At 28.5% G+C, this 57,671-nt stretch carries 51 protein-coding genes, 1 tRNA gene, 1 riboswitch and 1 other annotated feature (1 of these 54 running past the window's edge); of the genes, 49 read left to right on the top strand and 3 right to left on the bottom strand.

From position 1 onward, the window contains the following. Positions 1-1,627 carry the 3' portion of a HAMP domain-containing sensor histidine kinase gene (locus Q0G30_RS06770; RefSeq protein WP_294388139.1) on the top strand. Its footprint begins 338 nt before the window's first position, so 1,627 of the gene's 1,965 nt are visible here — the last part of the coding sequence; its start codon lies off the left edge, out of view; the stop codon is at positions 1,625-1,627. 62 nt (positions 1,628-1,689) lie between these two features. On the opposite strand, the gene Q0G30_RS06765 is transcribed toward Q0G30_RS06770, so the two are convergent. Beyond that, positions 1,690-1,776 (bottom strand) — tRNA-Leu (locus Q0G30_RS06765). A 132-nt stretch (positions 1,777-1,908) separates the two neighbouring features. Between Q0G30_RS06765 and recQ the strand changes: the two genes are divergently transcribed. From recQ to Q0G30_RS06730, 7 genes are all read left to right on the top strand, one after another. Then, a complete protein-coding gene (recQ, locus tag Q0G30_RS06760) occupies positions 1,909-3,663 on the top strand; it encodes a DNA helicase RecQ (protein ID WP_294388136.1) in 1,755 nt (584 codons plus the stop codon). A 249-nt stretch (positions 3,664-3,912) separates the two neighbouring features. Further along, entirely contained in the window at positions 3,913-5,835 is a 1,923-nt protein-coding gene (locus Q0G30_RS06755) for a PrkA family serine protein kinase (RefSeq protein WP_294388134.1), read from the top strand. A 5-nt stretch (positions 5,836-5,840) separates the two neighbouring features. After that, positions 5,841-7,016, top strand: a complete 1,176-nt coding sequence (gene yhbH, locus Q0G30_RS06750; protein ID WP_294134341.1) for a sporulation protein YhbH — start codon at positions 5,841-5,843, stop codon at positions 7,014-7,016. Continuing rightward, entirely contained in the window at positions 7,016-8,386 is a 1,371-nt protein-coding gene (locus Q0G30_RS06745; RefSeq protein WP_294388132.1) for a SpoVR family protein, read from the top strand. Before yhbH ends, Q0G30_RS06745 begins: the two co-directional genes overlap by 1 nt. Before the next feature lie 119 nt (positions 8,387-8,505). Next, a complete protein-coding gene (locus Q0G30_RS06740) occupies positions 8,506-9,048 on the top strand; it encodes a rubrerythrin family protein (protein WP_294388130.1) in 543 nt (180 codons plus the stop codon). 13 nt (positions 9,049-9,061) lie between these two features. Continuing rightward, a complete protein-coding gene (locus tag Q0G30_RS06735; RefSeq protein WP_294388127.1) occupies positions 9,062-9,493 on the top strand; it encodes a hypothetical protein in 432 nt (143 codons plus the stop codon). Positions 9,494-9,529: 36 nt separating this feature from the next. Continuing rightward, complete coding sequence (locus Q0G30_RS06730) at positions 9,530-9,928, top strand: hypothetical protein (RefSeq protein WP_294388124.1); 399 nt, start codon at positions 9,530-9,532, stop codon at positions 9,926-9,928. A 53-nt stretch (positions 9,929-9,981) separates the two neighbouring features. Here the strand turns inward: Q0G30_RS06730 and pssA are convergent, their stop codons facing one another. Continuing rightward, complete coding sequence (gene pssA, locus Q0G30_RS06725) at positions 9,982-10,503, bottom strand: CDP-diacylglycerol--serine O-phosphatidyltransferase (RefSeq protein WP_294388123.1); 522 nt, start codon at positions 10,501-10,503, stop codon at positions 9,982-9,984. A 222-nt stretch (positions 10,504-10,725) separates the two neighbouring features. On the opposite strand from pssA, the gene Q0G30_RS06720 reads away from it, so the two are divergent. The 38 genes from Q0G30_RS06720 (at position 10,726) to smpB (ending at position 52,849) form a co-directional block, all read left to right on the top strand. Further along, entirely contained in the window at positions 10,726-11,607 is an 882-nt protein-coding gene (locus Q0G30_RS06720) for a YegS/Rv2252/BmrU family lipid kinase (RefSeq protein WP_294388120.1), read from the top strand. Positions 11,608-11,817: 210 nt separating this feature from the next. Continuing rightward, on the top strand, positions 11,818-12,327 hold the full coding sequence (locus Q0G30_RS06715; protein ID WP_294388118.1) for a hypothetical protein: 510 nt from the start codon (positions 11,818-11,820) through the stop codon (positions 12,325-12,327). Between the two features lie 268 nt (positions 12,328-12,595). After that, on the top strand, positions 12,596-13,849 hold the full coding sequence (locus Q0G30_RS06710; RefSeq protein WP_294388116.1) for a CBS domain-containing protein: 1,254 nt from the start codon (positions 12,596-12,598) through the stop codon (positions 13,847-13,849). Positions 13,850-13,925: 76 nt separating this feature from the next. Further along, positions 13,926-14,168, top strand: a binding site (T-box leader). A 64-nt stretch (positions 14,169-14,232) separates the two neighbouring features. Beyond that, on the top strand, positions 14,233-15,150 hold the full coding sequence (gene cysK / locus Q0G30_RS06705) for a cysteine synthase A (protein ID WP_294388114.1): 918 nt from the start codon (positions 14,233-14,235) through the stop codon (positions 15,148-15,150). A gap of 7 nt (positions 15,151-15,157) precedes the next feature. Then, positions 15,158-15,760: a serine O-acetyltransferase EpsC gene (gene epsC / locus Q0G30_RS06700; protein WP_294388143.1), complete on the top strand. Its 603-nt coding sequence runs from the start codon at positions 15,158-15,160 to the stop codon at positions 15,758-15,760. 3 nt (positions 15,761-15,763) lie between these two features. Beyond that, on the top strand, positions 15,764-16,738 hold the full coding sequence (gene queG, locus Q0G30_RS06695; RefSeq protein WP_294388111.1) for a tRNA epoxyqueuosine(34) reductase QueG: 975 nt from the start codon (positions 15,764-15,766) through the stop codon (positions 16,736-16,738). 70 nt (positions 16,739-16,808) lie between these two features. Then, positions 16,809-17,513: a lysophospholipid acyltransferase family protein gene (locus Q0G30_RS06690; RefSeq protein ID WP_294388106.1), complete on the top strand. Its 705-nt coding sequence runs from the start codon at positions 16,809-16,811 to the stop codon at positions 17,511-17,513. A gap of 107 nt (positions 17,514-17,620) precedes the next feature. Continuing rightward, positions 17,621-18,262, top strand: coding sequence for an endonuclease III (nth, locus tag Q0G30_RS06685; RefSeq protein WP_195468306.1), 642 nt, complete (start codon positions 17,621-17,623; stop codon positions 18,260-18,262). A 79-nt stretch (positions 18,263-18,341) separates the two neighbouring features. Further along, on the top strand, positions 18,342-19,253 hold the full coding sequence (locus Q0G30_RS06680) for a D-alanine--D-alanine ligase (protein WP_294388102.1): 912 nt from the start codon (positions 18,342-18,344) through the stop codon (positions 19,251-19,253). 203 nt (positions 19,254-19,456) lie between these two features. Beyond that, positions 19,457-20,398 (top strand): glycoside hydrolase family 25 protein, encoded by a 942-nt coding sequence (locus Q0G30_RS06675; protein WP_294388099.1) that lies wholly within the window; start codon positions 19,457-19,459, stop codon positions 20,396-20,398. A 200-nt stretch (positions 20,399-20,598) separates the two neighbouring features. Continuing rightward, on the top strand, positions 20,599-22,074 hold the full coding sequence (locus Q0G30_RS06670; protein ID WP_294388097.1) for a VanW family protein: 1,476 nt from the start codon (positions 20,599-20,601) through the stop codon (positions 22,072-22,074). A gap of 255 nt (positions 22,075-22,329) precedes the next feature. Beyond that, entirely contained in the window at positions 22,330-22,791 is a 462-nt protein-coding gene (locus Q0G30_RS06665; RefSeq protein ID WP_294135617.1) for a tRNA (cytidine(34)-2'-O)-methyltransferase, read from the top strand. Between the two features lie 18 nt (positions 22,792-22,809). Further along, complete coding sequence (locus Q0G30_RS06660) at positions 22,810-23,646, top strand: DegV family protein (RefSeq protein WP_294135615.1); 837 nt, start codon at positions 22,810-22,812, stop codon at positions 23,644-23,646. 366 nt (positions 23,647-24,012) lie between these two features. Beyond that, a complete protein-coding gene (locus Q0G30_RS06655) occupies positions 24,013-25,047 on the top strand; it encodes a sugar-binding domain-containing protein (RefSeq protein WP_294388094.1) in 1,035 nt (344 codons plus the stop codon). Between the two features lie 77 nt (positions 25,048-25,124). Continuing rightward, positions 25,125-26,138, top strand: coding sequence for a type I glyceraldehyde-3-phosphate dehydrogenase (gene gap / locus Q0G30_RS06650; RefSeq protein WP_294388091.1), 1,014 nt, complete (start codon positions 25,125-25,127; stop codon positions 26,136-26,138). A 151-nt stretch (positions 26,139-26,289) separates the two neighbouring features. Further along, positions 26,290-27,468, top strand: coding sequence for a phosphoglycerate kinase (locus Q0G30_RS06645; protein WP_294388088.1), 1,179 nt, complete (start codon positions 26,290-26,292; stop codon positions 27,466-27,468). Positions 27,469-27,644: 176 nt separating this feature from the next. Next, entirely contained in the window at positions 27,645-28,391 is a 747-nt protein-coding gene (tpiA, locus tag Q0G30_RS06640; RefSeq protein ID WP_294388086.1) for a triose-phosphate isomerase, read from the top strand. A gap of 322 nt (positions 28,392-28,713) precedes the next feature. Then, on the top strand, positions 28,714-30,246 hold the full coding sequence (gene gpmI, locus Q0G30_RS06635; protein ID WP_294388082.1) for a 2,3-bisphosphoglycerate-independent phosphoglycerate mutase: 1,533 nt from the start codon (positions 28,714-28,716) through the stop codon (positions 30,244-30,246). A gap of 190 nt (positions 30,247-30,436) precedes the next feature. After that, positions 30,437-31,303: a DegV family protein gene (locus tag Q0G30_RS06630; RefSeq protein ID WP_294388079.1), complete on the top strand. Its 867-nt coding sequence runs from the start codon at positions 30,437-30,439 to the stop codon at positions 31,301-31,303. A 166-nt stretch (positions 31,304-31,469) separates the two neighbouring features. Beyond that, positions 31,470-32,075, top strand: coding sequence for an ROK family protein (locus Q0G30_RS06625; RefSeq protein WP_294388076.1), 606 nt, complete (start codon positions 31,470-31,472; stop codon positions 32,073-32,075). Positions 32,076-32,277: 202 nt separating this feature from the next. Beyond that, positions 32,278-33,675: a glycoside hydrolase family 1 protein gene (locus tag Q0G30_RS06620; protein WP_294388073.1), complete on the top strand. Its 1,398-nt coding sequence runs from the start codon at positions 32,278-32,280 to the stop codon at positions 33,673-33,675. A 232-nt stretch (positions 33,676-33,907) separates the two neighbouring features. Further along, positions 33,908-35,209: an ABC transporter substrate-binding protein gene (locus Q0G30_RS06615; protein WP_195964424.1), complete on the top strand. Its 1,302-nt coding sequence runs from the start codon at positions 33,908-33,910 to the stop codon at positions 35,207-35,209. Between the two features lie 139 nt (positions 35,210-35,348). Next, a complete protein-coding gene (locus Q0G30_RS06610; protein ID WP_294388069.1) occupies positions 35,349-36,233 on the top strand; it encodes a sugar ABC transporter permease in 885 nt (294 codons plus the stop codon). Next, complete coding sequence (locus tag Q0G30_RS06605) at positions 36,223-37,113, top strand: carbohydrate ABC transporter permease (protein WP_226891497.1); 891 nt, start codon at positions 36,223-36,225, stop codon at positions 37,111-37,113. Before Q0G30_RS06610 ends, Q0G30_RS06605 begins: the two co-directional genes overlap by 11 nt. 9 nt (positions 37,114-37,122) lie before the next feature. Then, on the top strand, positions 37,123-37,728 hold the full coding sequence (locus Q0G30_RS06600; RefSeq protein WP_195964423.1) for a hypothetical protein: 606 nt from the start codon (positions 37,123-37,125) through the stop codon (positions 37,726-37,728). A 204-nt stretch (positions 37,729-37,932) separates the two neighbouring features. Further along, positions 37,933-39,105: an AGE family epimerase/isomerase gene (locus tag Q0G30_RS06595; protein WP_195516037.1), complete on the top strand. Its 1,173-nt coding sequence runs from the start codon at positions 37,933-37,935 to the stop codon at positions 39,103-39,105. A gap of 3 nt (positions 39,106-39,108) precedes the next feature. Next, a complete protein-coding gene (locus Q0G30_RS06590; RefSeq protein ID WP_148321181.1) occupies positions 39,109-40,287 on the top strand; it encodes a glycosidase in 1,179 nt (392 codons plus the stop codon). 132 nt (positions 40,288-40,419) lie between these two features. After that, on the top strand, positions 40,420-41,004 hold the full coding sequence (locus Q0G30_RS06585; protein WP_133013738.1) for a protein kinase: 585 nt from the start codon (positions 40,420-40,422) through the stop codon (positions 41,002-41,004). A gap of 205 nt (positions 41,005-41,209) precedes the next feature. Beyond that, a complete protein-coding gene (eno, locus tag Q0G30_RS06580; protein WP_133013737.1) occupies positions 41,210-42,505 on the top strand; it encodes a phosphopyruvate hydratase in 1,296 nt (431 codons plus the stop codon). Between the two features lie 202 nt (positions 42,506-42,707). Then, entirely contained in the window at positions 42,708-43,814 is a 1,107-nt protein-coding gene (locus Q0G30_RS06575) for an SGNH/GDSL hydrolase family protein (RefSeq protein WP_148321180.1), read from the top strand. An 11-nt stretch (positions 43,815-43,825) separates the two neighbouring features. After that, positions 43,826-44,908, top strand: coding sequence for a GDSL-type esterase/lipase family protein (locus tag Q0G30_RS06570; RefSeq protein WP_294388049.1), 1,083 nt, complete (start codon positions 43,826-43,828; stop codon positions 44,906-44,908). 233 nt (positions 44,909-45,141) lie between these two features. Then, positions 45,142-46,161, top strand: a complete 1,020-nt coding sequence (locus Q0G30_RS06565; RefSeq protein WP_133013734.1) for a glycoside hydrolase family 130 protein — start codon at positions 45,142-45,144, stop codon at positions 46,159-46,161. A 434-nt stretch (positions 46,162-46,595) separates the two neighbouring features. Beyond that, on the top strand, positions 46,596-47,669 hold the full coding sequence (locus Q0G30_RS06560; RefSeq protein WP_148321177.1) for a glycosyltransferase: 1,074 nt from the start codon (positions 46,596-46,598) through the stop codon (positions 47,667-47,669). A gap of 2 nt (positions 47,670-47,671) precedes the next feature. After that, complete coding sequence (locus Q0G30_RS06555) at positions 47,672-48,355, top strand: polysaccharide deacetylase family protein (RefSeq protein ID WP_294388046.1); 684 nt, start codon at positions 47,672-47,674, stop codon at positions 48,353-48,355. Beyond that, on the top strand, positions 48,348-49,427 hold the full coding sequence (locus Q0G30_RS06550; RefSeq protein WP_148321176.1) for a lysylphosphatidylglycerol synthase transmembrane domain-containing protein: 1,080 nt from the start codon (positions 48,348-48,350) through the stop codon (positions 49,425-49,427). Before Q0G30_RS06555 ends, Q0G30_RS06550 begins: the two co-directional genes overlap by 8 nt. Before the next feature lie 109 nt (positions 49,428-49,536). Further along, positions 49,537-49,767 (top strand): preprotein translocase subunit SecG, encoded by a 231-nt coding sequence (gene secG, locus Q0G30_RS06545; RefSeq protein ID WP_294388036.1) that lies wholly within the window; start codon positions 49,537-49,539, stop codon positions 49,765-49,767. Positions 49,768-50,050: 283 nt separating this feature from the next. Continuing rightward, positions 50,051-52,303 (top strand): ribonuclease R, encoded by a 2,253-nt coding sequence (rnr, locus tag Q0G30_RS06540; RefSeq protein WP_294388032.1) that lies wholly within the window; start codon positions 50,051-50,053, stop codon positions 52,301-52,303. A 75-nt stretch (positions 52,304-52,378) separates the two neighbouring features. Further along, positions 52,379-52,849 (top strand): SsrA-binding protein SmpB, encoded by a 471-nt coding sequence (gene smpB / locus Q0G30_RS06535; RefSeq protein ID WP_294388029.1) that lies wholly within the window; start codon positions 52,379-52,381, stop codon positions 52,847-52,849. Positions 52,850-52,922: 73 nt separating this feature from the next. Here smpB and Q0G30_RS06530 read toward each other — a convergent pair whose 3' ends face one another. Next, a complete protein-coding gene (locus Q0G30_RS06530; RefSeq protein ID WP_294388027.1) occupies positions 52,923-53,834 on the bottom strand; it encodes a hypothetical protein in 912 nt (303 codons plus the stop codon). Between the two features lie 377 nt (positions 53,835-54,211). On the opposite strand from Q0G30_RS06530, the gene Q0G30_RS06525 reads away from it, so the two are divergent. The 3 genes from Q0G30_RS06525 to Q0G30_RS06515 all read left to right on the top strand — a co-directional run. Further along, a complete protein-coding gene (locus Q0G30_RS06525) occupies positions 54,212-55,210 on the top strand; it encodes a LacI family DNA-binding transcriptional regulator (RefSeq protein WP_294388024.1) in 999 nt (332 codons plus the stop codon). A 437-nt stretch (positions 55,211-55,647) separates the two neighbouring features. Beyond that, positions 55,648-56,313, top strand: a complete 666-nt coding sequence (locus Q0G30_RS06520) for a MarR family transcriptional regulator (RefSeq protein ID WP_294388021.1) — start codon at positions 55,648-55,650, stop codon at positions 56,311-56,313. A 180-nt stretch (positions 56,314-56,493) separates the two neighbouring features. Next, positions 56,494-56,578, top strand: a riboswitch (cyclic di-GMP riboswitch). Positions 56,579-56,757: 179 nt separating this feature from the next. Beyond that, on the top strand, positions 56,758-57,671 hold a 914-nt coding region (locus Q0G30_RS06515; RefSeq protein ID WP_294388016.1), incomplete at its 3' end, for a discoidin domain-containing protein.

Raw genomic sequence — 57,671 nt, 5'->3', positions numbered from 1 at the left:
AAATTTATTTAATGAGAATTTATTTATTTATAAGAAAAAAGTTATTTATGTAGGGATAAATGAAACTATATTTTTAACCAAAGATGAAAGTGAATATATTACTGGAATATTAGAGTATCAATATAATTTACCTATAGTAAATACAATTTTAGAGGCTAGTAAAGAGGTTTCAGATATATATTTAATTTTAGATAATAGTATTTATTGTAATACTATTAAGGAAGAGTTTTCAAAAATTATTGATAAATCAGAAAAGCCATTTAATTATCATATTATTCAAGAAACACATTTTAAAGATGTTAAAGAGAAATGTAAGGAAATAGAAGATAAACGTTGTGCGATATATTTATGCGGGACATTTAAAGATTCCAATAAAACAGATCTAGTTCAACCAGAGGATGTTATAAATGGAATTAAAGAAGTAACTAAGGCTCCTATTTATACGAAATTAGAAGAATATGTTTATGCTGGAGCAGTAGGGGGGATAGTTAATGATGGTTATAAGTTAGGAGAAGTAACATATACACTTTTGAATAATATTGTAGAAGAAAGTTTTGACTATAATGTAGTACCTATACGTAATACATTTAGTATACCAATTTTTAATTATGATGCTATTTTAGAATATGATATTAATCCTTTAAGATTACCACAAAAGAGTAAGTTTATTAATAAAAATATGTTTGATCTATTACTTCCTAAATATTTACGTGTAATAGTCTGGACATTAGTTTCATTAGGTATATTAGGTATAGTTGGTTTAATTTATTTATCTATTAAAAACACAAAAACGGCTAGAGAAAATAAATTGTTATTAATAGAATCTATTGAAAGAGAGAAAATAAAAACTGATTTTATTGTTACAATATCCCATGAATTAAGAACGCCATTAAATATAATAATAAATGCAAGTAATTTATTAAAAATAAAATTGGAAAAAGGAGAGTTTAATGCATGTTTTTTTACTGAAAGATTAAATTATATAATGAAAAATGCTAATAGATTGCGTAGATATATTAATAATTTAATTGATGTAAGTAAATTAGAAATGGGATATATGGATGCTAATTTTACAAATGAGAATATAGTAGAAGTAGTTGAAGATATAACATTAACTATTGTAGATTTAGCCCAAATTTATAACTTAAATGTAATTTTCGATACTGAAGAAGAAGAAATAATTACAGCTATAGATAAGTTAAAGATAGAAAGAGTTATATTAAACTTATTATCTAATGCTATAAAGTTTACGAATGATGGTGGAAATATAATGGTTTTAGTAAAGAGAGAGACTAATAATGTTGTTATAGAAATTAGTGATGATGGTATTGGAATGAAAGAGGAAATGAAAGAACATGTTTTTGAAAAGTTCAAAAGAGCAGATTTTAATGGAGGCCTTAATAGACAAAATGAGGGAAGTGGTTTAGGGCTATTTATTGTAAAAGGGTTAATAGATTTACATAATGGAAATATAGATGTAAAGAGTAAGCTTAATGAGGGAACTACATTTATAATTACATTACCAATAAGAACTGTAGCAGATGAAGAGGAAGAAAATTTAATAGGGGATTCATCTTTAAAATATATGTTTGAAATGGAGTTTTCTGATATTAATAAAAAAGAATAAAAGTATATAAAGAAATTTAGAATTTATAGTAAAAAAAGACTGTATAATTTATACAGTCTTTTTGGTGCTGAAGACCGGAATCGAACCGGTACGGTATCGCTACCGCAGGATTTTAAGTCCTGTGCGTCTGCCTGTTCCGCCACTTCAGCAGGCAAGATTTATTTTAATATGATATTAAGAATAAGTCAATAGAAAAATTAAAAAAAATAAAAAAATATGTAATAGTAGTAAAAAAGGTGATAATATAAAAGAAATATATTTATGGAAATTGGTGAGCTATTATGAATAATGTGTTTGAAGTACTTCATAAGTATTATGGATATAATTCCTTTAGAAAAGGGCAGTATGAAATTATAAATAATATATTAAGTAAAAGAGATACATTTTGTATTTTACCAACAGGTGGGGGAAAATCAATTTGTTATCAGATTCCAGCTCTTTTATTTAAGGGAGTTACTATAGTTATTTCACCATTGATTGCTTTAATGAAGGATCAGGTAGATAATTTAAAATCAAATGGAATAAATGCCGAATATATAAATAGTACTCAAAATTTAGAGAGTATAGATAGCATTATGGAAAGGTGTAGAAAAGGTGAAATAAAATTACTTTATATTGCTCCTGAAAGGTTAGAAAATGAATTTTTCAAAAGAAAGCTTAGAAAACTTAATATAAGTCAATTAGCAATAGATGAAGCTCATTGTGTATCAATGTGGGGACATGATTTTAGAAGAAGTTATGGATTAATTAATGATTTTATAAACTCTTTAAGTATTAGACCAGTAGTAACTGCATTTACTGCTACAGCAACAGAAATTGTAAGAAAGGATGTAGTTAAGCTTTTAGGATTGAGGAGGCCTTACATATACATAGGTAGTTTTGATAGGGATAACTTATCTATAAGGGTACATATTGAAGAAGATAAGTTAGAGTTAGTAAAAGATATAATTAAGGATAAGGAAAATGAAGCTGGTATAATTTATTGTGCTACGAGGAAGGAAGTAGATGGATTATATTTTTATCTTAAGGATTTAGGATATGATGTATTAAAATATCATGGTGGATTAAAGGATGAAGAAAAAGAGTATTATCAAGATGAATTTTTAAATGAAAACTGCAATGTTATGATTGCAACTAATGCTTTTGGAATGGGAATAGATAAGTCCAATGTGAGATATATAGTTCACTTTACAATGCCTAAAAATATAGAAAGTTACTATCAGGAAATTGGAAGGGCTGGTAGAGATGGAGCTATATCTGAGTGCCATATTTTATTTAATAGAAGTGATATTAGAACATTAGAATATTTAATATATACAACTGTTCAGATAGATAGAAAAGAATTAGAAATAAAGAAGCTTCAAAGCATGATAGACTTTTGTGAGAGTAAAGAATGCTTAAGGGCCTTTATTTTAAAATACTTTGGACAAGAGAATATTAGGGAGTATTGCAATAATTGTAGTAATTGCCTAAATAGTGATGAACTTAGAGATTATACTATAGAAGCTCAAAAGATATTATCTTGTGTATATAGAACTAGAGAGCGTTATGGAGTTGCAGTTCTTATTGATGTACTTAGAGGAATGGTTGGGCCTAAGATAATTAATGATAAATTAAATGAATTAACTACATATGGGATAATGAGAGAATATAGTAGTAAATTTATACGAGATCTAATAAAGGTATTAATTGATTTTGGGTATGTTAATTTAAAAGAAGGTACTTATTCCATGTTACAATTAAATGAAAAATCCTATAGTATTTTAAAGTCAAATCAAAGAGTAATGTTAAAGTTAAGTTATCAAGATGAGGAAAAAGTTATTAATAGTGATTTGTTTAATAAGTTAAGAATTTGGAGGAGAGATACTGCTATTAGAGAAGGCGTAAAACCATATATAATTTTTTCAGATGCAACATTAATTGAATTATGTAATAAATTACCTAAAACAGATCAAGAACTTTTAGAGATTAGAGGTATGGGAGAAAAGAAATTTAATAAATATGGAAAAGAGATTTTAGAAAAGTTAAAGAGTTAAAATTTTATAAAGTAAATAAAGATTCCTTATGATTAAAATTATATTTATATGATTTTAATCATAAGGAATCTTTATTATTTATAAGATATATTGAGGATTAAATATAATAAATAAAAAATAAAAAAATATAATTATTTAATAATAATTGATAAATTCAAACATATAAAATATAGGGAAGTGTAAATAAAAAAATAGGAATATAACTATTTAATACAATAATATATTAAATTAAAGGGGAGGGATGAGTTTATGAACTTTAAGGAATTTATAACTACAGATAGAGAAAGTAGAAATAAAGAAAAATTTGAGGGTACATTTTTAGATTACTTAGAAATAGTAAAGCAAAACCCAGATATAGCAAAACTTGCACATAAGAGGTTATATGACTTTATTATGAGTAAGGGGGTAGAAGTTTTAAAAGGTGATGAACACCCAAGAATAAGAAAAATATATGGTAATGAAACAATTAGGGAGTATGGATATTTTAAAGATGATTTCTTTGGAATTGATAAAGTCTTAATGAAGCTTGTTAATTATTTACACTCTGCATCTATGAAGGGTGAGGAATCTAGGCAAGTTTTATACTTAGTAGGACCTGTTGGAGCTGGTAAGTCTTCATTAGTTGAATCTTTAAAGAGTGCATTAGTTCAATGTGAGCCAATATATTCTATAAAGGGTTGTCCAATGCATGAAGAACCCTTACATCTAGTTCCAAATCATTTAAGGCCTAAGTTTAATGAAATGTTAGGTGTTCAAATAGAAGGAGACTTATGTCCAGTATGCAAGTATAGATTACTTCATGAATTTAATGGAGAATATGAAAATTTCCCTGTTGAAAGGAAGGGGTTCTCTATAAGATCAAGAAAGGGGATAGGTGTTGTTCCACCTGTTGACCCTAATAATCAAGATACTTCAATATTAACAGGTTCTATTGATATTTCTAAGATGGATATGTACCCAGAGGATGATCCAAGAATATTCTCACTAAATGGAGCATTTAATGTAGGTAATAGAGGATTAGTTGAATTTATAGAAGTATTTAAAAATGATGTTGAATACTTACACACAATTATAACAGCAACTCAGGAAAAATCTATACCATCACCTGGTAAGGGTTCAATGATTTATTTTGATGGATTAATAATAGCTCACTCTAATGAAGCAGAGTGGAATAAGTTTAAATCAGATCATACTAATGAAGCAATTCTAGATAGAATTGTAAAAATTGAAGTTCCTTATTGCTTAGAACTTGAAGAAGAAATTAAGATTTATGAAAAGATATTAAAGAAGAGTAACTTTAAGGCTCATATTGCACCTCATACAATTGAAGTTGCAGCAATGTTTGCTATACTTTCAAGATTAACACCATCTGCAAAAGTTGACCCTATGACTAAGCTTAAGATTTATAATGGAGAGGATTTAGTTGAAAAGGGAACAACTAAGAAAATTGATATTACAGAGCTTAGAGAAGAAGCAGGGCCTTATGAAGGAATGAAGGGTATTAGTACAAGATTTATTATAAAATCAATTGATAATGCACTTTCAAATTCTGAATATGACTGTATAAACCCTTTAAGCATTATGGAAAGTATAATTAAATCTATTAAAGACATGGATATAGCTGCTGATGATAAGAAGAAATACTTGGCATTTATCCAAGATACTATTAGAAAAGAATATAATAAGACTTTAGAGAAAGAAATAACAAAAGCATTTATCCATTCATTTAGAGAACAAGCTGAAAGTCTTTTCAATAATTATATAGATAATGCTGAAGCTTTTGTTAATAAAACTAGAATTAAAGATGCTCAAACTGGTGAAGAATTAAACCCAGATGAAGAGTTTATGAGAAGTATAGAAGAGCAAATTGGTGTCTCAGAAGCTTCAAGTAAAGGATTTAGAGCAGATGTAACATCATATATGTTCTATCTAGTTAGAAATGGATCAAAGATAGATTACAAATCTTATGAACCATTAAAAGAAGCTATAGAAAAGAAACTTATAGCATCTGTAAGAGATCTATCTAGAATAATTACTAAATCAAGAGTTAGAGATAAAGAGCAAACAGAAAAATATAATGCTATGGTTGACGAAATGCAAAGAAACGGATATTGTCCACACTGCTGTGATGTAATTCTTAAATATGCCGCTAACAACTTGTGGAAGGATTGATAAGGATGGCTATATTTAGAGACAATACTATAAATCCCGTTGAGCATGATAGAAGTATTGAAGATAGAAGAAGACATAGGCAGTTGGTGGAAAAGTCTATTAAAGAAAATTTAGGAGACATACTATCAGAAGAGAGTATAGTAGGAGAAACTAAAAATAAGAAATTTAAAATTCCTATTAGAGGAATAAAAGAATATCAATTTGTATATGGTAGCAACAATAAGGGTGTTGCTACCGGTACAGGTGAAGAAAAGCGCGGTGACAAAATAGGGTCAGCTGAATCTAGTGGTAAAAAGGGAAATAAAGGTGCAGGTAATTCTGAAGGGGACGATATATATGAAACAGAAATAACTTTAGAAGAGTTAATGGATTATATAGTCGAGGATTTAGATTTGCCAAATTTAGATAAAAAGAAATATTCAGAAGTAATAACAGAAAGTGCTAGCAGGAAAAGAGGATATCAAAGACATGGTATTAATCCAAGGTTAGCGAAGAAAAAAACTGTTATGGCTAAGACAGCTCGTAAGCAAGGAAAAAAACGTGCACTTAAAGAAGCTGGATTAGATGATGAATTAGATAGATTTCCATTTAGAGAAGATGATATTAGATATTACAGAGTTAAAACTAAACCTAAAAAGGAAAGTAATGCTGTAATGATTTTTATAATGGATGTATCTGGATCTATGGATAGTACTAAAAAGTATTTAGCAAGATCATTTTTCTTTGTATTATCTACTTTTATAAAAAGAAAATATAATAATATTGCATTTGAATTTATTTCTCATACAACAGTTGCAAAACAAGTTAATGAATACGAATTTTTCCATAAGGCAGAATCAGGAGGAACATATATTTCTAGTGGTTTAAATTTAGCATTAAAGCTTATTGAAGAAAAATATTCTCCAGAAGTTTGGAATATATATCCTGTTTATGCCAGTGACGGTGATAACTGGTCTGAAGATAATGAAAGAGCAATTGAATCTGTGAAGAAACTGTGTGAAGTTAGTAATATGTTTGGATATGCTGAACTTTTACCATCAACTTATTCAACAACAATGTACTATAGATTTAATAAGGAAATTTCAGATAAGAAATTTGTCTCTGTTATTGTTAAAGAGAAAAAGAATTTATGGGACGCTCTTAAGTTGATGTTAAGCAAGGAGCTAAAGGAGGATGAATAATGGAGTACACACTAAAGGAATTAGAAGAGTGGAATGTAAAGATTGAGAAGAAAGCAACTGAATTTGGACTTGATTATTATCCTCAGGAGTTTGAAATAGTTGGATTTAATGAAATGTTAGCTTATGAAGCTTATGTGGGTATGCCATCTAAATATCCTCATTGGAGTTATGGTAAGGCATATGAAAAAAATAAGACATTATATTCATTAAATTTAACTGGTTTGCCTTATGAGATGGTAATAAACTCAAATCCATCCCTTGCATACTTAATGAAAGAAAATACATTACTTTTACAAATCTTAACTATGGCTCATGTTTATGGACATAATGATTTCTTTAAAAATAATAGGTTATTTAGAGAAGGAACTAAAGCCTATTATACTTTGGAGATGTTTAAGTTAGATGCTGATATAATTAGAGGTTATATAAATGATCCTAGTATAGGCTATAGTAGGGTTGAAAAGATATTAGATGCAGCTCACGCACTTAGATATCAAATACCAAGAGTAGTTGGTGTGAAGGAATTAAGTGATGAAGAAATCAAAGCTAATTTAATAGAAGAGTATAATATGAAAATTCAAGGCAGAGATATATTAAATAGTGATGAAGAAATTGAATTGCCAGATTTGAGTAAGACGCCTATAGAACCTTGTGATGATATTATAGGATTTATAATGAAATATGGTTCTTTAGAGGAATGGGAAAAATCAATTCTTAAAATAGTTAAAAGGGAGACTCAATATTTTATACCACAAATTGAAACTAAGATAATGAATGAAGGATGGGCAAGCTATTGTCATTATAACATTTTGAAGAGTTTAGATTTACCAGAAGGATTACATTTTGAGTTTATTAAACGTCATAATGATGTTATAGCACCTGCATTAGGTGGGTTAAATCCTTATTATGTTGGATTTAAAGTGTTTGAAGATATTGAAAAAAGATATGGCAGAGATAAGTTATTTGAAGTTAGATATATAGAAAGAGATAATTCATTTTTACGTAAATATTTAACTCAAGAATTGTGCAAGGATTTGGGATTATTCCAGTATGCAAAGAAGAGCTTTGAATTTGTAGTGGATGAAGTCTCTGATGAAGAGGGATGGAAGAGTATAAGAGACACTATGTCAGACTCATGTGGAGTTGGATCTATTCCTTATATAAGAATTGTTGATTTGAATAAGCGTGATGGTACTTTAACATTAGAACATGTTTTTGATGGTAGAGAACTTGAGCTACTTTATGCAAAAGAAACATTAAAATATTTATTTGATCTTTGGGGGCATAAAGTTATATTAAATACACATACTAAGGAAGGTAGAAGTATCGAAATAGTATGTGATAATGATAGAAGAGTAACAGTAAATTAATATTAAGGAGAAAATGATGAATTAAAAGTGATAAGTAATATGCTTACTATCATTTATGATTCATCATTTTTGTATGTTTTGAATAATTTAATATTAGGAATATTTTAGAGGAGATAAAAATGGATTTAAAGGGAAGTAAAACAGAGAAAAATCTGTATAGAACCTTTGCTGGAGAAAGTAGAGCAAGAAATAAATATACTTTATATGCAGAAAAGGCCAAAAAAGAAGGTTATCAGTGGATAGCTGAAGTTTTCGATATTACTGCAATAAATGAATTAGCTCATGCAAGGAGAGTTTATGGAGAAATTTTAAAGTTAGTTTCTAGTACTAAAGAAAATTTAATTGATGCAATATGTAGCGAAACAGAGGAATATAAAGAATTATATGCTAAATTTGAACAAGAAGCTAAAAATGAAGGGTTTAAGGAAATTGCTGACTTATATAAGGAGTTGAGAGAAGTAGAGGAAGCTCATGCTGAAAGGTTTAAAAAGTTATATGATAAATTAAATAAGAAATCAATGTTTGTTGGTCCTGAGAATTCTAAGTGGGTTTGCATGAATTGTGGATATATACATGAGGGGGCAGAAGCACCGGATAAATGTCCATTATGTGCATATCCAAAAGATTATTTTAAACCATATTGTGAAATAAAAAATATATAAGGAGTTATAAGTAATGTTTATATCAATACCAAAAGAATTTTTTGTTCCTGTAATTTTTGGAGAGGGATTTACATTAAATGAAGAAAATAATAATTTAGAAATAGATTTAAATATGTATAGAGAAAGTACTGGCAAAAAAGATAACAGCAATTTAAAGATGAATAAAGAATATTTAGAAAATAGTAAGACTGCAAAAGAAAAGCAAGATATTGTTAATATAGAAGTAAATATGAATGAAAAACAATGTGGAAATAAAGCTAAAGTAGAAGATAACACAACCACTAATAAAAAAGAGAATGGGTCAACCATATATGTACCTTTAAAGGAAAAAAGTGATTTTGAAAAATTATGTAGTAATGAAGGAAAGATATTTGAAGAATTAGATGATGAATTTATAGAGAATATTAATATTAATCTTAAGGGATGTAATAAAAATTGTAACTAAATTAATTTAAAATAATTATAATTCGGAGGTATTTAAATGAAATATCAACAATTAATGAAAGAATATTATGTTGATATTAATAATTTAAATCAATTATTAAAAACAATGGTAGACTCATATAGATTATTAATAGGGGGAGCTGCAGAATTAAATAATATATATGAGGCAAAAAGTAGTTACGTTAAAGAAGCTGTTCATAGAGCAAATGAATTAGGTAAGATAATAGATAATGTTATTGATTTATTAGATGAATGCGGAGAAACTTATTTTAAATATTGTGCTCTAGTTGGAGATTATATTTTAAAGAAAAGTGATAATAAGGTAATTTTAACTGAAGTAGATGATGAATTATTTTTTCAAGACTCATCTACTAGAGAAGAGTTTGAAAGTTTAAAGGCTTATAAGAAGGATCAAGAAGAGAAACTAAATAGTTAAAAGAAAGCTATATCAAAGTGTAAGTTATTTAAATATCTTTGATATAGCTTTTTTTAGAATTTTTTTAATTTAAATGTACTTACCATCAAATAAGATCCTAATAATAATAATAATAATGGAATAAGTGCTGAAATGTCTTTGTTAATGGTAAATAAACAGAATAATGCTAAAAAGCTACCTGTAACAGTAATAGGAACACCTGTAAAAACTCCATTAAATTCACTGGCATTATATCTAGCTAATCTAAAAGCACCGCATATTGGAAATAATAAAAGTGGAATTATTCCTAATATACCTGAGGGTCCTAGGGTATAAAAATCAAATAATAGAAATACTAATATAGATGGTGCAACACCGAAGGAAACTAAATCAGCTAATGAATCTAGTTCTTTCCCTAAATCACTTGTAACTTGTAAATAGCGTGCTATTCTACCATCATATCGATCAACTAATGCAGCAAGCAGTATAAAAATACATGCTAGAGAATAGTTGCCATCAAAGGTAGAAAGCAGTGATAATATTCCAAATGATAAATTAATAAAAGTAAAGATGTTAGGAATACTGCTTTTTCTCATATAATCACTCCTAATTCTATCTTACATAAAGATAATTATAACATAAAATTTAAAAAAAATTAATATTCTGTAAAATGAATGTCTGAAGAATTTGTTAAACATGAAAACATAGGTGTTTAATGGGTATATACATAGTATATATAAGGAGTTTTAAATATATTCGAGATATAGCGTAATAAAATATATGTGGTATAATTTTATAGAGATAATAGGAGGGATACAATGAAAAAGGTAAAGTTAATTTATAATCCATATTCAGGAGAAAATATTATTTTATCAAAACTAGATGAAATAATTAACATACATCAACAAGCTGGCCTTACTATAGTGCCATATAGAATAAGAAAAGAATGTGGGATAGAAAGTGCGTTTCATGATATTAAGCCAGGTGAGTATGAGTATATACTAGTGGCTGGTGGAGATGGAACTGTTGATTCAGTTGTAAATGCTATGGCTAAGCAGGGAATTTCACTACCTATAGGTATTTTACCAGTAGGTACAGCAAATGATTTTTCTAAATTTTTAGGAATACCATTTGATGTAGAAGCGGCTTGTAAGCAAATAATTGGCTCAACAGCAACTACAGTTGATTTAGGAAGTATTAATAATAAATACTTTGTAAATGTTGCTAGCACAGGACTTTTTACGGATGTGTCTCAAAAAACTGATGTAAATTTAAAAAATACAATTGGAAAATTGGCATATTACTTAAAGGGAATAGAAGAATTACCGAATTTTAGACCATTAAAAGTAAAAATATCATCAGAACAAGTGAATTTTGATGGTACTATGTACCTTATGTTAATTTTTAATGGAAAAACTGCAGGAAATTTTAATTTAGCTACTAGAGCTGATGCTACAGATGGAATGTTAGATGTAATAGTTTTTAAGGCTGTTCAAATATATGAATTAATTCCTTTATTTATAAAGGTTCTTAAGGGAGAACATCTAGACTCAGATAAGGTTATATACTTTAAAACTGATAGACTTCATATAGAATGTAATGAAAATATAGTTACAGATATAGATGGAGAAAAGGGTCCAGATTTTCCATTAGATATAAAATGTATAAAGGGTGGATTGAAAATTTTAGGGGTTAAGTAGAAAAAAAGAATAAATAGAATAAAAATTTAATAATTATAAATAATAGTACTTTTCTAAAGGAGATAAAAAGTGGTTGCCTTTATTTATTTATGTATATTATTATTTATGATTATTTTTTCATTATATTTAATTTATTTAAGTTCTAATAAATGCCCTAAAAAAATACGAAAGTTTTATTTAGTAAGCTTATCAATTATAGTAGTGAGATACGTGTCATTACTATCTTTATGGTTAGTACAAAGACAGAGAATTATTTATTTTATTAAAATATTCACACAACTAAATTTTTTAGCTATTCCACTTTTAATATTGGCAGCTATTTATATATTTTTAAGGGATGAAAAAAGAAGGTTTGATTATAATTATACTTTTATGATTATATTATTCTTAGGCTATTGTCTAATAAATATATTTTATAAACTAGACATAAGAGTAGATACTGTATTTGGATTTATGGTAAGTTATAAAGAAATTTTAGTCCCAAATTTAATTTATTTAATAGTAATTTCTTCATTTGTAGTTATAACATTACTATTTGTTGATAAACCATACAGTAATATAAGTGGAATGAAATTACTTTTAGTATCATTAATAATTACTGTTATAGAATTTATAATATTTTTAGGTGGAATTAGAATTTTTCCATATCCATTAATTGGGGAAGTATGTATTATAGGATGTTCCTATAAGGCAATATCTACCTTTAAAATTAAAAAATAAGAATTAAATAATAAATATTGTTTTTATAGTATTGCCTTTTATCGGGTTGTTAATATAATATTAATATATGATGCCCAATAAAGGGCATTTTTATTGCAACTTTAAAGTAAAGTTTGTAATAAATAGTCTTTGAAAATAATGGTGGTGAGATTAAATGGAGGGTGTCCCTCAGAGTATTAATTTAAGAAAATTGAATATAAGAAGTAATAGAGGGGAAACTCAGATTTAAAGTCAAACATCTCCTCTATTAATTGAGGAGGAATTTTTTATGCAAAGATTATCAGTTTTTTTATTTACAAGCATATTAGGAAGAAAGATATATGATGAATTTGATGATGTGCTTGGTGAATTAAAAGATATATATGTAACTACTGAACAAGGATATCCAAGAGTTATTGGATATAAAGTTAAACGTGATGGGGTAACATTCCATTATGAGTTTAGAAGCATATTATTCTATAATGTTGATAATAAGGTAAAAATAATGACTCGTGGAAGCAAAGAAATACTTCCAAGAACTTACTCTTATTTATTATCAAGAAATTTATTAGATAAAAAGATTGTAGATATTAATGGCAAGCAAGTTGTTAGAGTTGATGATTTGAGAATTGCAGAAATTGCTGGTGAATATAGGGTAATTGCAGTTGAAACGGGACCTCTTGCTAAGTTTAGAAGAATGAACTGTCAAGGCTTAGGAAAGTTTTTCTATAAAGTATTGAACAAGGACTTTGAAGATAAAGTTATTATGTGGGATGACGTTGAATCTTTAGAAATGGTTAATAAGAATTTACAGATATCAGTGCCATATAAAAAGCTATCAACATTACATCCTGCTGATTTAGCAGATATATTAGAAAATCTTGATGCAAGCTCAAGAAAACAAATTTTTGAATCATTAGATGAAGATTTAGCAGCAGATACTTTAGAAGAAATAGAACCAGAATATAAAAGCAGTATTATAAAGGGGTTAAGTGAAGCAAAGGCTGTAGAAGTATTAGAAAATATGCCTAATGATGAAATCGCAGATATATTAGATGAATTAGATGATGATGAAAGGGAAAAGATACTTGTTAATTTAGAAACAGAAGATGCTGAAGAAGTAAAAGAACTTCTTAAATATGAAGAAGAAACAATCGGAAGTATAATGAGTAAAGATTTTATTTCATTTAATTTGGATATTACTGTTGGAGAAATAATAGATATTTTAAGAGAAAGTAATCCTGAAGATGAAGAGTTAAATTCAATATTTATAAAGGATGAAGAAGAAAGGGTAATTGGAGTAATAGAATTAAAAGATTTAATTCTAAATGATAGTAAAGTTAAAGTAAAAGAAATAATGGATGAAAATATAAATATACTTAAGCATAATGAGGATATAGATGAAGCTGTTGAAATAGCAGCAAAATATGATTTATTGGCTATACCAGTAGTTGACAATAATGATGTTTTAATAGGAGTTGTAAATACTCACGATTTAATTGATGAAGTTTTATATCCAATTTGGAAAAAGAAAAATAAGTAAAATATTTGAAATTAGTTGTTGACTTTTTAATTAAGAAGCATATAATTATAGTATAAAGTCTAGTTAAATACTCGGAATTAAAACTGTGAAAAAGGAAAGTAGTATAAAGGAAGGTTACAGAGAGAAAAGAGTGCTGAGAACTTTTTACTGGTAATTTATATGAAGTGCCCTTTGGAGTTTATGCCTGAAATAATAGTAAGGTTTTACGGTAGCACCCGTTATAGTGCTCAGGTATTATGTTGTACCGTAGAATGAGTGAAATCATTATTATTATGATGGTTTAATTAGAGTGGAACCGCGAATATACTTCGTCTCTAGAAAGAGACGAAGTTTTTTTATATAAAAATTTAAATAGTTAATAAAAATATTTTGGAGGTATATATATGATTTATAATGGAGCAATTGAATTAATAGGAAGAACACCGATATTAAAAGTAACAAATATGATAGATGAAAATAGTGCAGATGTATATGTGAAGTTAGAAAAGTTTAACCCAGGTGGAAGTGTAAAGGATAGAGCAGCGCTTGGAATGATTGAAAAAGCAGAAGAGGAAGGGCTATTAAAGAAAGGATCAGTAATTGTTGAGCCTACAAGTGGAAATACAGGAATTGCATTAGCAATGATAGGGAGAGTAAAGGGATATAAAGTAATAATAGTTATGCCTGAAACTATGAGCAAAGAAAGAAGAGATTTAATTAAAGCTTATGGAGCAGAGTTAGTGTTAACAGAAGGAGCTAAAGGCATGAAGGGAGCTATAGAAAAAGCTACTCAAATGGTAAAAGATTATGGATATTTTATGCCACAACAATTTGAAAATATAGCTAATCCAGAAAAGCATTATGAAACAACAGCACAAGAAATATATGAAGATATAAATGATTTAGATGTTTTTGTAGCTGGAGTTGGAACAGGTGGAACCATAACAGGGATAGGAAAGAATTTAAAGGAAAAAATAAATGGTATAGAGATTGTCGCAGTTGAACCAAGTAATTCACAGGTTATTATAGGGAAAAATCCAGGTCCACATAAAATTCAAGGTATAGGTGCAGGATTTGTACCACAAAATTATAAAGAAGAATATGTTGATAAGGTGATAGCTGTTAGTGATGAAAATGCAATTAAAACAGCGGTAGATTTTTCTAAAAATGAAGGGATATTGGTAGGTATATCATCAGGAGCAGCAATTTATGCAGCTATAGAAATAGCCAAAAAGCTTGGAAAGGGTAAAAAAGTATTAGCAATAGCTCCAGATGGTGGAGAAAAATACATTTCAATGGGGATCTACGAACAATTTAGTTAAGGGAGGAATAGTAGGTTTGTTTAAAAATTTAAGATATGACTTGAATAGAGTTATGGAGAATGATCCTGCTGCTAGGAGTAAGATAGAGGTATTTTTGCTTTATCCGACGATTCATGCTTTAATTTCATATAGAATAGCTCATTTTCTTTATACTAAAAGATTATTCTTTTTAGCTAGGCTTATATCACAAATATCTAGGTTTTTTACAGGAATAGAGATACATCCTGGTGCTAAGATTGGAAAGGGATTAGTTATAGATCATGGAATGGGTGTAGTAATTGGGGAAACAGCAGAAATTGGAGATAATGTACTTTTATATCATGGAGTAACTTTAGGTGGAACAGGAAAAGATAAAGGAAAGAGGCATCCTACTTTAGGGGATAATGTTATAATAGGAGCTGGTGCTAAGGTTCTTGGACCTATATATATTGGAAGTAATTCTAAAATAGGTGCAAATTCTGTAGTGTTGAAGGATGTTCCTGAAGGTGCTACAGCTGTTGGAATTCCAGCTAAAAATATAATTAAGGTTCAGGAAGAAGTGCCAGCAATAATAGAGATAGAAGACTATAGAGGTAATAGTAAAGAAATTTATAATGATATGGTGATTTAATTTATGTTTAAGGAAGAGATAATAGAGTACTGTAATTCGTTGAATCTAGATAATATTGGGTTCATTAAATGTAGGAGATTTGATGAATTAATAGAATTTTATAAAGAGCGAAAAGAAAAGACTTTGGAAAATGAATTTGAGGAAAGTGACATAGAAAAAAGGATAAATCCAATGTGGTATATGGAAAGGGGAAAGACTATTATTTCAATAGCCTTTCCCTATCTTTGGGTTGAAAATAATATTGAAAATGGATTTTCAAAATATACTAAGGGATTAGATTATCATAGAGTTGTTAAAAAATATTTAGATAAGATTTGTGACTTTATTAAATCAAAAGGTGGTGAAGCTATTTCTTTTGTAGATAGTAATACATTGCCTGAAAGATATATAGCTTACTTAGCCAATGTTGGGTTCATTGGTAGAAATAATATGATTATAACAGAGAAATATGGGTCTTATGTTTTTTTAGGTGAAATAATTACTAATTTAGAATTAGAAAGTGATGAAATACGAAGCTTTCATGAGATAAAAGAATATATAGAATGTGGAGAATGTACTAAATGTTATAAAGGATGTCCAACAAAATCTATTAATGTAAACAAGATAAATCCTAATATATGTTCTTCATATATTACGCAAAAGAAAGAGTTAACAGATGTTGAAATAAAACTTTTAAAGGGTAAGATATTTGGGTGTGATATATGTCAAAATGTATGTCCATATAATAAAAAAATAGATTTTTCAAAGATTGAGGAGTTTAAGCCTTTAGAATTTATGTGCAATTTAGAAAGTGATAGTTATGCTGATATGAATAATAAATTTTTTAAGGATAATATTTCAAGAACATCTTGTGGATGGAGAGGAAAAAATGTTATTAAGAGAAATGCTATAATAAAGTTGCATAATGAAGGCAAAAATATAGAAGGATATAAGGGAGATTCAGCTTATATAAATGAATATATAGAGAGATTAAAATAAGTTAATTGTTTTAAATAAATATATAAAATATAATATTTATGTGAATAGGTAATTTAAGGGGGGATTAAATATGATGTCTAAGGCTACTGCAAGGATTATACAGCTTTTGCCTGAAAAATTAGTTGTAAGGATAGCAAGAAATAAAGTAAATGGATATTTAAAAAAATATGCAAAAATTAATGTGAGTGGATATGAAAATATAAAAAAAGCTGAAGGACCTAAAATATTTATTAGTAATCATTTAAGTAATTCAGATGGATTTATTATAGAAAAAGTATTAAAGGATGAATATGATCCTACTTTTGTTGCAGGAGTTAAACTTTCAAATGATCCAGTTACCAATTTAGGAACTAAAATAGTTAAGAATATTGCGATAAAGCCTAATAGTGCTGATAGAGATGCTATTATGTCTATGATAAATGTATTAAAGGATGGAGAGAATCTTGTTCTTTTTCCGGAAGGGACAAGAAGTAGAAGCGGAAGTATGATAGAGGGTAAAAAGGGAGTATTATTAGTTGCTAGAATGAGCAAAGCAAAGATAGTACCGATTTCATTATATGGAACTGAAAAACTATTACCTATTAATAAAAATGGTGATATGGCTGGTGAAGAGTGGAATGAAGCAGAGGTAAATGTAAAGATAGGAGAGTATATAGAACTTCCTAAAAAATATAAAGATGAATCTAAGCATGAATATGATGATAGATGCCTAACTTACATAATGAAATCAATAGCTAATGGGTTGCCAGAAGAATATAGAGGCGTTTATAAATAGTTAAGGAATTAAGAGATTGGGAGCTTATATTAATTAAAAAGTTTAAATATTAGGGGATTAGGATATTAGTGGAGTGACGATCTTAAAAAATTTAGGAGGAAAGTTAAATGAAACAAAGGACTAAGATAATATTAGAGGAGTTAAAAAGATTATATCCAGATGCTAAATGTGAATTAAATCATGAAACTCCTTTTCAGTTATTAGTTGCAACAATTTTATCTGCACAAACTACAGATAAAAAGGTTAATGAAGTAACCGAAAGTTTATTTAGAGATTATCCAGATGTTGATGCATTTCTAACATTATCTATAGATGAGCTTGAAGAAAGAATAAAACAAATAGGATTATATAGAAGTAAAGCTAAGAATATATTAATTATGTGTAATCAATTAAAGAGTAAATTCAATGGAGAAGTTCCTAAAACTATGGAAGAGATAACAAGTTTAGCAGGTGCAGGAAGAAAAACTGCAAATGTAGTATTATCAAATGCATTTGGAGTTCCATCTATTGCAGTTGATACACATGTTTTTAGAGTTTCTAATAGACTTGGATTAGCAGATTCAGATAATGTTTTAGAAGTTGAAAAGCAACTTCAAGCAGAATTGCCTAAAAAAGAGTGGAGTTTGACACACCATTTATTAATATTTCATGGCAGAAGATGTTGTATAGCAAGAAATCCTAAGTGTAATGAATGTCCACTTACTAATAGATGTAAATATTTTAAGGAGCAAAAGGCTAAAAAGAAATAAAAGTTTTAAATTATGATATAATTAATATAAAAATATGTAGTAATATCTACATAATTACTAGAGTTTTAGGAGGATATATATGAAAGTTGGAGTAATAATGGGGGGAATTTCTTCAGAAAGAGAAATTTCGCTTAAAAGTGGTAATTCAATAGTTGAAAAAATAGATAAAAATAAATATGAAGTAGTACCAGTAGTTATTGATAATAAAGAAGATATAATAAATAAGGTTAAAGATATAGATTTTGCTTTATTAGCTCTTCATGGAAAATTTGGTGAGGATGGAACTGTTCAATCAGTACTTCAAACTCTAGATATACCTTATTCTGGATGTGGGCCTATAAGTTCAGGGGTATGTATGGATAAAGACTTTACAAAAAGAATATTAAAAGCAAATGATGTTAGAACTGCAAGATGGATTAACGTTTCATCTGTAGAGGAAATAGACTATGATAAAATAGAAGAAATGGGATATCCTGTTTTCGTTAAGCCAACAAACGGAGGTTCGAGTGTTGCCACATTTAAGATAAAGAATAAAGAAGATATTCAAGCAGCAGTTGAAGAAGGATTAAAATGGGATACAGAAGTAATGATTGAGGAGTTCGTTGAAGGTGATGAAATAACTTGCCCAGTATTTGATGGTAAAATGTGGCCTGTTATAGCTATTAAGCCAAAATCTGATTTCTTTGATTATACTCAAAAGTATGCTGCTGATGGGGCTGATGAAATAGTTATTGAATTAGAAGAGGAACTTCATAAAGAAGTTGAAAAAATGGCTTTAGAAACTTATAAGGCTTTAAAGTGTCAAGTATATGCTAGAGTTGATATGATTATTGATAAAAATGGAGTTCCATATATATTAGAAGTAAATACATTACCAGGAATGACTCCAGCAAGTCTTTTCCCTAAGAGTGCGGCAGCAATAGAAATTAGCTATGCTGGCCTTTTAGATAAGATAATAGAAACATCTTTAAAAGTTAAAAGAAGTATTTAATATATGTATTTTAAAACTCAGCGTAAGCTGAGTTTTTTATATAGTTAAAATTATTTTGTTTTAAATGAAACTTTTTAGGTATGTAAATTGTCTAATATTTATAAAGTAATTTAAAATATTGCTTTTCAATATTTTTTGATGTAACCATAACAAAATTTTTAAATATTATATGTAGTAAGGAGAATTTTTTATTGGAGGGCTTTATGCAAAATAGAAGTGACAAAAGTCTTTTTGGTATAGATATTAATGAGTATACACAAAATGTAGACTTTACAGTTCTTTCAACTACTATAGACTTTTTATACCTAAGATCATCAGGCTCAGCAACAGGAAGATTTAGAGTAGATAAAAAATTTTTGCAGTTTGCTAGACAAGCAAGAAATTTTAGAATACCTGTTGGAGCATATCATTTTGGCGTTCCTAGTTCAGACTTAACTACAGCAGATTCACAATGTGATGATTTTATTAATATACTTCAGGAGGGGTTTGGTCAAAGGGACTATGGAGATTTGTTTCCAGTTTTAGATGTTGAAACTCCTACAGATAAGTCAATTTCTACATCTACCTTAATTAATTGGATAGATAGGTTTAGAAAGAGATTTGAGAAAAAAACAAGAAGAAGATTAATGCTTTATACTGGTGTATTTTTTGTTGAAATGTATGATAACTTTTTTATACCAGGTAGAGGATATCCTTTAAAAAATATGATTTTATGGATTGCCCATTATACTGCAATTGCAGGAAATGCTCCTGTTCCACCAGATGTAGGTGGATGGACTAGGTGGAGAGTATGGCAATATAGTGAAAGTGAAAATGTTGCAGGTGTTGGAAATCCAGTTGATGCAAATTGGGGGCCTGATAGCATAGACTTATTAATTCAGCCTAGAAATGTAACAGGACTTACTGTTAATAGAAAAGGAAATGTTTTAAATATTAGTTGGAAGAAGAATCCCGATATAGATTTATTAGGATATAATATTTTTGCTAATAATTACTGGATAGGAACAGTAGATGCTGACGATACTAATTTTTCAATAAATATAAACCAATTACCGTTTGCTGTTAATGGTCCTATAAGAATAAGTATAGAAGCTTTTGATAGAGATGGTGAAACATCTAAGAATAGAACTAGCGTTACTGTATAAAATAATAAAGTAGCTTTAGAATAGCTTTATATTATAAGAAAATAAACATATATAATGTGTAAGGCTATTCTTAAAGCTGTTAATATAATTTTGATTAAATGTCATAATTTTATTAATTGTATTAAATTGAATAATAGAATATAATTAGAACATATTGCAATTATAGCAATTATAGATAAAAATTTGGGAGGAATGGAACTGTGGGTAACGAACAATCAAATGATGGTAAAGTTAAAAAAACTATGTCTAAAGGTAAAATGTTAGCAATAGTTATAACAGCTAGTATAGCAATAATCACAGGAATAATTTTTGGGTATTTCATGAATATAAAAAATGAAGTTGATTCATGGGCTGATAAAATATATCCTGGGGTACAAGCTTATGGTATAGACTTAGGTGGTAAAACTAAAGAAGAAGCAATAGATATAATGAATGATCAATTAATTTCTTTAATTGGTGATAAGGTTATAGCTGTAACTATTGGTGATAAAACTTTTGAACTTAAGTATTCTGATATTAGCCCATCAGTAAGTGCTGATGAAACAGTTGAAGAGGCATTAGATTATGGAAAAGACAAGAAAATGCTTCAAAAGAAAAAAATAATAGAAAATGGTGTTGATTATAAAGTTAATACTGTATTAAGTTATGATGAAGAAAAGGTTAAGGAATTTGTTAATAGCATAAATGAACAAGTTAAGGTTGATGCTGTTAATGCGAAAATATTAATTAATGGTAGCAATATATCTATCACTCCTGAGGTTATAGGAAAGCAATTAGATGTAGATGATTTATGTAATAAAATAAAAGAATGTATAGATCCAGATCCAGAAAAGGTTGAAACTGTAATTGTTGATTTACAAGATTATTCACCAAAAATAACTTCAGCAGATTTAAATAAGATTACTGGCGTAATGTCATCTTATTCTAGTACCTTTGGTACAGGTGATACAGGAAGGGTTGAAAATTTAAGAATTGCAAGTGGATACATTAATGGTACGCTATTAATGCCAGGAGAAGAATTCAGTTATAACAATACAATAGGTCCAACAACTCCAGAGAGAGGATATAAGGAAGCAAATACATATGTTGGTTCTAAAATAGTGCCAGGATATGGTGGAGGTGTATGTCAAGTTTCAAGTACTCTTTATAGAGCTGTTATACAAGCTAATATAAGATCTACAGAAAGACGTAATCACTCGATGACTGTTGGTTATGCAAAGCCAGGTTTAGATGCAACAGTTGCAGCAGGATACATAGACTATAAGTTTGTAAATACATATGATTTTCCTATATATATTCAAGGGTATTTATCTGGTAATCAAGTAGTCTTTAATATTTGGGGAAATAAAGAAGCTATGGGTGGAAAGACTTATGAGCTTGTTAATGAAATATTAGAAACTTATACTTATGGTACAGAAGAAGTGCAAGATCCTACTTTAACTGAAGGAACAAGAGTTGTTACATCATCAGGTTCTAATGGATGTAAGGCAAATGGATATTTAATTACTTATGAAAATGGTGTTCAAATAAATAGAGAACTTATATCAACAGATGTATATTCAACTAGAAATCAAGTTGTTAGTGTTGGAACAAAAAAGGTAGAAACACCTGCAACTCCAGCTCAAAATGAAACAGCTCCAGAAGAGAATACAACAGAAGAAGCTCCAGAAGCTTAAAGATATTTAATTAATTCCAATATATAATTATCATTATTATGAGGTTATATATTGGGATTATTTTTATAATAATAAATATTAAGTATTAGGGCTGATTTTAGATATTAACTAATAAAATATAATATAAAACTTAAAAATTAATAAAGTGTAAAATACTTTGACTATTAAAAAACTATATAGTATCATTGAAGATATATAAATAGTGTAAAGTAAGATGTTATAACATCTTGCTTTTTATTTTGGAGGGTGAATTCATTGAATTTAAATATAGTTTTATATCAACCAGAGATACCACAAAATACTGGAAATATAGCAAGAACTTGCGTTTTAACTGACTCAACTCTTCATTTAATAAAGCCTTTAGGATTTAGTATTGATGATAAAGCCGTTAGAAGATCAGGTTTAGATTATTGGAAAGACTTAAAATTAGAAGTTCATGAATCTTATGAAGATTTTATGGCTAAGTATGGAGATAGAAGAATATTTTTATCTACAACACATGGAGGAAATATATATTCAGATGAAAAATTCCAAGAGGGAGATTTCATAATGTTTGGAAGAGAATCATCAGGAGTTCCAGATGATGTACATAATGCACATAGAGGGATAAGAGTGCCAATGGTACAAACAAGTACAAGAAGTTTAAATTTATCAAATACAGTAGCTATTATAGCATATGAGGCATTAAAACAAATAAACTTTCCAAATATGAAATAGAGAATAGGGGGTACTTGTATGGAAAAAATTAAGATTATTACTGATAGTACTTTAGACTTACCATCAGATATTGTAAAAGAAAAAGATATTGAAGTTTTACCGCTATTAATTAACTTTGGAGAAGAAAGTTATTTAGATGGAGTAGAGATAAATACTAAAGAAATGTTAGATAGAATAGAAAGAGAAAATGTTCTTCCAACTACAGCTCAAGTAACACCAAATAGATTTGAAGAAGTATTTAAGAAATATCTAGATGAAGGATATAAAATTGTAACTTTAGTATTATCATCAGAAATGAGTGGAACATATCAATCAGCATGTATAGCTAAAAATATGCTAGATAGCGATGATATAGTAGTTATTGATTCTAGAAATGTAACCTCAGGATTAGGTGTTTTAGTATTAAAGGCTTGTGAATTTAGAGATAATGGAGATAATATATTTGAAATTGAAGAGAAAATTAAAAATATAATTCCTAAAGTTAAAAGTTCATTAAGCTTTGAATCATTAGAAAATCTAGTGAGAGGAGGAAGACTTTCTAAGACAGCTGGTGCTATAGGAAGTGTTCTAGGATTAAGACTTATTTTAGAAGTTAAAGATGGCCAAATGGCAGTAAAAGATAAGGTAAGAGGAAGTAAAAAAGCATTAAAGAAGGTTATTTCTGACTTTGAAAATGGAAATGTAGATACTAATTCCCCAATAGTATTATTAGAAATTTTAAATGAAGAAATTTATTCAGGATTAAAAAAATATTTTGAAGAGAATAATATAAATTATATAGATGCTAAGGTTGGATGTACAGTAGGAATACATTCAGGAACTAGAGCATGTGGAATTTTCTTCGTTGAAAAATAAAGTTTTAAATAGCAAGTAGCATTTTTAATAGTGTTACTTGCTATTTTTTTACTTTAAATCATAAAATAGCCCCTAATGGAATAAAAAATGGAATTGCTTTTTGAATAGATATGAGAAAATAGTATAAAATATTAGAGAAAAATTTAAAAAGATATTTTTAATATGGAATATAAAGGGTAGCATAATACTTAAATATGAAAAAATAGCCTAATTTTATTATATATATAATGAAAAAAATAGAAAAACAAAAAAATATTAAAAAAATTACTAGAAAGACTTTCAAAATTTAGATATCTGTTTTATAATAATAGATGTGGGACATAAAAGTCATTGCTGGGACGTTTTTAGTCCAAAGGAGGGTCTGTAGTGCAGGAAATATTAGATTTGCAAAGAAAGATAGTTCCTGAGCTGGTGGAAGTCCTAGAAAAACGATATAATGTTTTAAGGACAATTTTTTATAACCAACCTATTGGAAGAAGAATGCTCGCAAGTGAACTTAATCTTGGCGAAAGAGTAGTTAGAAATGAGATTGATTTATTAAAATCACAAAACTTAATAGAAATTAATACTCCAGGTATGACAGTTACTAAAGATGGACAACATGTTTTAGAAGGTTTAAAAGAGTTCATACATCAAATAAAGGGATTAAATGATATTGAGAAGAGTATTAAATCATTCTTAGGATTAAAGGATGTTGTTATAGTTCCAGGTAATGTTGAAGAAAATCCAGCAACACTTAAGGAATTAGGAAAAGCAGCAGCCAATTATATGAAAAATATAATTAAAGATAATGATATAATCGCCATTACTGGAGGAAGTACAATAAAAGAAGTTGTTGAAGCATTTCCGAAAGTAAATAATTTTTCAGAGGTTCTTGTTATTCCAGCGAGAGGTGGAATGGGGAGAAAAGTTGAAAGTCAAGCCAATTATTTAGCAGCAGCATTAGCTAATAAAGTTAATGGGACTTATAAACTTTTGCATATTCCAGAAAATGTTAGTGGTGAAGTGTTGGAAGGACTTCTTAAGGAGAAGCAAATAAAAGAGGTCATAGAAAATATTCATAATGCTGATATTTTAATTTACGGAATAGGAAATGCAATTCATATGGCTAAAAAGCGTGGATTGTCAGAAGAATATATAAGTAAGCTTGAAAGTTTAGGAGCAGTAGGAGAAGCATTTGGGTGTTATTTTAATAAGGAGTCTCAAGTTGTTTCGGAAAATACTCCAATTGGAATTAATATTAACGATGCAAAAAAAATTAATACACATATTGCTGTAGCTGCAGGGGAAAATAAAGTAGAAGCTATAATTGCAACAGAAATGAATAATTCTAATGCTGTTTTAGTTACTGATGAATCTGCAGGAAGAAAAATTGCAGAGTTAATTAAAAGTTATAAATAAGCAAAACTTTGCATTAATTAATTTGATTTAAAATTTAATTTTAAATATATAATATCTATTTTTAGGAGGTAATTGTAATGGTAAGAGTTGCAATTAATGGTTTTGGACGTATAGGACGTCTTGCATTTAGACAAATGTTTGGAGCAGAAGGGTACGAAGTAGTTGCTATCAACGATTTAACAAGCCCAAAAATGTTAGCTCACTTATTAAAATATGATTCAGCACAAGGAAGATACGCTTTAGGTGATACAGTTGTTGCTGGTGAAAACTCAATCACTGTAGATGGAAAAGAAATCAGAATATACGCTGAAGCTGATGCTTCTAAATTACCATGGGGTGAATTAGACGTTGACGTAGTTTTAGAATGTACTGGATTCTATGTATCAAAAGCTAAATCTCAAGCTCACATCGAAGCAGGTGCTAAGAAAGTTGTTATATCAGCTCCAGCTGGAAACGACCTTCCAACAGTTGTATTCAACGTAAACCAAGATATATTAACTGCTGAAGATAACATAATCTCAGCTGCATCTTGTACTACAAACTGCTTAGCTCCAATGGCTAAAGCTTTAAATGATTATGCTACAATCCAATCAGGAATAATGTCTACAATCCACGCTTACACTGGAGACCAAATGATCTTAGATGGTCCTCAAAGAAAAGGTGATTTAAGAAGAGCTAGAGCTGGGGCTGTTAACATAGTACCTAACTCAACTGGAGCTGCTAAAGCTATCGGATTAGTTATTCCAGAATTAAACGGAAAATTAATCGGTTCTGCACAAAGAGTACCAGTTCCAACTGGATCAAGCACAATCTTAGTTGCAGTTGTTAAGGGTGAAAATGTAACTGTAGAAGGAATCAATGCTGCTATGAAAGCTGCTTCAAACGAATCATTCGGTTACACTGAAGAAGAATTAGTTTCTTCAGACATCATCGGAATCAAATACGGTTCATTATTCGATGCAACTCAAACAATGGTATCTGAAATCGGAGAAGGATTATACCAAGTTCAAGTTGTTTCATGGTATGACAACGAAAACTCATACACTAGCCAAATGGTTAGAACTATTAAATACTTCGCTGAATTAGCTTAATTTTAATAGATAATTATATACGGATTTAGATGCTTATAAAAGCACTCTTATAAGATCCTACAAAGGGTCCGGTCTCTAAGGCATACTTATAAGACCGGGCCTATTTTAAAATTATATGAAAAACTATGAATAAATTTATGAGGTGAAAAGAATGAGCTTTAATAAGAAGACAATCGAAGATGTTCAAGTTAAAGGTAAAAGAGTTTTAGTAAGATGTGACTTTAACGTACCATTAAAAGATGGAGTTATCACTGATGAAAACAGATTAGTAGGAGCACTTCCAACAATCAAATACTTAGTTGAAAACGGAGCTAAAGTTATACTTTGCTCACACTTAGGAAAAGATGCTTCTAAGACTTTAGCACCAGTTGCTGTAAGATTAAGCGAAATGTTAGGTAAAGAAGTTATTTTCGCTAGAGACGAAGAAGTTGTTGGAGAAAATGCAAGAAAAGCTGTTGCTGATATGAAAGACGGAGACGTTGTATTATTAGAAAATACTAGATGCAGAAAAGAAGAAACTAAGAACGGAGAAGAATTATCTAAGGAATTAGCTTCTTTATGTGATATCTACGTTAACGATGCATTCGGAACTGCTCACAGAGCACACTCATCAACTGAAGGAGTAACTAAGTATGTAGATACAGCTGTATGCGGATACTTAATTCAAAAAGAATTAAAGTTCTTAGGGGAAGCAGTAAACAATCCAGTTAGACCTTTCGTTGCTATATTAGGTGGATCTAAGGTTTCTGATAAAATTGCTGTTATCAACAACTTATTAGAAAAGGTTGATACAATTATCATTGGTGGAGGAATGGCTTACACATTCTTAAAAGCTCAAGGATATGAAATAGGAACTTCTTTATGTGAAGACGATAGAATGGACTACGCTAAGGAAATGATCGCTAAAGCTGAAGCTAACGGTGTTAAATTCTTATTACCAGTAGACCACAGAATCGCTGATGGATTCAAGGATGTTGAAGCTACAGTTACTGAAGATCAAAACATTCCAGCTGGATTCATGGGATTAGATATCGGACCTAAGACAGAAGCTCTATATGCTGATGCAATTAAAGATGCTAAGACTGTTATCTGGAACGGACCAATGGGAGTATTCGAATTCGAAAACTTCAACAAAGGAACAATTGCAGTTGCTAAGGCTATGGCTGATGCAGATGCTACAACAGTTATCGGTGGAGGAGACTCAGCTGCTGCTGTTAACATCTTAGGATTCGGAGATAAGATGACTCACATTTCTACAGGTGGTGGAGCTTCATTAGAATTCTTAGAAGGTAAAACTTTACCAGGAATTGCTGCTTTAAACGACAAGTAGAAACAGTTAAGAGTGACAAGTGATAAGTGACAAGTTGATGAATAAATTCAGCAGAGCTGAATTTTATAAAAATATATTTTTAGAAACTCCATTAGGAGTTTCTACCTTAACTTGTCATTTGTCACTGTAAACTTGTCACTAAAAATTTTGAAAAAATTTTATTAGAGGTGAATAGAATGAGAAAAGCTATTATCGCTGGAAACTGGAAAATGCACTATACTCCAGAAGAGGCTGTTAAAGTTATAAACGAATTAAAACCATTAGTAAAGGATGCTACTTGTGATGTAGTAGTTTGCCCTACTTTTGTTTGCTTAGATGCTGTATTAAAAGCAGTTGAAGGATCAAACATCAAAGTTGCAGCTCAAAACATGCACTTTGAAGAAAAAGGAGCTTTCACTGGTGAAGTTGCTCCAGGAATGTTAGAAGCTATGGGTGTTAGCTATGTTGTTTTAGGACACAGTGAAAGAAGAGAATACTTCAACGAAACTGATGAAGCGTTAAACAAAAAGGTTAAAGCTGCATTTGCTCACAACTTAACTCCAATCCTTTGCTGTGGAGAAACTTTAGAGCAAAGAGAAAATGGAACAACTAACGAAGTTGTTGGAGCTCAAATCAAAGCTGATTTAGAAGGTTTATCACCAGAATTAGCAGAAAAAGTTGTTATAGCTTACGAACCAATCTGGGCTATCGGAACTGGTAAAACTGCTACTGATGAACAAGCTAATGAAACAATTAAGGCAGTAAGAGGCGTTGTTGCTGAAATGTTTGGTCAAGAAGTTGCTAACAAAGTAAGAATCCAATACGGTGGATCAGTTAAACCAGGAACTATAAAGGCTCAAATGGCTCAATCTGATATCGATGGAGCTTTAGTTGGTGGAGCTAGCTTAGTTGCTACTGATTTTGCTCAAATCGTAAACTACTAGAATTTAATAAAAAAAGAAATCCTCTGCTAGGGATTTCTTTTTTTGTTATTTAGAATTAATATTTTACATGTATTTATGTTTATATAATATTTTTGGGTTATTTAGCAAAAAATAAATTATCAGAAAATTTTTTAGACAATCGTTTACAAAAAGCTAACTATATTGTTTAGTAATAATAATTATAGTATAATAAACATGGTTCAATTAATGATACTAATGACGAGTGAGATTCAGGCTACTTTAATTGCATAATGAAACTCACAAAGACAAAGTTATCACTTTTTTTGAAACTAAAAAAGTATTTATATATTTGGAGGGAATTATGGCGAAGAAACCTGTAATGTTAATGATATTAGATGGATTTGGAATAGCTCCAGAAGGAGATGGAAATGCAGTTGCTGCTGCAAATAAACCAAATTATGATAGATTAGTTGCAAACTATCCTCACTCACAATTACAAGCAAGTGGTATGTTTGTTGGATTACCAGATGGACAAATGGGTAACTCAGAAGTTGGACACTTAAATATTGGTGCAGGAAGAATTATATATCAAGAATTAACTAGAATAACTAAAGAAATAAACGAAGGTGGATTCTTTAAGAACGAAGCTTTATTAAAAGCTATCGAAAATGCTAAGAAAGATAATTCAGCATTACACTTAATGGGATTATTATCTAACGGTGGAGTTCACTCTCATATAGATCATTTAAAAGGATTATTAAAATTAGCTAAAGAGCAAGATGTTAAGAACGTATATGTTCATTGCTTCATGGATGGTAGAGACGTTGCTCCAGGTTCAGGTAAAGATTTCGTAGTTGAATTAGAAAACTACATGGCTGAAATTGGAGTAGGTAAGATTGCTACTATTTCAGGAAGATATTATGCAATGGATAGAGATAACAGATGGGAAAGAGTACAATTAGCTTATGATGCAATGGTACTTGGAAAAGGTGAAACTGCTACATCTGCTGTTGAATGTATGGAAAAATCTTATGCTGATAATAAATCAGATGAGTTCGTATTACCATGCGTTATTGAAGAAAATGGAGCTCCAACTGGAACAATAAAGAATGGAGATTCAGTAGTATTCTTTAACTTCAGACCTGATAGAGCTAGAGAAATAACTAGAGCTATAAACGATAAAGAATTTGCAGGATTTGAAAGAGAAACTTTAGATTTAGTATTTGTAACAATGACTCAATACGATAAGACTTTAGAAGGTGTTGAAGTTGCTTACAGACCAGAAGCTATAACTAATACTTTAGGTGAATATGTTGCTTCTAAGGGATTAAACCAATTAAGAATAGCAGAAACAGAAAAATACGCTCACGTTACATTCTTCTTCAACGGTGGTGTTGAAAAAGAAAACGAAGGTGAAGATAGAGCTCTTATTGCATCTCCAAAGGTTGCAACTTATGACTTAAAACCAGAAATGAGCGCACCAGAATTAACTGATGAATTAATAAATAGATTAGATTCAGGAAAATATGACATGGTTATATTAAACTATGCTAACCCAGACATGGTTGGACATACTGGAGTTTTAGAAGCTGCTAAAGCTGCTGTTGAAGCTGTAGATACATGCTTAGGAAGAGTAGTTGATAAAGTTTTAGAATTAGATGGAACAGTATTTATAACTGCTGACCACGGAAATGCTGAAACTATGATTGATGCTGAAACTGGAAATCCATTTACAGCTCACACAACTGATCCAGTTCCATTTGTATGGGTATCTAACCACACAGAAGGTAAATCTTTAAAAGATGGTAAGTTAGCTGATATAGCACCAACAATGTTAACAGTAATGGGATTAGATGTTCCTGCTGAAATGACAGGTGAATCTTTAATAAAATAGTTTTAAGGAGAGGGGTAACCCTCTCTTTTTAATCTTTCTATTTAAGAAGGATAAATTGAAATTTTTGTAATATGAAATAAAAAAATAAGGTTTGATTTTCAAAGAGTTTGACAATATTAATATTTGCATATATAATTTCCTTACAATAAAAAACACAACTATTTATAAAGTTAGTGGAGGACGAAGAAATATGGGAATAAAAATAATAACAGATTCAGCTTGTGATTTATCAAGGGAATATATAGATAATAATAATATAGGATTACTTTCATTAGTATTAAACTTAAATGAAAAGTTAATAAAAGATGACTTAGGAAAAACATTAAGTTATAAGGATTTTTATGAACAAATGAGAAAAGGAGCAACGCCTAGTACATCTCAAGTTAATGCACATGAATTTGAAGAAGAGTTCATAAAGCATGTAAAAAATGGAGATTCTATAATTTGTATAACATTATCTTCTGCATTAAGTGGTACATTTAATAGTGCGAATATAGCAAAAAATAATATAATAGAAGAATATCCAGAAGCAAAAATTGAATTAGTTGACTCTTTAAGTGTTTCAATGGGACAAGGGTTATTAGTTCTAAAGGCTTGTGAAATGAGAGATAAAGGGTTAAGTGTAGAAGAGATAGTTACTTGGATTGAGGAAAATAAAAGGAAGATTATACATTCATTTGTAGTAGATAGTTTGAATCATTTAAAAAGAGGTGGACGTATTTCAGCTACGACAGCTGCAATTGGAGGACTTTTAAATATTAAACCAGCATTATATATAGATGATGATGGAAAAGTAATGCAAGGTGAAAAAATCAAGGGAAAAAAGAAAGTTTTAAAATTTTTAGCTAATGAAGTAAAAGAGAAAGCAATAAATAGTGAGAATGAAACTTTATATATATGTCATGGAGATTGTTTAGAGGATGCAGAAACTTTAAAGAATATGATATTAGAAGAAGTTAAGTTTAAAAATATAGTTATTAACTATGTTGGAAATGTTATAGGTGCACATGCTGGCCCTGGGGTTTTAGCTGTATTATTTTTAGGTAAAAATAGATAAATAAAAAAATAAACTGTATGATAGATTAGTAATATATCATACAGTTTATTTTTTTATAAAATTCTATTTCCTATTAAAGCTAAGGTGAAAATTATATTAGTAATTAATATATGAACTGATAAAAAATCAGTAATAGTGATTAATTTTAGGATATTTCTTAATAAGGTTGATAAATATACTTAACTATAATAGAGAATGTTGGTTAGGAGCTACAAAGGATAATAGTGATTCAGCTTTTATAGTATGTGGAACAGGAATTGGAGGAGCTATTGTAAAGAATAATAAAATTCATACTGGTGCTAATATGCATGGTGGAGAATTTGGGTTCTGCATAGTTGATTGTGATATAAAAAATAATAAGTTACTAACTTGGAGTGATGTAGGATCAATATTTGCATTAGTAAAAGCTATTGCAAAAAGAAAAAATATAGATATTAACAAGTTTGATGGAAAAAAAGCATTTGAATTATATGATAGTGGAGATGAAATTGCTATAGAAGAAGTTAATAAGTTTTTTACTTATATGGCAATTGGGATTATTAATATTCAATATACTTATGATCCAGAGGCTATAGTTATTGGTGGTGCTATATCTGAAAGAGAAGGGATTATAGAAGATATTAGAAAAAGAGTTATAGAAATATTGTCAAAGGATGAATATGCTGAAGTAATTCCACAAATAAAAAAATGTGTCTATGGAAATGATGCAAATAAATTAGGAGCATTATATAACTTTTTACAAAAACAAAAACTTGAAATATGTATAGATTAGAATAAATGGAATAAGTCATTAAATCAAAGTTAATTTTATTTGGGTTTAATGACTTATTTTTAGTTGTAAATTTTCTAGTTTATATGGATAAATTCATAAAAATATGCAAAATCAATGATATTATAAACAAAAGTATAGATATGTTTTAGAAGAATATATATAATTTAAGCGTAAAAGGAATTTGATAATTTAGGAGGAAATTATGAATAAAAAATATATATTCCCAGAAAATTTTTGGTGGGGTTCAGCTACATCAGGACCACAAAGTGAAGGAACATTTAATAAACCACATAAAAGTGTATTTGATTATTGGTATGAAGTAGAGCCAGAGGCTTTTTTTGATAAGGTAGGGCCAGAAATAACTTCTAATTTTTATAATAGCTATAAAGAAGATTTAGCTATGCTAAAAGAAATTGGCTTAAATAGTTTTAGAACATCAATACAATGGACAAGACTTATTAAGGATTTAGAAACAGGAGAACCTGATGAAGATGGAGTAAGATTTTATAATGATGTTATAGATGAAACTATAAAAAATGGTATGATTCCAGTAATGAATTTACACCATTTTGATTTACCTGTTGAACTATATAATAAATATGGTGGGTGGACATCTAAACATGTTGTTGAATTATTTGTGAAGTTTGCAGAAACAGCATTTAAATTATTTGGAGATAGAGTAAAGTATTGGACAACCTTTAATGAGCCAATGGTAGTTGTAGAAGGACAATATTTATATGAATTCCATTATCCGAAATTAGTAGATGGAGAAAAGGCTGTACAGGCTATGTATAATATAAATTTAGCATCAGCTAAAGCTATTAAGAGATTTAGAGAATTAGGGTGCACAGAAGATGGTGGAAAAATAGGTATAGTACTTAATTTAACTCCAGCTTATCCAAGAAGTAATAATAAAGATGATTTATATGCTTCAAAAGTTGCTGATACAATCTTCAACTACTCATTCTTAGATCCAGCAGTAAAGGGAGAATTCCCAAGTCTTTTAATTAATCTTTTAAAAGAAGATAATATTTTATGGGAAAGTACAGAAGAAGAATTACAAATCATAAAAGATAATACTATAGATTTCTTAGGAGTTAATTATTATCAACCAAGAAGAGTGAAAGCAAAAGAATCAGAAATTGATAATAGTAAAGGATGGATGCCTGAAAAGTATTTTGATTATTATGATATGCCAGGAAAAAGAATGAATCCATATAGAGGATGGGAGATATATCCTGAAGCAATGTATGATATTGCAATAAATATTAGAGATAATTACAACAATATTCCATGGTATATTTCTGAAAATGGAATGGGGGTTGAAGGTGAAGAAAAATATATAGGTGAAGATGGTTCAATACAGGATGATTATAGAATTGAATTCCTTGAAGAACATTTACAATATTTACACAAGGGAATAGAAGAAGGATCAAATTGTTTTGGATATCATTCATGGACACCAATAGATTGCTGGTCTTGGTGTAATGCATATAAAAATAGATATGGTTATATTGCAGTAGATTTAGCTACGCAAAAGAAAACAATAAAGAAATCAGGTACTTGGATTAAAGAAGTTTCATCAAATAATGGATTTTAATTAGTATATTAAGGAGAGAGCCGCTAGGTTCTCTCTATTTTTTTATTTATAAAAATAAAAAAATTAATTAATGGAACTGTAATTATAAATAAATTATACGATTTATAAATCAAAATTATGCTGTGTATTTAAAAGCGTAGAATAGTTATTTAAAAGTTTGTAAAATTAACTTGTAAACGGGAAAACGTTTGCTAACAAAGATAAAATGTATATTTCAAGGGGGAGAATTGAAATGAAAAAAAGATTACTAAGTGTTATTTGTGCTAGTGCAATAGCAACATCACTTTTCGCAGGTTGTTCATCAACAGGTAGTAATGGTTCTGATAGCAAAGGTGAAGTTACTTTAAAAGTTTTAACACATAGAACAGATATAAAAGATACAGTGTTAAAAACAGTTGCAGACAAGTACTATGAAGAAAAAGGTGTAAAAATAGAGTGGGAAGCAATTACTGATTATGAAAGTATAGTTCAAACAAGAATGAACACTCAAGATTACGGTGATGTATTAAATATATTACCAGCATTTAAGGCTGAGGAATTAGGAGAGTTCTTTGAACCACTAGGCTCAGTAGAGGATTATAGCGATTACGTTGGAGTAACAGAAAGAGCTGATTTAAATACTGATACTGTATATGGTATTCCAAATGGATTAGGAGCAGACGGTGTTGTTTATAACAAAAAAGTGTTTGCTGCTGCAGGTTATGATGAGTTTCCTAAAACTTTAGATGAATTATATGACGCATTAGCAAAAATTAAAGAAGGACAAGAAGGTGTAGTTCCAGTAGCTATCAATTCTGCTGATATGTGGCCATTAAGCCAATATGATGCTGTTTCTTCAGTGATATATGGAAATCCATATTACTATAGAGATATGGGATCTATGGAAAGTCCATTCTCAGCTGGAAAGCCTACAGGAGATATGTTAGAAATTCTTTATAAGTTTGTTAGTGAAGGTTGGGTTGAAGAAGATTTAGCTACAACTAACTGGGAACAATCAAAAGTTGATATGGCTAACGGTAAAATTGGTATGATGACATTAGGTATGTGGGCTGTTTCTCAAATTCAAGAAGCTAATGAAGCTAATGCTGATGATATTGCTATTGCTCCATTCCCAGCAACTAATTCAGGAGAATTAAAGGCTGGTGCAGGACCAGATAACTACTTAGGTGTAAGTAAATATTCTAAGCATAAAGAAGAAGCTAAAGATTTTGCTATTTACTTTGCTAATTGTTTAGATTACTTAGATTCTTGTGGTTTTATTCCAGCTAATAAAAATCTTACTTCTGGAAATCCAGTTGTTAAAGAGTATCAAGAGTCAGGTGTTGAATTAATGTTTGGCGATCCAGCAGAAGCAGATCAAAAGGCTAGTGACTTAACAACTGAAATAGCTAACGAATCAGGAACTAAGTTCTGGGTTGGTGAATATATTCAAAATGCTGTAATTGCTGCTAAGAAGAGCAGAGCAGACTTTGAAAAAGTTATTGAAGATTACAATAACAAATGGAATAGTAACAAAGAAAAATTATCTGAATAATAATTTATATAAATAATTAAGGGGAGCATTAAAACTCCCCTAATTATAAAAGTATGTATTTTAAGGATAAAAGTCTCTAAATTAATGTAAATAGAGCAGAGTAATATTAAAGGAAAGAAGTCGTAAAGGGGGAAAAAATGTGTTTAAAAATGTAAGTTATAAAACACAAAGGAAATTTATAATAGCACTATTCTTACTAATTCCACTTACATTACTGTTTGTATTTACATATTTACCAGCAATAAATATGATATCTTACAGTTTCACTAATTGGAAGGGGTATGGGCCTAAGACATTCGTTGGTCTTGAAAACTATATAAATATATTTAGTGATCCAGAAGTTTTTTCTGTATTAAAAAATAGTTTATATTATTTTGTTGGTGGGTTAATACAGTTAGCTTTAGCATTTGTATTTGCAGTAATAATTAATTCTAAAATAAAAGGTAAAAGTTTCTTTAAATCACTATACTTTTTCCCTTACTTAATAAATGGTGTTGCAATATCATTAATGTTTTTATTCTTCTTCCAACCAAGTGGAACATTTGATACTATATTAAGTATGTTAGGATTAGATAGTTTAATTAGACAATGGCTTGGAGATGCACAATATGTAAATTTCTCTTTAGCATTTACATCAATTTGGAGATTTTTTGGATATAACTTTATTATTTTCTTAGGAGCTCTTCAATCAATTTCTGATGAGGTTTTAGAAGCAGCAGATTTAGATGGAGCTGGTGATTGGCATAAGATTAGATATATTTATATACCTTCTGTTAAGAGAATAATTCAATTAAATTTAATATTAAATATTTCAGGAGCAATTTCAGTATTTGAAATACCATATATAATGACAGGTGGATCAAATGGAAGTTCTACATTCGTAATAGAAACAATAAAAACTGCCTTTACTTATAATAAGGTTGGTAAAGCTTCTGCAATGGCTGTTGTAGTAATGCTTATTGTTGCAGCAGTGGCATTAATTCAAAATATATTCTTTAAGGAGGAGAAGGAATATGCAAAGTAATACTGAAGTAAATGTAGCAAAAGTCAAAATGGATAAAGAATTATTTGTATTACGAGCTAAAAGTATATTTTTTAAAGTGCTCAAATACACAGCATTAATATTAGCAGCAATAGTTTTTATTCTTCCTATACTAACAATATTTTTAGCATCATTTAAGGAATATAATGAGTTTTACTCAACTAATAAATTATCATTACCAGCGAGTTTCTTGAATTTAGATAATTTCAAAACAGCATTTATTCAAGGTGGAATGCTGAGAGGATTCTTTAATACAGCATTCATAATGGTGATATCATTATCTGGTACAATTTTAATGGGAGCAATGGTTGCTTATGTATTACACAGATTTGATTTTAAGTTAAAGAAAGTAATATTACTGTTATATATGGTACCAATGTTTTTACCAATGGTAACTACTCAGGTTGCTACATTCCAAATAATGAGTAGACTTGGATTATATAATAGTTTATGGGCTCCAATAGTTCTTTATTTAGGGGCAGATGTTATGAGTATATTCATAATGATGCAGTTTATGGATTCTATTCCATACTCAAATGATGAAGCTGCAATGCTTGAAGGAGCATCATATTTCTATATATTTAGAAAGCTAATTATTCCACTATTAAAGCCAGCTATAGCAACAATTATAATAATACGTGGCGTCGGAATTTATAATGATTTCTATACACCATTCCTTTATGCGCCTGGAGAAGAGATGGGAACATTAGCAACATCACTTTATAAGTTTATGGGACCATATGGGGGACAATGGAATGTTATATGTGCAGGGGTTATATTAATAATGATTCCAACATTAATAGTATTCTTAGCATTACAAAAATATATTTATAACGGATTCACAGCAGGAGCCGTAAAATAAGGTGATGAAATGAGAGAAAAGACATTTAGGTTCGTTCACATTTTATATGTTTTATTAATAACAAATATATTATCAATTTTATATTTATTATTAGGATTATTTTCAATAACATTAGTTCCGGTAGTATTTACTAATATAGAAATTTCACTAATGTTATTTAATGATGAGATTGACGGGTATTCAGGTATTTTAAAAATATTTAATTCTAGAATGAAAATGTATTTTGTTGAAAATAAAAAATCAACTATTTTAACTGGATTTTATTCATTAACATTAGTTGTAGCAATGTTAATGCTAAGAAGAATTGATTTACCCATAGCTAGTGTGTTAAATTATTTCTTTGCATATTTATATGTAGTTATAGCTATATATTGGGGGTATTATTCTTTATATGTTATAATTAAAGAAAAACCAATAAGATATATAGATGCATTGGCAATAATGTGTATGTATCCTAAAAAGCTATTAACTACCATTGGATTTTTTATACTATTTATGGTTTTGGCCATATTTAGAAAGGAATTTTTAGTAATATTAGCAATTGCAATAATTTCAGCTGTATTTGTAAAAATAAATAGAAGTACAATTGAATCAGTAAAGATAAATATTAGTTAAATAAGATCTCAAGTTGAATTAAATAAAAATCAACTTGAGATTTTTATTTAAAAATATAAAAAACATACAAATATTCTTAAAAGTTAGCAATAAATATGATTTTAGGGTTAATTAATTGAATGAGTGAAAATGTTACCATATCATAATTATATAGACTATTACTTACGTTTAGATTTGAATTTATATGGAGTGGAGGATATTTAAATGGTTTATGAGCTAAGAAAAAAAGCAGAAGAAGAATTATTAAATCATATAGCACCTTTTTGGCTTAAGCTAATTGATAATGAAAATGGTGGATTTTATGGCGAAGTAAGTTATGATTTGAAGATTAATAAGGAAAGTGTTAAGGGTGGAATCCAAACTTCAAGAATATTATGGTTCTTTTCAGCTGCGTATTGTGCAACAAAGAATGAAGAATATAAGAAGGCTGCAACTCATATTTATGAGTTTTTAAGAGATAAGTTGTTTGATAAAGAGTTTAATGGTGTATATTGGATGTTAGATTATAAAGGGAATCCAAGTGATACAAGAAAGCATATTTATTGTCAGGCTTTTGCTATATATGCATTAAGTGAATATTATAAAGCAACTGCTGATAAAGAAGCCTTAGACTTAGCAATAAATTTATTTTCATTAATTGAAAGCAAAGGATTTAATAAAAAAAATTCAGCATATTTAGAAGAGTTTGATAGGGAGTGGAATATTACTCCAAATGAAATGCTAAGTGAAAATGGTGTTATTGCAGAAATAACAACTAATACTCATTTACATGTCTTAGAAGGATATACTACTCTTTATGAGGTAACAAAGGATTCTAGAGTTGGAGAAAGGTTAAAAGAGTTAATATATACTTTCTATAATAAAATTTATGACAAAGAAGAGCATTATTTGAAGATATTCTTTGATAATAAGTGGAATACAATTATTGATGTAAAATCATATGGTCATGATATAGAAGCAAGTTGGCTTATTGATGATGCCTATAAGTTATTGGGTCTAAAAGATGAAAATATTGAAAAGATGATTGTTGATATTGCATATAAAATTAAAGAACAAATTCAAGAAGATGGTTCATTAATAAATGAAGCAGAAAATGGAGTTAAAGATTTTACTCGTGTATGGTGGGTACAAGTTGAAGCAATGATTGGATATTTAAATGCATATGAAAGAACTCATGATGAGAGTCTTTTAAAAATAATAGATAAATTAATGACTTATACTATGGCAACTATGGTTGATCCAAGAGAAGGTGGAGAATGGTATTGGTCAATAGAAGCAGATGGTAAACCAACAGAGAGAAGCGTTATTGAACCGTGGAAGGCACCATATCATAATGGAAGATTTTGTTTAGAGTTTATGAAGAGAATAGGAGAATAAGAAATGATACATGAAAGATATTATACATTAAAAGAAGAACAGGAAAAATTAATAACAAGAAAAAATGAAGTTGACACTACTTGGTACAATGGTGTTTATGATAGATATAAATATCCAGTAATAACCAGACATCATGTTCCAATTGAATGGAGATTTGATTTAAATAAAGAAACTAATCCATACTTCATGGAAAGACTAGGTATTAATGCAACATTAAATGCTGGAGCTATTTATTTAAATGGTAAATACTATTTAGTTGTAAGAACAGAAGGGTTAGATAGAAAATCAATTTTTGCTTTAGCATCAAGTGAAAATGGAATTGATAATTTTAGATTTGAATCTTTAATACAGTGGGAAGATATTTGTCAAGAAGAAACTAATATTTATGATATGAGACTTGTAAAACATGAGGATGGATATATATATGGGATTTATTGTTCTGAAAGAAAAGATCCAGATGCAGCTTTTGGAGATACATCTTCAGCGGTAGCTCAAGCAGGATTAGTTAGAACTACTGATTTAAAAACTTGGGAAAGACTACCTGATATAAAGACTCCATCTCCTCAACAAAGAAATGTTGTGTTACATCCTGAGTTTGTTGAAGGAAAATATTTATTATATACTAGACCACAAGATGGATTCATTTCAACTGGTTCAGGTGGAGGTATTGCTTATGGATACTGTGATGATATGACTAATCCAGTTGTTAATGAAGAGAAGATAATGCATGAAAAGAAATATCATACAGTTTATGAAGTTAAAAATGGACAAGGGCCAGCACCTATTAAAACAGAAAAAGGTTGGATACATATAGGTCATGGTGTAAGAAATACAGCAGCTGGTTTAAGATATGTTCTTTATACCTTTGCAACAGACTTAGAAGAGCCAACAAAGATTATTGCATTACCAGGAGGACATTTTATAGCTCCTTATGATAATGAAAGAGTTGGAGATGTATCTAATGTAATATTCTGTAATGGACTTACTGTTGATGAAGATAATAATGTAAATATTTATTATGCATCTAGTGATACTAGATTACATGTTGCTACAACTACTGTAGATAAGTTAATTGATTATACATTCAATACCCCACAAGATCCATATAGATCACTTTTATGCACAGCACAAAGACAAGAGCTTATTGAAAAAAATGAAGAATTGTTAAAGAGTGAAAACTAGAGTTAAAGAAAGGTTTATTGCATAAATGCAATGAATCTTTCTTTTTATGTATAATTAGAAACAATCATTAATTGTTATAAATGCATACTATAGTTAATATAATAGTACAAATATTAATAAAGGTAGGTTATAATGGCTAGAACATATGCATATTCAGCAGACTTCGATAAGGATATAGAAAATCTCTTTAAAGAAGCTAAGCTATTAGGTGAAGGACATAATGGAATTGTTTATGAAGTACCTGGGAATAGAGCTATAAAGATATTTACAGACAAAAATGTTTGTAAAAGTGAAGCAGAGATATTATATAGAGTAAAAAAATCTAAATATTTTCCTAGGATATATAAAAATGGAGATTACTATATATTAAGGGATATGGTTAATGGCATAAGATTGGATGACTATATAAAAGAAAATGGATTAAGTCAGCAACTTATATATAATTTATACAGGTTAATTAATGAATTTAAGGCTTTAAAGTTTACAAAATTGGATGCAAGGTGTAGAGATATATATGTTAACAAGAATGAGAGATTAATGGTTATTGATCCAAAGCAGTGTTACAGACGAAAGGTTGATTACCCAAGACATTTAATGAAGGGACTTGATGGAATAGATGTGTTAGAGGAATTTTTAAGGGGAATTTATATAATAGATAAAAGAAGAGGTTCGGAATGGGAGCAGAAAATTAATCAATATTATGCAAAGGAATATTAAAATAATTAGGATATTAAATATAAGAGTCAAGAGCTAATAATTAATATAAGTTATATGGGCAAGCTTTTGACTTTTATATTTTGTAATTAAATAAATTATTAAGAAAATAGAATATTATTTGTTTCCGATGTAAAAAATAAATGGGTAGATATTAGATTTTGGAATAAAATATTTCATTTAATGTTAAAAAGAAGGAGGATATGAAATGAAAAATTTTGTTGAAATTGTAGATGTTGTAGCAAGACAAATATTAGACTCTAGATGTTTTCCAACAGTAGAGGTAGAAGTATATCTAGAAGATGGAACAATGGGAAGAGCAGCAGTACCATCAGGTGCATCAACTGGTATTTATGAAGCAGTTGAGTTAAGAGATGGAAATAAAGATTATTATATGGGAAAAGGTGTTTTAAAAGCTGTTGAAAATGTTAATGATACAATAGCTGAAGAATTAATAGGATGTAATGTTTTTGATCAAACATATATTGATAAAATGTTAATAGAACTTGATGGAAGTAATAATAAAGGAAAATTAGGCGCTAATGCTATATTAGGTGTTTCTTTAGCAGTAGCCCAAGCAGCAGCTAATTATTTAGGATTACCTTTATATCAATATGTAGGTGGAGTAAATGCAAAAGTGTTACCAGTTCCAATGATGAACATAATAAATGGTGGTTCACATGCTGATAATTCAGTTGACCTTCAAGAGTTTATGGTTATGCCAGTAGGCTTTGATAACTTTGATAAAGCAGTTCAAGCTTGTGCAGAAGTTTATCATGCATTAAAGAAAACTTTAAATGAAAAAGGATACTCAACAGGTGTTGGAGATGAAGGTGGATTTGCTCCTAACTTAAAGAGTAATGCAGAGGCTATTGAAGTTATATTAGAAGCAATTAAAAAGGCTGGATATGAACCAGGAAAAGATATATTCATAGCAATAGATGCAGCTTCATCTGAATATTACAAAGATGGTAAATATGTATTAGAACATGAAGGAAAGACTTTAACTGCAGCTGAAATGGTTGATTTCTTCGAAGATTGGGTAAATAAATATCCTATTATATCAATTGAAGATGGTATGGCAGAAGAGGACTGGGAAGGTTGGAAGCTATTAACTGATAGATTAGGTAAGAGAGTTCAATTAGTTGGTGATGACTTATTTGTAACTAATACTCAAAGATTAGAAGATGGAATTTATAGAGGAGTTGCTAACTCAATTCTTATTAAATTAAATCAAATTGGTACTTTAACAGAAACTTTAAATGCTATAGAAATGGCTAATAGAGCTGGATATACAGCAGTTATTTCTCATAGAAGTGGTGAAACAGAAGATACTACTATAGCAGATTTAGTTGTTGCTGTTAATGCAGGTCAAATTAAGACTGGTGCTCCTGCAAGATCTGAAAGAGTTGCTAAATATAATCAATTAATCAGAATAGCAGAAGAACTTGATGATGTAGCAGAATATAGAGGAAAGAAAGCTTTCTTTAATATAAAAGAATAAATAATAGAAGTGGCAAATAGTAAATTAGGCTATTTGCCTTTTCTTTTTATAAATTTAATATACTTTTATTAAGATTTATTGGTGATTTTTAAGCAGAATTAGTTTAAATAATATTAATAACTATAACAATTATATAATTAAATCAAGAAAAGATTTTGTTTATGACTAATAAAAATGGCTGTATAAAGTGGGGGAGAATAAGATGGAATTTAAAGTAACAACAGATATGATTAATAATTCATTAGTTAGTAAAGGTGATATTTCTAGAATTGAAAAAGCAATGAATAAAGCAAAAAATGGACAAGCTATTACTATAGCATTTTTAGGAGGATCAATAACTCAAGGATGCAATGCAACAAAATTTGAAGATTGTTATGCTAGTAGAACTTATAAATGGTTTAAGGATAAGTTCAAAAATGTAAATGTAAAATATGTTAATGCAGGGGTTGGAGCAACAGGATCAATAATAGGGGCTCATAGAGTAGAAAAGCAAGTATTATCACAAAATCCAGACATAGTATTTATTGATTTTGCTGTAAATGATAAAGATAGTATTTATGATAAGGTTGCTTATGAAAGCATAATAAGAAGAATATTATCAGTAGAAAATCCACCAGCAATAATTGAAGTGTTTATGAGCAATTTTGATGGAAGTAATGTTCAACCACAACAAATAGAGATAGGCAGAAAATATAATTTGCCAATGATAAGTTTTAGAAACTCAATTTATACAGAAATGATTACAAATAGATTGAAGTGGGAAGATGTTGCAAGTGATGAGGTACATCCAAATGACTATGGTCATTTTATAATATCTAATTTATTAACTGCTTTTATGGAAGATATATATAAGAATTTGAAAGAAGTTAAAGTAAATAAAATAGAACTTGGACAGCCTTTATTCGGCGATAAATATACATGTGGAATAATAATGAATAATAATAACTTAGATGTAAAAAAAATAAGTGGATTTTCTGTAGATAATGAAGGATTCCAAGTATTTAAAGATGGCTGGAAATTTATTTCTGAAACTGGTGGAGAAGCAAATTTATCAGTAAATGTAGAAGGAAAAAATATATTCTTATTATACAAAAAAACTATAAAGGAAACTGCAGCAAAGTTGGCTGTTAAGGTTGATGATAAAGAAGAGATAATTATTGATACTTTTTTTAAGGATGGATGGGGAGATTATTCCGCAACTGAAGTATTAGTTGAAGATTTATTAAATGGAAGGCATAAAATTGAAATTAAAGTGTTAGATGATAATAAATCAATAGAAGCATATATAATGGGATTTTTAGTTTCTTAGGAGGAGAGGAAATGTATTTAAAAGATTTAGATAAAAACAAGTATACATTAATAGAATCAGATAATTTAAATTATCAATATATGGGAAGAGTAGATTTTGAAAATCCTAAGGCTCCTACAATTATTTATGCTGGAAGTATGATTAAAACAAGGTTTACTGGAAGGTCTGTTAAAGTAGCTGTTAAAAATGTACATGCATATTATGAAAATGCAATTGGATTTATTATAGATGGAAATATTACAGGAAAGGCTGTAATAGAAGAACATAATAAAGATATTATATTAGATATTGCAGAAGGACTAAGTGAAGAGGTTCATGACTTAATTTTATTTAAAAGATCTGATGCAGCTCATTATTTTGATTTTTATGGAATTATATTAGAAAAAGGATGTCACTTAGAAGCTCCAGAGGCAAAAAGCAATAGAAGAATTGAATGTTTTGGAGATTCAGTATCAGCAGGTGAAGTTTCTGAAGCAGTTGAATATGTAGGGAAATCTGATCCAGAAGGACATGAAGGAATATATTCAAACTCATGGTATTCATATTCTATGATTACAGCAAGAAAATTAGGGGCAGAAATTAATAATAATGCTCAAGGAGGAATTGCTGTATTAGATGGGACAGGTTATTTTAATCCAAGTTTAGGATATAAAGGGTTGGAATCTACTTATGATAAGCTAAGATATAGTGCTGAACTTGGTGAGTGTAATAAGTGGGATTTTAGTAGATATACACCTCATGTAGTTATTATGGCACTTGGCCAAAATGATTCTCATCCTATTGATTATATTAATAAGGATAAAGAAAAAAGAGAACATTGGAAATCAAAGTATAAGGAAATTATTCTTGATTTAAGAAGTAAGTATCCTAATGCATTGTTCGTTATTATTACAACATTATTATGTCATAATGAAGGTTGGGATATTGCTTTAGACGAAATGACAAAGGAAATTAATGATGAAAAGATTGTTAGATTTAAATTTAAAAGAAATGGAATTGGAACACCAGGTCATTTAAGAATTCCAGAGGCAGAGGAAATGGCAGAAGAATTAACAGAATTTATTAAAGGTTTTGGAGAAGAGATTTGGATTTAAATTTTTTAGTGTTTTAATTAAAAATTTAGCATTTTTACAGAAATATATACAAAAACAAAGATAAAGAAGTAAATCTATAGTAATAAAGTTAAAGTAATAGTAAATTAAATATGTAATTGTTAACAGTGTTTTGAAAAAAAGTTTTTCGTTAAGTAAATTACAAATTAATAAAAGCGTTTATGGATAATGGTAGTAAACAATTTATACTTATAAGATATATGATGGAGGGTATTATGGAAAAAGTTAAAATTTACGGTGATGCAGTAAAAAATATGCCATGGCAAGAAAAACCAGAAGGATTTGAGGGAGTAGTTTGGAGACATGATAATAATCCAATTATAGACTGGAATCCAACAAAGAAGAGTGCAAGAATTTTTAACAGTGCAGTACTTCCATACGAAGATGGCTTTATAGGAGTATTTAGAGCAGACCATAAAAATGGTAGACCACAATTACATTTAGGAAGAAGTAAAGATGCTTTAAATTGGGATATTGAAGATGAAGAAATTCATTGGATAGATGAGCAAGGAAATGATTATCAACCAAGTTATGCTTATGATCCAAGATTAGTTAAAATAGAAGATACTTATTATATTGTTTGGTGTTGTGACTTTGGTGGAGCAGCATTAGGATTAGGAATGACAAAGGACTTCAAGACATTTGTTAGACTTGAAAATCCATTTATTCCATTCAACAGAAATGGTGTTTTATTCCCAAGAAAGGTTAATGATAAATACTTATTATTAAGTAGACCTAGTGATAGTGGACATACTCCGTTTGGAGATATATTCTTAAGTGAAAGTCCAGATTTAGTTCATTGGGGAAGACATAGAAGAGTAATGACTAAAGGTGGCCAAGGTTGGTGGCAAGGAACTAAAATTGGTAGTGGAGCAACACCAATCGAAACATCAGAAGGGTGGTTAATGTTCTATCATGGAGTTTCAGGAACTTGTAATGGATTTGTATATAGTATGGGCGCTGCAATATTAGATAAAGATAATCCATCAAAGGTTTTATATAGAACAAGAGATTATTTACTAACTCCAGAAAAGGAATACGAAACAACAGGATTTGTTCCAAATGTAGCATTCCCATGTGCAACACTTCAAGATCCTGAAACAGGAAGAATAGCGATTTACTATGGAGCAGCAGATACTTATGTTGCAGTAGCATATGCACAAGTTGATGAACTAGTTAAATATATAAAAGAAAATTCAGAATTAGTAGACGGAGACGACGTAGAATTTAAGTAAGTGAGAGCCCAAATTTTCAATTTGGTTGCTCGAACTTGCCTGAAACTCCAAATTTAAATTTGGTAAGTTGAAGGTACACTTTAGTGTACTCAGCGACTGAAAGGAGTGGAGTTTCCTTTTAAAAAGCTTGAGTATTATATTTTCATACAATTTTCCTATAAAAGGCTGTTACACTTAGGTGAGCAGTCTTTTTTTATTACAAAATTGTAATAAAAATGAAAGATGAATCGATATGAAAAATATTCTTCATTAGCTAAAATTAATTCAGAAAGTTTAAGTAAAAAAGAATTTTAAGCAAAGAGAATATTAAATATTAATAAAATTTTAATAAAATAATGAATTTATATAAGCAAATATTAAGATTTAATCTAAATAAATCTTAATATTTGCTTTTTATAATAAAAGTATAGCAAACAAGCATTGGGAGAAATATTATGAAAATATTAATTTTAACAGGAAAATTTGGAATGGGACATTATTCGGTATCAGAAGCAATAGGGCAAGAAATAAGTAGTAGAGATTCTAATATAGAAGTTAGCATAGTTGATATATTAGATTATTTAATGCCAACAGCCAGTAAGATCCTTTATAAAAGTTTTAATACATTAGTGACGAAATGGTCAAATTTATATAATTTCGTAAATATAAATAATGAGGATAATAATATAAAAACATTTAATTATTTTTTTGTAAAAGGATTAGATAGATTATTTTTAGAGTTTAATCCGGATATAGTTATTTCAACTTTACCTATAAGTTCACAATATATTTCTAAATATAAATCATTAAAGAAATCTAATATTCCTCTATTTACATTTATAACTGATATTTCTAGCCATAGTGAATGGATTCATAAGAATACAGATTTTTATTTTGTTGGTGATATAAGTATAAAGAAAAGTTTAATTGATAAAGGAATTGATGAAAATAAAATAATAGTTAGTGGAATTCCAGTTAAACAAGGTTTTAAAGATAAGATTATAAAATTTGATAAAAATAAATCAAAAGAGATTTTAATTATGGGTGGTGGTTTAGGGTTAATTTCATTTAATAAAAATTTATTTGAATCATTAAACAATGAGAAGAATATAAAAACAACAGTAATAACAGGAAATAATAAAAAAATGTTTGAACAATTGAAAAGTAAGTATAAAAATATTGAGGTTTTAGGATATACAAATAAGATAGATTTTTATATGAAAAGAGCAGATTTAATAATATCTAAATCTGGTGGAATAACTTTATTTGAGGCAATTTACAGTGAGACACCTATTTATGTAGTTAATCCATTTTTACTTCAGGAAGTTAAGAATGCTAAATTTATAGAAAAAAGAAAAATAGGACAAGTAGTTTGGAATGAAGAAATGGATATAGCTAAGGATATTTTATCACTTATAAATGATGACAAGGCTATTTTAAAAATGAAAAGTAATATGAAGAAGGTTAAGGAAAATATTAATCAAGAAGAGATATTAAGTGTTATAGAACAGTTTAAGAAGGAGGCATAAAAATGATAATTATATGTATAATAGGAGTTTTGTTGTTATCATATAGTATTATTCCTACCTTTTACTATAAATTTAAGGGCACTCCAATTCCTAATTACGTAGATGAAAAAAAGTTTTTATCATTAACCTTTGATGATGGACCTGATGAGAAATATACAGTTGAATTATTAGATTTACTTAAAAAATATAATATAAAGGCCACATTTTTTGTTGTAGCTAAATTTGCTGAAGAAAATTATGAAATTATAAAACGAATGGAAGAAGAGGGACATACTATAGGGCTTCACTCTTTAGAACACAAAAATGGTCTTTTAAATGGACCGTTATATACAAGTAATGATTTTAAAGAAAGTTTAAGAATAATGAAAAGATTAAATATTAATGTAAAATCATTTAGACCACCATGGGGACATCTTAATTTATCAACTATTATAAATTTAAAAAAATATAATTTAAAGTTAGTACTTTGGGATGTAATTATAGGGGATTGGAAATCAGATATAACATCAGATGAAATATCAAATAGATTAATAATGCAATCAAAAAATAAAAGCATTATTTGTCTTCATGATGGAAGAGGTGAAAATGAAGCACCTAAAAGAACTATAGAGGCTTTAGAAAGAACAATACCTATATGGATTGAAGAAGGATATGAATTTTTAAAGGTAGGGGAACTTTATGAATAAAACTATAAGTGCAAACAGGATTTTGAAAAATAGTATATTCTTTATAACTTTAATTGCAATTACATTCTTAATTTTATTTAAGGACAATAGTATAGAAAGTATATTAAAATCTCTAAAAAATGTTAATGTGATATATGTATTTTTAGGAATACTATGTATGTTTTTATTTATATGTTGTGAAGGAATAAATATTAGACGTATGCTTAGATTATTTTCTTATGATATAAGTATTTTTAGAGGATTAAAATATTCATTTGTAGGTTTTTTCTTTAGTTCAATAACACCATCAGCATCAGGGGGTCAACCAATGCAAGTTTATTACATGAATAAAGATGGAATTAAGATTTCACATTCTTCGTTAGTATTACTTATAGAACTTGCTAGTTTTCAATTTACTACTATAACTATTGCAATAATATCATTTATAGTAAATTATGATTTTATTGTAAGTCTTAATACTGCAATTAAGATATTAATTTTTATAGGAATAGCAATTAACTGTATTATATTTTGTTTTATATTAGTAGCTATATTTTCAAAGTCATTTATAAATAGAATAGTAGATTTAGCTTTTAAAGTAATTAGTAAAATAAAATTTATAGATGAAAAAAGGATAATAGAAGGAGTGAGAGAAGAAATTAAACAATATCAAGAAGGTGCATTATTTATAAATAATAATAAAGAGGTTGTAACAAAAGTAGTATTAACAACATTTGTTCAAGTATCTTTTATGTACAGTATAACCTTTTTTGTATATAAGGCATTTAATTTATCAACTTTTTCATTTTTTACTGTTTTTTCGCTTCAATCAATTTTATTTATTTCAGTATCAGCTATACCGCTTCCAGGTTCTGTAGGAAGTAGTGAAAGTGTTTTTTTAACATTATTTAAAACTTTATTTCCAGTAAATACTTTAAATTCTGCAATGTTATTAAGTAGAGGAATTAGTTTTTATTTATTTGTGATAGTTAGTGGAATAATTGTACTTTTTATTAGGATATCAAGAAATAAATATTATGGTAATTATATATTCAAAGGGTTGTATAATAAAGATATAATAAGGGAAAAGTAGTTATGGTTAATAATGGAGTTATTTGTAAATAATCTTGATATATAATTTCTATTATGTTATGATAAAATTAAGTGAGTATGCACGAAAGTACGATATGGGAGGTGTAACCGTGAAGACTTTTTTATTTGTTTTAGAAGCGGTTTTAGGATTAGTAGTTGTTGTTTCAATATTAATGCAAAAAAGCAAAGCTGATGCATTAAGCGGGTTAATTCAAGGTAGTAAGAGTGAAACGTTCTTTACTAAAAATAAGTCAAAGACTAAGGAAGCAATGTTAGTTAAAGTTACTATAGTTTCAATGCTTTTATTTGCTATAAATACAGTACTTTTAAATATAATTTAAAATATAACGTAGATCACTAACAGATGGTGATCTTTTTTTTATAAATTTTTAATAAAGAATTTTAATAATTATTTTTAGCAATTGGAAAAATGGAAATAATATAATATAAAGCATTTATTATATTTATTAGGAATTGAAATGGTGTTGTGATGAATAAATTATAATAAAGGTTATTATAATCACTGTGTATTGAATAAAAAAACTTACATGTGGTACTATAATAAATAGTGCGTATAAGAAAATATTGGATGAGGTTAAATATAATTTAAACGGAGGAAATTACATGGGAATAAAAGAAACATTACTTAGCTTTATGAAAGAAGAAGCATATAGACCTATGGATATTCAAGAGCTTGTTACAGTTTTTGATATTAATCCAGATGAGTACAAGGTTTTTAAGAGGGCATTAAAAGTAATGGAATTGGAAGGTTCAATAGTTAGAACAAAGAAAGATAAATTTGCAGTTCCTGAAAGGTTAGGATTAATAAAAGGTAAGCTTCAAGCACATAAAAAGGGATTTGGTTTTCTAATACCAGAAGAAGAAGGGGAAAGAGACGTATTTATTCCAAGTTCATTTATTAATGGTGCAATGAATAATGATAGAGTACTTGTACAAATTACTAGAGATGATATTAATGGTAAGAAAAGAGAAGGAGAAGTTGTAGAAGTACTTGAAAGAGCAAATAATAGAATAATTGGTATATATGAAGATAGTAGAAATTTTGGATTTGTAGTTCCTGAAGATACTAGATTAAACCAAGATATTTTTGTATCAAAAAAGGATAAAAATGGTGCAAAACATGGCGATGTAGTTATTGTAGAAGTTACTAAATGGCCTGAAAAAAGAAGAAGTCCAGAAGGAATAGTTAAAGAAGTTTTAGGTAAAAAGGGAGAAAAGGGATTAGATATTTTAACTATAATTAAGAAACATGGTCTTCCAGAGGAGTTCCCACCAAAGGTTTTAGCTTATGCTGATGGAATTTCTGAAGAAATAGAGGAAAAGGAAATAAAAAGAAGAAAAGATATTAGAGATCTTAGAATGGTTACTATAGATGGTGAAGATGCAAAAGATCTTGATGATGCTGTTTCTATAGAAAGATTAGATAACGGCAAATATAGATTAGGGGTTCATATTGCGGATGTTACACATTATGTAAGAGAAAAGAATCCTCTAGACAAAGAAGCTTTAAAGAGAGGTACGTCTGTTTATTTAATAGATAGAGTTATACCAATGCTTCCAAAGAAGCTTTCTAATGGCATATGTTCACTAAACCCAAAGGTTGATAGATTAGCATTAAGTTGTTTTATGACTATTGACAGCAAAGGAAAGGTTTGTGATCACGAAATAGCTGAAACTGTTATTAGAACATCTGAAAGAATGACTTATACAGATGTAACTAAGATATTAAGAGATAAAGATGAAGAACTTATTAAGAAATATGATTATTTAGTTGATGATTTTAAAACAATGGAAGAGCTTTGTTTAATTCTTAGAGAAAAAAGAATGAAAAGAGGAGCTATAGATTTTGATTTTGAAGAATCAAAGATAATATTAAATGACAATGGTAAACCTATTGATATAAAACCATATGAAAGAGAAATAGCAAATAGAATAATAGAAGAGTTTATGCTTGTTTGTAATGAAACTATTGCTGAGCATATGTTCTGGACTAATTTACCTTTTGTGTATAGAGTTCATGAAAATCCAGATGAAGAAAAGTTAGAAAAGTTTAGGGATTTTATTTATAACTTAGGATATACAATGAAGGTAACACAAGATATACATCCAAGGATTCTTCAAGAAGTACTAGAGAAAGTAAAAGGCAAAAAAGAGGAAACTGTAGTTAGTACTCTTTTATTAAGAAGTATGATGAAGGCAAAATATACACCAGAATGTTCATCACATTTTGGTTTAGCAGCAACTTACTATTGCCATTTTACATCACCAATTAGAAGATATCCTGATTTACAAATTCATAGAATAATTAAGGAATACTTAAATGGTAAGATTGATGAAAAGAGGGCAACTAGATTAGCACCAATAGTTGATATAGCTGCTAAACAATCATCAGAAATGGAAAGACTTGCAGAAGAGGCGGAAAGAGAAGTAGATGATTTAAAGAAGGCAGAATATATGATGGATAGAATAGGAGAAGAATTTGAAGGTATTATTTCTTCAGTTACATCATTTGGTATATTCGTTGAACTTCCAAATACTATAGAAGGTCTTGTTCATATAACTGATTTAGATGATGATTACTATATATATGATGAACAGCATTTAATGCTGTTAGGTCAAAGAAATAAAAAGGTTTATAGATTAGGTGATTCTGTAAAAGTTAAGTGTACTAAAGTTGATATTGATAATAGAGAAATATTCTTTGATATATTAGGTAGCGAACAAAATTTAGAGGAGATTGTACCAAGTGAAGAAACAGCTTCAATAATAGCTGAAGTAAAAAAGGAGTTTGGAACAAAATCAGAAACTGAAGAAGCTATAGAAGGATTTGAGCCAGAAGAGGAATTTAATGAGTAATTTAGATATATTGTGATTTTGAGGGCTTCTTGTTATAATTAAGGAAAACACGTAAATAAAAAAGTGGGTGAGAATATGGCAAGAGTTAAGAATAGTAATTCTTTAGCTGAAAATAGAAAAGCTCGTCATGATTATTTTGTTGAAGAAACAATAGAGGCGGGAATTGCTTTAGTAGGAACAGAAGTTAAATCTATTAGAGGTGGTAAGTGCAATTTAAAAGATTGTTATGCTGATATAAAAAATGGAGAGATATTTATTTTAAATATGCACATTAGTCCTTATGAACAAGGTAATATATTTAATGTTGATCCATTGAGAGAAAGAAAGCTTTTACTTCATAAGGAGCAAATAGGTAGATTAGCAGGATTAGTATCTAGAGATGGGTATACTTTAGTTCCATTATCTTTATACTTAAAGAATGGAAGAGTTAAAGTTGCGCTTGGAATCTGTAAAGGTAAAAAGAATTATGATAAGAGAGATTCAATGTTAGAAAAAGCTCATAAGAGAGATATTGAACGTCAAATGAAGGAAAGAAGCCGTTACTAGTTAGAAATGACAAATTTAAAATGGCAAATTAAAACTTAAAGTTAATTTGCCATGGATAATTTGTCATTTTTGTTTAATAAGAAAGTTTTATATTTTTTTCTTTCCAGCCTAAATCAAATGGCATATTTGAAATGTTAAATAAATTACTATCTATTAGAGGATAGCCATTTGAATCAAAGCCAGATATTACGGCTTTGTGATCCGTAAAAAATGATTTATCAAATCTAATTACATCATCTTCCTTATAATTACTTGATATTTCGTAATTAGGATTTATTCTTTTGGTGTAAGGTAAAAATGTTTCTGATAATGTAAAACTATATTGATCTAAATCATCATTAAATATATCAGAATAATAGTCTTTCTCTATATAAAAATAATTTTTAGAATTATCGTTAGTAGTATAAAGTGTTAAAATATGAGGTATTGTTAAGGTAAATTTATTTACAGCAACTTGTTTATTGTGAATATAATTAAAAGTATAATATTCATCTAAATCAACAATTATCTTATCACCATTTCTAATAATTTTATTTATAATTACTAATGAATTAATATAAGTAAAAATTATAGATCTTTCTAAGGACCAATCACGTAAGTAAGAAATTCTTCTAAATTCATAACCTAATGAATATTGTCCATTTGCTGAAGAGGTACCATAGTAATTATAAAGCTTATAGACTTCTCCACTTAAAAATCCATTATTTCTTGTATTAAAAGCAGAAGTTATAAATGTATTTAATTCATCTTCATATGGATCTATAGCTTCTTCAGGTATATTAGTATTATTAAAATTACCAACACTAGTACTGATATTAATATTATTTAATATACTACTTTTAGAAATATAACTGCTTAAAGGGATTTTGTCTATACAATAGAAAAAATAAGCAAATAAACTGATTATTAAGATAAAATAAATTATAGTAAACATAATGTTTTTTATGCTTATCTTAGATTTATTATTTTTATAATTTGAAAACATATCGTCACTCCTTTAAGTGAAATTACGTAAGTAAAAATGCAAAATATATAAATTTATATATTTGTATAAATAATAAATTCAAAACAAGTTATATTATAGAAAAAGTACTATATATAGTATTATCTATTTTCAAAGAATTATTTACCAAAATTACAATAATAGTTGTTTTAATATATAAAAATATAGAGATTAATATTACTAAGGAAGTGAAATTAAAAATTAAAAATTTCTTAGTTAAAGATATATTTAATTTTTTAAAATAAAGGGTTTTCTACTAATGTGTTAAAAATATTAACAATTAACTGTGAAAATATTAAAAAAATGATAAAATGAAGTAGGTAAATTATTTCAAAAAATAATGGAGGATGAATGAGCTAATGGCATTAAACATAATTGATATAGCTAAACTGGCAGGAGTGTCAAAGTCTACTGTTTCTAGATACTTAAATAATGGATATGTTAGTGTTGAAGCTAGAGATAAAATAAAAAGGGTACTTGATGAAACAGGATTTACACCTCAAAGACAGGCAAAAGGTATGAGAACTAAAAAGACAAATTTAATAGGGGTAATAGTTCCTAAAATAAGTAGTGAGACCCCAGCAAGAGTAGTTGAGGGAATTACTGAGGTTTTATCTTGTAATGGATATGATATTTTGATTGCAAATACAAATTTATCTATAGAAAAAGAATTGGAATACCTTAATATATTTAAATCAAATCAAGTTGATGGAATAATATTTATGGCAACTAAAGTAACAGATAAGCATATAGAAGTTATAAAAAATTTAGAAGTTCCAATAGTTGTTGTTGCACAAGATATTGAAAATTCTCCATCTGTATATTTTGATGAATTTCAAGCCACAGAAGATATAACTAATTATTTAATTAAAAAAGGTCATGAAAAAATTGCTTATATCGGAGTTTATGAAGAAGATAAAGCGGTTGGACTTTATAGAAAGCAAGCTTATATAAAGACATTAAAAAATAATAATATTAAGATAAATTATGAAAATATAAAAATTGGTGATTTTAATGAGAAAAGTGGATATAGATTAGCCAAGGAGATAATGGAGGGGGAAGATAATCCTACGGCTATTGTTGCGGTAACTGATAACTTAGCCTTAGGAGCAATAGAGTATCTAATAGATAATGGATATAAGATTCCAGAAGATATAGCTGTAGTAGGAATGGGAGATTCTAAAATTTCTAGAGTTATAACTCCAAAACTTACAACAGTACATTATCATTATAAAACTGCTGGAAGAAAATCGGCAGAGATAATTTTAGATGAACTTGATAGAAGTATAGAAAAAGATAAATCCATGATAAAAAAGGTAAAATTAAACTGTTTACTTGTTGAAAGAAATAGTGTATAACCAGCTTTAATGAATGCTTGGGATCAATAATCAGGTGCTTTAGCTCAAACAATGTCTGTATTTGGAGTTATAGATATGGTTTTAAAATGATATAAAGGAATAGTATTACCAGCTATACATTATAGCTTACATGCAATTAAATTAGGACTTATTGCTTCAACCAAATTTAACACGTTACGTCCAATTTGGGCAGTAGCTAACTTTGCACAAAGTGGAGCCAGCTATTGCAGGTATAGTAGCTTTTATAGCTACTTGGATAATGGGAATAAAAGAAGAAGCTTAATTATAAATTTAGTATATATAGAAAAGAAGGAAGTGCGTAAAAACATTTTCTTCTTTTTTATACTCGATTAGTTAGGTACCTTGATATAAAAGAGAGTATATTATAAAATATAATAATAAGGTGCCTAACTAAAATAGAAAAGGAGTAAGTATATATGAATAATGAAATTAAATATGAACAATGCCAACTATGTGGAAAGGGATGTAATATAGATGAAACTAAATGTTGTAGAGGAAAAAAATTTTTAAGATTATTAAATGAAGGTGAAATTACAGAAGAAAAAATAGTTAAACTAAAGGAACAAGCAAAAAAACGTGAGGAATTTAAGAATTTGCCACAAGAAGATCGTCTTATGATAATGTTGGGGAAATGTGGAATGATATTAAATAATAAGAATTGTGGTCATCATGGAAGAGGACGTATATTAAAAGTACTTTTAGAAAAGGGAACAATGACTCAAAGTGAATTACAAAATATTATTGATATTCGCTCTGGGTCTTTAAGTGAAATTTTAGGTAAAATAGAAGAGAAGGAATTAATAATAAGAGAAAGAGATGAAAATGATAAAAGAAAGGTAAAGATTTCAATAACTGAAAAGGGAAAAGAAGTTGTTTTATTAAAAGAGGCAGAACATAAAAATAAAGGAAAAGAACTTTTTAGTGAAATAAGCAATGATGAACAAAAACAATTAGAGATTATATTATCAAAATTAATTAAGTCTTGGAAATCAAATCCTACACATAGTGAACATATGGGGTCACATAGCAAGTGTAAGAAGAAAAATCATATATTTGAGAAGAATATTAATAAAGAAATTTAATATAAAGCTATGTTATAAAAAGAATAAAATTATAAATTTGTGGAAAGACTTTTTTAAAATAGGAAAGTTATGATTTAAAACATGAAAAATAAAACATTTTTTACTATGATATTTTAAAATAATATATAATTTACCCTGTAATTTATTTTAATTATCTTATAAAAATAATATAAATAAAAAAAATTTAATAGGCAAACTTAAAGAAATTTAAGGACGCAAAGCTATAGGGATTAAGGAAGTAATTCTATGTCAGCCAGTTGCCAAAGAGTACATTATGCTTTTTGTTTTAAGTAAATAAAATTAGTATAAGTATATTAATTTAATTCTGTTCAAACATAAGAAGGATTAAATATGCTTAATATTATTTATGATTTTTAGCTACTCTTTAGGAGTAGCTTTTTTAATGTACTTCTCTTGGGAAATAACATTTCAGGGGGAAAATAAATGTTAAAAAGAAAATTATCAACTTTAATTTTAGCGGCTACAATAATAAATTTAGTAGCAACACCTGCTAATGTATTTGCAGAGACATCAATACAAAGTAGTGCTGTAGAAACTGATGAATCGGTGAAGGACAATGAAAGTAAAAGGGCTAACGTAAGTAAATTTAGCTTATATGGTAGTGAGTTATTAGAAAAATACAATGAAGTTTTTAAAATGGATAATTCTAATATTGAATCAGTAACTAATAATGGAGGAACATATGCAAGTAGCACTATAGATAAGGCTATAGATGAAAATTTTAAAACTCATTGGGAAACGGGAAATCCTAACAATTCAAGTTTTACTAACGAAGTTATAATTAACTTAAAAGAAAAAACTACTTTAAATAGAATTATTTATGCAGCAAGGCCTGATGCAGGGGGAAAAGGGTTTGCAGAAGAATTTGAAATATATGGTTCTAAAGATAATAGTGATAATTTTGAGTTAGTAACTACTGGTGAATATAAAAATTCAAGAACAGATGTTATAGAAATAAAATTTGATTCTACTGAATTTAAAAGAATAAAGTTTGTATTTAAAAAAGCTAATCAAAATTGGGCAAGCGCATCAGAATTTATGCTTTATAAAGAAGATACACTATCTGAAACTATAAATAATATTTTTACAGATGGAACAATGACAAAATTAAAAGACCAATATAATAATATAGGTACAATAAATAATTTAGAAAAAGAGGTTAACAATCATCCTCTAAAAGATGAATTAATATATGCTATAGATTTAGCAAAAGAGATTTTACAAGGTGATAAAGATTACTCAGATAGAACATTTACGCTTACACAATATGGTGATACACATGCAAAAGCAAGAAATCAATTAAAAATGTCTACTTTTGGTACAGACTTACAATCTAC

This window comes from uncultured Clostridium sp., from assembly GCF_934754925.1.
Lineage (GTDB): Bacteria > Bacillota > Clostridia > Clostridiales > Clostridiaceae > Clostridium.
The sequence above is the reverse complement of the archived record's forward strand: the minus strand, read 5'-3'. Positions and strand labels throughout refer to the sequence as shown.

Bases quoted from the DNA above. Each gene is read 5' to 3' on its own strand.
- recQ (WP_294388136.1), top strand. From the start codon at position 1,909: ATGAATAATGTGTTTGAAGTACTTCATAAGTATTATGGATATAATTCC.
- Q0G30_RS06755 (WP_294388134.1), top strand. From the start codon at position 3,913: ATGAACTTTAAGGAATTTATAACTACAGATAGAGAAAGTAGAAATAAA.
- yhbH (WP_294134341.1), top strand. From the start codon at position 5,841: ATGGCTATATTTAGAGACAATACTATAAATCCCGTTGAGCATGATAGA.
- Q0G30_RS06745 (WP_294388132.1), top strand. From the start codon at position 7,016: ATGGAGTACACACTAAAGGAATTAGAAGAGTGGAATGTAAAGATTGAG.
- Q0G30_RS06740 (WP_294388130.1), top strand. From the start codon at position 8,506: ATGGATTTAAAGGGAAGTAAAACAGAGAAAAATCTGTATAGAACCTTT.
- Q0G30_RS06735 (WP_294388127.1), top strand. From the start codon at position 9,062: ATGTTTATATCAATACCAAAAGAATTTTTTGTTCCTGTAATTTTTGGA.
- Q0G30_RS06730 (WP_294388124.1), top strand. From the start codon at position 9,530: ATGAAATATCAACAATTAATGAAAGAATATTATGTTGATATTAATAAT.
- pssA (WP_294388123.1), bottom strand. From the start codon at position 10,503: ATGAGAAAAAGCAGTATTCCTAACATCTTTACTTTTATTAATTTATCA.
- Q0G30_RS06720 (WP_294388120.1), top strand. From the start codon at position 10,726: ATGAAAAAGGTAAAGTTAATTTATAATCCATATTCAGGAGAAAATATT.
- Q0G30_RS06710 (WP_294388116.1), top strand. From the start codon at position 12,596: ATGCAAAGATTATCAGTTTTTTTATTTACAAGCATATTAGGAAGAAAG.
- cysK (WP_294388114.1), top strand. From the start codon at position 14,233: ATGATTTATAATGGAGCAATTGAATTAATAGGAAGAACACCGATATTA.
- queG (WP_294388111.1), top strand. From the start codon at position 15,764: ATGTTTAAGGAAGAGATAATAGAGTACTGTAATTCGTTGAATCTAGAT.
- Q0G30_RS06690 (WP_294388106.1), top strand. From the start codon at position 16,809: ATGATGTCTAAGGCTACTGCAAGGATTATACAGCTTTTGCCTGAAAAA.
- nth (WP_195468306.1), top strand. From the start codon at position 17,621: ATGAAACAAAGGACTAAGATAATATTAGAGGAGTTAAAAAGATTATAT.
- Q0G30_RS06680 (WP_294388102.1), top strand. From the start codon at position 18,342: ATGAAAGTTGGAGTAATAATGGGGGGAATTTCTTCAGAAAGAGAAATT.
- Q0G30_RS06675 (WP_294388099.1), top strand. From the start codon at position 19,457: ATGCAAAATAGAAGTGACAAAAGTCTTTTTGGTATAGATATTAATGAG.
- Q0G30_RS06660 (WP_294135615.1), top strand. From the start codon at position 22,810: ATGGAAAAAATTAAGATTATTACTGATAGTACTTTAGACTTACCATCA.
- gap (WP_294388091.1), top strand. From the start codon at position 25,125: ATGGTAAGAGTTGCAATTAATGGTTTTGGACGTATAGGACGTCTTGCA.
- Q0G30_RS06645 (WP_294388088.1), top strand. From the start codon at position 26,290: ATGAGCTTTAATAAGAAGACAATCGAAGATGTTCAAGTTAAAGGTAAA.
- tpiA (WP_294388086.1), top strand. From the start codon at position 27,645: ATGAGAAAAGCTATTATCGCTGGAAACTGGAAAATGCACTATACTCCA.
- gpmI (WP_294388082.1), top strand. From the start codon at position 28,714: ATGGCGAAGAAACCTGTAATGTTAATGATATTAGATGGATTTGGAATA.
- Q0G30_RS06630 (WP_294388079.1), top strand. From the start codon at position 30,437: ATGGGAATAAAAATAATAACAGATTCAGCTTGTGATTTATCAAGGGAA.
- Q0G30_RS06620 (WP_294388073.1), top strand. From the start codon at position 32,278: ATGAATAAAAAATATATATTCCCAGAAAATTTTTGGTGGGGTTCAGCT.
- Q0G30_RS06615 (WP_195964424.1), top strand. From the start codon at position 33,908: ATGAAAAAAAGATTACTAAGTGTTATTTGTGCTAGTGCAATAGCAACA.
- Q0G30_RS06605 (WP_226891497.1), top strand. From the start codon at position 36,223: ATGCAAAGTAATACTGAAGTAAATGTAGCAAAAGTCAAAATGGATAAA.
- Q0G30_RS06600 (WP_195964423.1), top strand. From the start codon at position 37,123: ATGAGAGAAAAGACATTTAGGTTCGTTCACATTTTATATGTTTTATTA.
- Q0G30_RS06595 (WP_195516037.1), top strand. From the start codon at position 37,933: ATGGTTTATGAGCTAAGAAAAAAAGCAGAAGAAGAATTATTAAATCAT.
- Q0G30_RS06590 (WP_148321181.1), top strand. From the start codon at position 39,109: ATGATACATGAAAGATATTATACATTAAAAGAAGAACAGGAAAAATTA.
- Q0G30_RS06585 (WP_133013738.1), top strand. From the start codon at position 40,420: ATGGCTAGAACATATGCATATTCAGCAGACTTCGATAAGGATATAGAA.
- eno (WP_133013737.1), top strand. From the start codon at position 41,210: ATGAAAAATTTTGTTGAAATTGTAGATGTTGTAGCAAGACAAATATTA.
- Q0G30_RS06575 (WP_148321180.1), top strand. From the start codon at position 42,708: ATGGAATTTAAAGTAACAACAGATATGATTAATAATTCATTAGTTAGT.
- Q0G30_RS06570 (WP_294388049.1), top strand. From the start codon at position 43,826: ATGTATTTAAAAGATTTAGATAAAAACAAGTATACATTAATAGAATCA.
- Q0G30_RS06565 (WP_133013734.1), top strand. From the start codon at position 45,142: ATGGAAAAAGTTAAAATTTACGGTGATGCAGTAAAAAATATGCCATGG.
- Q0G30_RS06560 (WP_148321177.1), top strand. From the start codon at position 46,596: ATGAAAATATTAATTTTAACAGGAAAATTTGGAATGGGACATTATTCG.
- Q0G30_RS06555 (WP_294388046.1), top strand. From the start codon at position 47,672: ATGATAATTATATGTATAATAGGAGTTTTGTTGTTATCATATAGTATT.
- Q0G30_RS06550 (WP_148321176.1), top strand. From the start codon at position 48,348: ATGAATAAAACTATAAGTGCAAACAGGATTTTGAAAAATAGTATATTC.
- rnr (WP_294388032.1), top strand. From the start codon at position 50,051: ATGGGAATAAAAGAAACATTACTTAGCTTTATGAAAGAAGAAGCATAT.
- smpB (WP_294388029.1), top strand. From the start codon at position 52,379: ATGGCAAGAGTTAAGAATAGTAATTCTTTAGCTGAAAATAGAAAAGCT.
- Q0G30_RS06530 (WP_294388027.1), bottom strand. From the start codon at position 53,834: ATGTTTTCAAATTATAAAAATAATAAATCTAAGATAAGCATAAAAAAC.
- Q0G30_RS06525 (WP_294388024.1), top strand. From the start codon at position 54,212: ATGGCATTAAACATAATTGATATAGCTAAACTGGCAGGAGTGTCAAAG.
- Q0G30_RS06520 (WP_294388021.1), top strand. From the start codon at position 55,648: ATGAATAATGAAATTAAATATGAACAATGCCAACTATGTGGAAAGGGA.